Genomic DNA, 57,671 nt, shown 5'->3' with positions numbered 1-57,671 from the left:
CGCGCATAGCTTTTATGCAATCGACCACCACAGCCGGATGCCTCATCAAGCATGCGCCGATCATGTTGTTTTGCACTCGGTCGCTGGGACAGCCAACATTGAGATTCACTTCATCATAACCGGCGATTTCAGCTAACCGTACACAGGCCGCCAGCTCTGCTGGCACGCTGCCGCCCAGCTGTAGTGCCAAAGGATGCTCGATTTCGTCATGACGCAGAAAGCGAGCGGTATCACCATGCAATAGTGCGCCAGTAGTGATCATCTCCGTATACAGCAGGGTTTGTCTGGATAATTGACGCAAGAAAAAACGACAGTGACGGTCAGTCCAATCCAACATCGGGGCCACGGAGAACCGGCGGCACACCGCAGGCCGCGTGGGGCGATTTATAGCTATCGTGTTTTCAGCGTACTTTGGGGTGTTTTCAGGCATTTTTTAAGGCTCACTGGCCAATACACCAGCTTTTGATTCTACGAATATTGGTATGGTGATTACATATGGCTCAAGAAGAAACGAAATATTACGCGGCTGTTTTTTTATATGTTTGCCAGAATGTATGGGGGATTACAGCCAGTCTTTCCAAGAGAAAATCGCCAATTGTCTTTGACATCAGCGCAAGAGTAATAATGGCGTTTCGAAGTGCTGGAGCATATTGGTAGTGATGCTGCCGACTAAAAAGTGCCGGATCCATGAGCGCCCATAAGCACCCATCACAACCAGATCCAATCGATTTTCGGTTTGATAGGCAAGTAGTGTCTGCTCGACTTCTCCGGGACATATGACGGCCTTTGCTTCGAGCCCCCTTTCCAACAAGAGTGCGCAAGCCCATTCCAGCCGTTTTTTGAGTTCTGTCGAGGCATTGCCTACCAAGACCAGATGAACCGGCAACCCCCGAAGCAGGTCAGGTAACGCCGGTTTTCCGAGATTCCTACACAGGGTTTCGCTACCGTCGAAAGCTATCATTGCTTGTCGCGGTGCTTTAAATAGGGGAGGCGTGATCAGGAGCGGACGACTTGAGGCTCTGATGATGGGTTCGAGCTGGCTTCCTATAGGTTGACCCATGGCTTCGGAGTCTTCGCCTTGTTTACCGAGAACCAGCATAAGGCTTTGTTCTTGCAGCTCATTGATCGTTTGGAGCAGGTTGCCGTGGCGTTGGCGATTCTCGACAGATACAGCTCCGCAGGCCTGCGCTCGTTGCCGTGCCGTTTCCAGGATCTGGCAACCTTGTTCCAGCGCAAGCCGGTTGTGCTTCTCGTCCAGAGCCACCAGTTGAGCTAGCAGATGCTCTCGGCTACCGATCCCAATGCTGCCGCTCAAGTTACCGTCAAGGTGCTGCTTGCGTTCCAGTATATGCAGCAGGAGCAGCGGTGCGTTCAATCGCTGGCTAGCCCATGCGGCTCCATCGCAAATGCCTCTGGATGCTTGTGATCCGTCGATACAGGCCAGAACTCGGGACATTTCACTTCTCCTTGTTCAGCGACCCGTAATTTCATCGGTAGCATCCAGCCTGATGTGCGCGCCATGTTTGTGGACAATTGTTGCAGTGAGTTCGTTCATTCCCTGTATCTCAACTGTTGCTCCTTCACGACGAAACTTGATAATCGTTTTGTCCAGGGCGGCTACTGCACTGATATCCCAGAAGTGAGCCTTGCTTAAGTTGATATTTACCTTGGCAAGGGCCTCATTGAAATCGAAGGCATTGACGAATTTTTCCGATGAACCGAAAAAGACCTGGCCGACCACTCGATAGGTACGTTCATTCTCAGTTACATTCGGCTCCGAATGGATATGCAGGTAATGACTAACCTTGTTGGCAAAAAATATTGCTGCCAGAAGTACTCCAGTAAGCACGCCGTACGCGAGATTGTGCGTAACGAGGACGGTGATGACTGTGGCCAGCATTACGACATTGCTTGAGCATGGATAGCGCCTGAAATTGCGTAGCGAATCCCAGCCGAAGGTACCAATGGAAACCATGATCATCACGGAGACCAAGGCAGCCATCGGGATCTGCCTGACCCAATCACTGAAAAAGATCACCAGCACCAGTAGCATTATTCCCGCTGTCAGGGTGGAAAGACGGGTTCTGCCACCGGATTTCACATTGACTATCGATTGGCCGATCATGCCGCATCCGGCCATGCCGCCGAACAGGCTGGAAACGATATTGGCCAGCCCTTGCCCCTTGCATTCCCGATTCCTGTTGCTGGCTATATCCGTTAGTTCTTCGACAACCGCTGCACTCATCAACGACTCGAGCAGGCCGACTGCGGCAAGAGCGCAGGAGTAGGGCAGGATTATCTTCAGCGTTTCCAATGTCAGTGGGACATCGGGCCAAATAAATATGGGCGGAGCATTCGGTAGTTTGCCCATATCTCCAACCGTACGGATCTCCCCGAGATGCAGCGTCATGGATGCTGCTGTCAGGAGGAAAATACATATCAATGGCGAAGGAATGACCTTGCCAATTACCGGGATATGGGGAAATAGATAGATAATGCCAAGACCGGCAACGGTCATGGCATGCACATGCCAGGTTACACCAGTCAATTCCGGCAATTGCGCCATAAAGATCAGAATGGCCAAGGCATTGGCAAAACCGGTCACTACCGAGCGCGAGATGAAGCGCATCAGCGATCCCAGATGTAGAAAGCCTCCGATAATCTGCAATACACCGCAGAGGAGGCTGGCTGCAAGCAGGTATTGCAGTCCGTAATCTTTGACCAGAGGAGACATCAGGATTGCCATGGCTGCGGTAGCAGCTGAAATCATGGCTGGGCGACCTCCGGCGAAAGCGATCGTTACGGCGATACAGAAAGATGCATACAAGCCTACCTTAGGATCGACTCCAGCCATGATCGAAAAGGTAATCGCTTCCGGGATCAGCGCCAGCGCAACGACCAGGCCGGAAAGCAGGTCTGCGGGCAGATTGGAGAACCATTGTTGTTTTATTGTTTCGAGCACGGAAAATCCCAAGGCCAAATGATCTTCGATCAGTGAAGATGCCATGAAATCTGGAAATCGGATTTCGTTGATTGGGGCAGCAATACCAAGCCATATCAGCGCTTACAGACACAACAAACGGCAGCAGCTAGATAGATTGCTGCGGTGGCGAATACTCAGCAGGTAGTTGCAGCAGGAAGCGTAGACAGATAGAAACGGACGGCTTAACAACACAACTTTTCATGACGTGCCATGATGGTAATCGCAGGCAATAAGTGCTTCTAGCATCGAATCGTATAAATACCATTCTTGAAATCGTAAGAGTTTATTTCCCGCTACCTCTTCGAAGAAGAGTACACCTGACTATTCAGTCAATAATTTTATACGATATTCAGCTGAATATGTCAGCCTGAAACAGTATTTCAAATGTTTCGGCGATGTTTCGGTGAATTCCGCAATCAGCAAAAGAATCGGCCACTTACTTAAGCTCGTCTTAAGCTGCAGTGAAAAAAATGCCTACATCCTTTGTAAAGAGAATTTGCAATGACTCAGGGCAATCGAAGTACTCGAGTGTGGTGGCCGTTGTCATTGGAGCAATGGTTGCTGTCCGGTGCCTTGTTTTATGCACTTGCCACGATCATCGTACAGCTTGTTGGCAACACTCCAGTATGGCAAGAAACTTCTCCAGTCGAAATATCCAGTGATCTGGTTGCATCGTTAGGGCTGGCCTTTGCAGGATTTCAGGCTGTTGCCGGATGGAGCTATCAACAACTGCGCACGCGTTGGTTGTTGGGCTGTCTGGGCATGCTGATGATCTGGTCTTGCGAGACTGCAGTGGACAAGCTTGGCTATGTCGATTATCGCCTCATTATTTCTATCTGGATCGCGGCTACGATTCCCATTTTCGTGTGTATCCGTTTTTACTCGACCGAGCGAACTGCCTTCGGTGTCTTGTGGGTTGGTGTGGTTGCTCAATTGGCTTCGCATGTTGCCTGGATCATCCAGGACGGGTTCTTGGATGGCCCTGTAGATGTTCATCCTCTGCTGGAAATGTTGATCGACACAGGGCAGTTGCTTGCACTGCTCGGCTATATCGTTGCTTTCGTGCTAACACGCTTGTCCAGGCTTGATGTCAATGCACTTCACAAAGACAGATTGCAGCGTTGGCTAAGTGCCAAGGGTAAACATAACAAGAGGCGGGGCAGATTAGCCCGGCCTCGGATCTGTTTTCCCTATAACGCGCAAACTCACCAGATTTTTCATTCATTGCCTATCGCCATATCTTTGGCGAAGCGTTATCCGGAAATGGATGTACATATTGCCGGCCCGCGTCGCAATATCCTGTTTGTGCAGAATCTGCTTCGAAAAAATAGAGCGGAGCCCGTGTCCGTTCGTTTCGATACGCTTTATGTTCCATGGATGGTTCGCCGTCGCAACAAAGATGGAGCCGTTGGCAGCAAGCGAAAAATTCTTCGGGCGAATCAACTATATTTTTCTGGATTCGATGTGATTGTCATTCCGGAACGAACTTCAATCTACTTGCGTAAAATTTGCCCGAATGGATTGAAATTGATCGGAACAGAGCATGGTGCGGGTGATCGGGCAGTGGGATTTGCTGCGGAAACAGCTCTGTATGACTTTCTTCTGCTGCCGGGGGAAAAGCAGGCTCGGCGTTTGCTGGAGCTAGGCCATATAAGGCCTGGGAATTTTATTTCTGGTATTTATGCTAAATTTGATTTGGCTTACGATGCCGAGAAAGTGCGATTTTTTGGCAATGATCGCCCAACCATTCTCTACAACCCGCATTTTGCGGAAGATCTTTCTTCCTGGCATCTCATTGGTCGCCAGGTGCTTGACCATTTTGCCAGAAGCACCGCTTATAACCTAATTTTTGCACCGCATATACGTTTGTTCGATGCTCCAACTTCTGCAAAATATCAGGCCTTCGAGGAATACCGGCACTATCCACATCTACGTATCGATCTGGGTAGTGAGCATTGTGTGGATATGACTTACACCAGAAGCGCGGATATCTATCTTGGGGATGTCAGCAGCCAGGTAGTCGAGTTCATCGTCCGGCCCCGACCTTGTGTGTTCCTCGATCCGCGTAATATTTGCTGGCAGCAGGATCCACATTACCGCTTCTGGCATCTTGGGCCGGTAGTATCCAGCGTAAATGACATTGATTCTGCGATTCGTGAAGCGATCCATTTGCAGCAAGAGTTCGAGCACCGCCAGCGTACCTATCTTTTCGATACGTTAGGGCAGGTCGAGCCAGGTCAAAGCGGGCTGCGTGGTGCAGAAGCGATAGCCGGTTTTCTGCGCAGAACAGCTATCGATAGTATGAGTCGTTCTGATTCAGTTTGAGCTTCTTGCGGGGTAGGACTGCTTTAATGCCATAGCGTTTTGAACCAATCCCATATGCCTAAAGAGAAATTGGGGAACAGGTTGATGCCAAGTGCGGACTTGATGAGGTAAAGAGTCAGTAATCCGATCAGCACTGAAAACATCAGGAAAAGCGAGATCATCCCGGCCTTGGCCAGTAGCGAAAGTTCTTCCTGGAGCCTGGATGGGGCACGCCTGTTGCGCCCAATCAACAGAACGAAGTAATAGCGCCATTGCCACAGGTTAACCGTCCCTCTGAGGTCTATGCGATGCTTGCCCCATTTGCGTGCGCCGAAGGCAATTTTCAATGCCAGTAGTTGTTCATCGGTAAAAGAATCTTTGATATCTGATGGCAGCCGCTCTTTCAGCCCCTGAACGAAAGAGTCCTGCTCGATACTGCTTTCCGACATGTTGTGAAGATCCTTTTTTTGAGCATTAATACTGGTCAATACTTGGCTTGGAGGTAAGGATGAAGAATGGATAGTTGTGCTGATTTCATTCGTTGAAGAACATAAGCTTATCGGGCCATTTGTATGCCCGATTTTGCTTGCCAGTTATCCGAGTCGTTAATGAAGTCCGTCAGCTCGCGCAAACGTCCATGATCGCGCCCGTTGAATATGAATGTCAGGCGCGGTAAACGCTGTAGTTCCGGTTCATCCTGTTCCAGTTCGCAGAATGGTTGCTGATCGAAACCGCCACTCAGGCACAGGTCGGCAAAGTATTCGTTCAGGTATGCTAATGCCTTGTGTGAAAGGTGGTGATTCAAGCGCATGACGAACCGGTCTTTCAGCCAGCGGCTGGAGTGGAAGTTACGATAGAAATGATCGATTTCCTTAACGGCATCTTCAGCATTATCCACCAAGCGTATCAGGCTCATGTCGCTGGGTAGTACGTAGCGATTCTCTACTAACTGTCTATTGATAAACTGCAAGGCATCTTTCCAGTAACTGCCGTCAGGTTCATCCAGTAGCACAATGGGTACGAGTGGGCTCTTGCCAGTCTGGATCAATGTCAGTACCTCCAACGCTTCATCCAGCGTACCGAAACCACCAGGGCAAAGAATTAGAGCATCGGCTTCTTTGACGAAGAATAACTTGCGCACGAAGAAGAAATGGAACGAAAGCAGATTGTCCGTACCTTCTACCGTTGCATTGGCATGTTGTTCGAAGGGCAAGGTAATGTTGAGGCCGAGGCTGTGTTCCAGACCTGCTCCTTCGTGAGCGGCAGCCATTATGCCTCCGCCTGCTCCAGTGATGACCATCAAATCGTAGCGGGCCAGGGTTTCACCCAGTTTGCGAGCCATGGCGTAGATAGGATGCTCGACGGGCGTGCGTGCCGAGCCGAATACAGTGACTTTGCGTCGACGCTTGAATTGATCGAGCATTCGGAACGCATGCTCCATTTCGCGCATGGTCTGCAAAAGAATCTTGGCATCCCAGCGGCTACGATCAGCTTGTGCCAGGCGGACGACGGTCAGCAGCATTTCCCGATAAAGCGGCAGGTTTTCACTGGTTTCAGGCGTAATTAGTGCGGTAATTTCATCGATTTTAGTGGCCAAGTCCGATCCGTTGGTACGAAAGTGGCGAGATAGATAATCGTCCGAATCGAAAGGCATACAACTTCCTCTTAAATACGAGAGCCAGCACCTGTAAATCAACGTTGCTGAAAACGGGTTTATCTAGAGATAGCAAAACAAGCTTTGCTGGCATCTGGCTATGTTTCGCAACCTTTTGATTACGTATGAAAAATTCCCATGGTAGAGCATATACATTGTCAGCAGTGCTATATCCAGGACAGCCCCAAAAACAATTCTGGCAAAAGTCTCCTCAATGCAGTGCGCTGCCAAGTGTTGTTATCGGGGAGTAAGCACTCGCAGGTTCCAGCCTTCTGGCTTGAGCATTCAGGTATTGGTGAGTGCCAGAGATCCAAGGGAATCTATGCAAGTTTTTTGAGTGTTAAAAGACGGTATGAACGCTTAACCCTCATACCTGTAGCTAGCCCCAAGTCCCAGTGGCAGGTCCAATGCCCAGTAGCCTAGCAGGAGCGCTGTCCAGGCCAGCAGGAAAATCAGGGAATAGGGCAGCATCATTGCCATGACAGTACCAATACCGCTGGATCTGACATAACGCTGGCAGAACACCACGATTAATGGAAAGTAGGGCATCAGCGGTGTGATGATATTGGTCGACGAATCACCGATACGATACGCGGCCTGAGTAAGATCTGGAGAAATGCCAACTTGCATCAGCATCGGCACGAAAATTGGGGCCAATAGCGCCCACTTGGCTGATGCGGAGCCCATGAACAGATCGCTCAAGGCAGTCATCAGTATGACGCCGATGATCGTAACGGCTTCGGGAACCTGCATTGCCTGTAAATAGGTTGCTCCTTCTAACGCAAGCAGCGCCCCCAGATTGGATTGGGTAAAGGCATAGATGAATTGTGCTGCAAAGAAAGCCATGACGATGTAGTAACTCATCCCCTGCATTGTCAGGCTCATACTGCCGATTACATCTCGACTGGATTTGAAAGTACCCGCTACAAAGCCATATACCAGGCCGGGTACTAGAAACAGTATGAATATCAGCGAGACAATCGACTGCATCAGCGGTGCGTTGCCGGCTGAAAGTCGGCCATCGGATGCACGCCAGGGAGAGCCGGCAGGCATGGCACTGAGTAGAAGCAGAAGCATCCCGATACCTAGGGATAGCAATGCCAGCCGTAGCGCTCGTCGTTCTTGCATCGTCAACTGTTCCAGCCTGGGTGTCTTGGCCAAGTCGCCATCGATTTCCAATCTGAACAAGCGAGGCTCGATCACCCGATCGGTGAGCCACCATCCGAGTAAAATGATCAGCAGAGCAGAAACGGTCGTAAAGAAAAAATTATTGAGCGGATTTAAGATCACATTCGGATCAATAATCTGTGCGGCCGCCTGGCTCAGGCCCTGCAGCATTGGATCCAGGCTGGATGGAATAAATGTAGCTGAAAAACCACCCGATACACCGGCGAATGCTGCGCTGATGCCAGCCAGTGGATGGCGACCGGCAGCCTGGAAAACTACTGCTCCCAATGGCACGACCAGTACATAGCCAGCATCTACTGCCACATGACTGAGTATGGCAACGACAATCAGGATGGGGGTCAGTAATTTTGGAGATGTTACCGAGAGCAATCTGCGCAGGCTGGCATGGATGAATCCGGCCCTTTCCGCAACGCCCAGCCCCAGCATTGCCACAAGTACAACTCCTAGCGGATGAAAACCGACAAAATTCGGAACTATGTCTACCATGAATTTGGTCAGCGCTGCACCATCCAGTAGGTTATGAATGACCAATGGGGTCTTTGTCCGTGGGTCCAGTACATCCCAGGCATTTCCCGATAGCCAGGCGGATATGGCCAGCACGAAGATAGTCAGGACAAGAAACAGAATCGCTGGGTCAGGCAGGCGATTGCCAATCCGTTCAATTGCATCCAGGGTACGCAACAAACGACTAGGGCGCGTAATCAACGTGGGAGTATTCATAAAGTACGAGCCTATCGTTTCGATTTGTCCGTTTTTACTAAGTTGGCGCACCTTGCCTTGGGCCCAGGAGACGTTATCGGCTTATTTTTTACCGCATTACCATCTAAAAAAATAGAGCTAAATTAATCGCTGGTTATAGCTAAATGGTATTTGCTTGCCTGGCTTCGATTGAAAAAACCGGATATCTCAATTTTGAAGTAAGTACAGATAACGGAAAATTTTCAATATCTTTTAAGACTGTTCAAATGCCACTCGACATGCTAAAAACGAGACCTGTTCAAGTCATCTAGCCGCTTGAAAAAAAAGGAAAATTCATGACAAAGTCAGAGTTGATCGAGCGCATAGTAGGCCATCAAGGGCAGTTGTCCGCCAAAGATGTCGAATTGGCGATCAAAACCATGCTGGAGCAGATGACCCAAGCACTGGCAACAGGTGAGCGTATTGAAATTCGAGGATTTGGCAGTTTCTCGCTGCATTACCGGGCACCCCGGGTTGGTCGCAATCCTAAAACCGGTCAATCTGTCAGTCTGGATGGCAAATACGTGCCGCACTTCAAGCCCGGTAAAGAGCTACGTGACAGAGTCAATGATTGATTTTGTCGTTTGACATCTCGTTGCGGTTGTAACTTGCAAGCAAGCCAGTACAATGGAACGACCTGCTCTATAGACAGGTTTGTTGTTATGGTGATCCTACCGGTCCCCTCGCAATGATTAACCGTGAACCCGGTCAGGTCCGGAAGGAAGCAGCCGCAGCGGTGACGTCGTGTGCCGGGGTGTGGCTGGTAGGGTTACCTCCAGCTCATCTATCCTCACCTATTGTTTATCAAGCTTTCCAATCTGTTGATTCGGATTCTTCCGAATTTCCTGTGCTTCATTCGATATTTCGCACATTCACCGTCTCAGTCCTGTCTCTAGCACGAGCTACATTGCGGATTGATGGCTTTTATTCCGGGATGTGGAATTTATCGATTGTGTCGGATTGCATCCTTACAAGCTCGATAGAGATGTCTATGATGGCGCAGGCTGACCCATTCAAACGGGTTATCATGGGAATCATTCGGAATATTCGAAGTCGGACCACTGCTGATGAATGCGTGGTCAAACAGGCCGCTCGACGATTCGTTTGCTGTTTGCTGATTTAGGAGGCTGCGTTGTTACCCTTTTCTTGCTACATGCCAGGTAAGGCCAAATCCGTCGCACTAGGCATCTTGACTACGTTGATCTTGTTTGCTGCGCAAGCATGGGGCTTCAGTCTTGACGATGTTTCCAATAAGGCAAAGAAACTGGCTGAACAAAATTTCGTCGTGCCAAAGAGCAATTTGCCAGCGATATTTCGCGATATGAAATTTGCGGATTATCAGCAAATCCGCTTCAGAGAAGAAAAAGCATACTGGGCAGACGATAAAACTCCCTTTCAGATCAATTTCTATCATCAGGGCATGCATTTCGACGTTCCGGTCGTGATCAACGAAGTCACGGCTACCGGCGTCAAGGAAATCAAGTATGAGCCCGAATATTTCGATTTCGGTGAGTTCAAAGTGGATGCGGCAGCCCTACAGAATCTTGGATTTGCCGGTTTCAAGATTCGTTACCCGCTAAACGATTCCAACAAGTTGGATGAATTGAGCACGTTTCTTGGTGCTAGTTACTTTCGGGTGGTCGGCAAGGGGCAGGTTTATGGGCTTTCCGCTCGAGGGCTCGCCATTGATACGGCATTACCGTCGGGCGAGGAGTTTCCTCGCTTCAAAGAGTTCTGGTTGGAGCGCCCACAGCTGGATCGACGCAATCTGGTTGTTTATGCGCTACTTGATTCACCGCGCGCAACTGGCGCCTATCGGATGGTGATTACCCCAGGTAGCGACAGTACGGTGGATGTTGAAGCTAAAGTTTATCTGCGTGATCGGGTAGCGAAGTTTGGTATTGCGCCGTTGACCAGTATGTTCCTGTTTGGCCCGCATAAACCAAACTCCGAGGTCGACTTTCGACCCGCTTTACATGACAGCAACGGACTGGCTATCCATGCGGGCAATGGCGAACAGATCTGGCGTCCCCTCAATAACCCGAAGCGCTTGTCCGTAAGTACCTATACCATTGAGAATCCGCGTGGTTTTGGCCTGCTGCAGCGTGGTCACAAGTTTAGCCAATATGAGGACCTCGATGAGCGTTACGATCGGCGTCCTTCAGGCTGGGTTGAAACCAAGGGTGATTGGGGCAATGGACAAATCGAACTTATCGAAATCCCGACGCCTAATGAGACCAACGACAATATCGTTGCCTATTGGTCGCCGGAAAAGCTTCCTGAAACGGGGCAACCCATCGACATCAAATATCGCCTGCATTTTACGATTGACGAGGCTGCCGTGCATGGCCCTGAGTTGGCCTGGGTCAAGCAGACGCGCCTGTCTACAGGCGATGTCAAGCAATCCAATCTCACTCGTCAGCCTGACGGAAGCATGGCTTATATCATCGATTTCGAGGGGCCTGTCTTGGCCAGCTTACCGGAGGATACCCCGGTCGCTTCACAGGTCAGCCTCAATGATAATGCCGAATTGATCGAGAATAGCGTTCGCTACAATCCGGCCATCAAGGGGTGGCGCTTGACGCTACGTCTGAAGCTCAAGGACGCCACCAAGCCGGTTGAAATGCGTGCGGCCTTGATCAATGGAGACAAACCGTTGAGTGAAACCTGGAGCTATCAGTTGCCTGCCTATGAATAATTCTACGGAAACAACTGCCAACGATACCTATCTGGATTGCTTACCGTTCGAAGCGAGCGAAATCGATTCAATCAAGGCGCGTGCCGGCTCTTGTGGACAAGCCGGATTTTCTGGGCTTCATCAGGCCATTGCTGGCCAGACACCTGCGGCTTCGAGTGCTGCCGACGACGCCATTCTCGACTCTGTCGAAGCCCGTCTGAAAGCGCAGTGGAAGCAGGAGCTGGAGGAGGGAGATTTACTTTCTACAGATGCTCAGGGGCGGGTATGCATCAGATCGATGCCGCCTGTTACTCGTTCTCGAATGCTCCCAGAGCCATGGCGGACCAATCCTGTAACGCGTGCTTGGCATTCTCTCCTTGGGCGCAAGCATCAGGAACGCTTTGCTCCGGCCGAGGAAGCCGATGCCCATGCTCATTGGCGGAAAGTTGGGTCGTTTCGACGCTTTATCCTGCTGATCCTGATGATTGTGCAAAGCGTCGTGGCGATCTGGTACATGAAGCAAGTGCTGCCTTATCAGGGCTGGGCCTTGATCGACCTGAGTGAAGTCATGCAGCAGGGGTGGGCTGAGTCGTTTCGCCAGGTACTGCCCTATGTCCTGCAAACGAGCATCCTACTGCTGTTCGCCATCTTGTTCTGCTGGATTTCTGCCGGTTTCTGGACTGCACTCATGGGCTTCTTCCAGTTGCTGACCGGTCGTGACAAATACAGTATCAGTGCCAGCACGGTCGGTGACGAAGTCATTGCGCCCGATGCTCGCACCGCTTTGGTGATGCCGATTGCCAATGAGGATGTACCGCGGGTTTTTGCGGGGTTGCGTGCTACTTATGAATCCCTAATTGCTACTGGGCAGATCGAACATTTTGATGTATTCGTTCTGAGCGATAGCAATGACCCGGATAAATGTGTAGCCGAGCAAAAAGCTTGGCTGGAGTTATGCCGGGACGTGGGAGGGTACGGCAAGATCTTCTATCGTCGTCGTCGCCGCCGAGTAAAACGCAAGAGCGGTAATATCGACGATTTCTGCCGCCGCTGGGGCAGCCAGTATCGCTACATGGTCGTGTTGGATGCGGACAGCGTCATGAGTGGTGAATGTCTGAGCGGATTGGTTCGTCTGATGGAGGCCAATCCTCGTGCGGGAATCATCCAGACCGCACCCAAGGCTTCGGGTATGGATACGCTCTATGCTCGTTTGCAGCAGTTTGCTACACGGGTCTATGGTCCGCTGTTCACTGCGGGCCTGCATTTCTGGCAGTTGGGCGAATCCCATTACTGGGGGCATAATGCCATTATTCGGGTCAAGCCCTTTATTGATCACTGTGCTTTAGCGCCGTTGCCAGGTAAAGGGTCGTTTGCTGGAGCTATCCTGTCGCACGACTTTGTTGAAGCGGCCTTGATGCGTCGGGCTGGTTGGGGAGTCTGGATTGCTTACGATCTGCCTGGCAGTTATGAGGAGTTGCCGCCCAACCTGTTGGATGAACTCAAGCGGGACCGCCGCTGGTGTCATGGCAACCTGATGAATTTCAGGCTTTTTCTGGTAAAAGGCATGCATCCGGTGCATCGAGCGGTGTTTCTGACTGGCGTCATGTCCTACCTGTCGGCTCCGTTGTGGTTCCTGTTCTTGGTGCTTTCGACAGCCTTGCTGGCGGTGCACAAACTCATGGAGCCCCAGTATTTCTTCCAGCCCAGGCAGCTTTTCCCCGTTTGGCCGCAATGGCACCCCGAACAGGCGATCGCACTGTTTTCCACGACGATCATTTTACTTTTTCTGCCTAAGCTCTTAAGTGTGATCCTGATCTGGGCTCAAGGTGCCAAGGAGTATGGCGGGAAGATCCGGCTATTCATTTCCATGCTGGTAGAAATGCTATTTTCCATGCTGTTGGCGCCTGTTCGCATGCTGTTCCATACGGTTTTCGTAACTGCCGCGTTTCTAGGGTGGTCGGTCCAGTGGAAATCACCCCAGCGTGATGATGATGCGACTTCCTGGAGTGAAGCGTTTCGCCGTCATGGCCTGCAGATGCTGCTGGGGATAGTCTGGACAGCCGGGGTCGCCTGGCTGGATCCGCGTTTTCTATGGTGGCTCTCGCCGATTGTGATTTCGCTGATGTTGTCGGTGCCGGTATCGGTTATTTCCAGTCGAACGAGTCTGGGCCTGGCAGCACGCAGGGGTAAATTCTTCCTGATTCCCGAGGAATATTCACCGCCACGGGAACTGGTCGCGACTGATGAATACCTGCAGCTCAACAAAAGCAAGGAGCTGACCCATGGCTTCCTCCAAGCTGCTGTCGATCCGATTATCAATGCATTGGCATGCGCGATGGCGCGGGCTCGCCATGCCAAGATTATCTCCGCAGCAGAAGTCGTGCGCGAGGAGAGGATCGAACAGGTACTCAAGGACGGGCCGCAAAAGCCGAATGATGCACAATGGGCTTTATTGAGTGATCCGGTCGGGATGGCTCGCCTGCATCTGCGAATCTGGCAGTCATCCGATTATCGCGTGTGGTTGGAAGCTTACAAAAAAGACGATGTGACTGCTGTACCTGGGCTTGATCAGCAAGAGGTTGCCCAACCTGTATTGGCTGTCGGCTTGAAAAACCCATAAATTGAGACAGAGACGTCCTTGGCTTCGAATTGCCATAACCAAATTATTGGTGAGAGGTAATGACTGAGGACGTCGGGCTGTTGGCATATGACGAACAGCTTTATGTTAGAAGGATTCTTCTTGCCGGATCAGCCGCACGTGTAACGATTGCGATAAATCGTCTTGGTTTCGTAATTGCTCATGAATGGCTATGCCTACCCTTGCCTCTGCAACCTGGAGTCATGCTGTGCCTAACAAGCCCACATGGGATATTTTCTGCGTGGTCATCGATAATTTCGGCGATATTGGTGTGGCATGGCGATTGGCTCGCCAACTGGTTGCAGAGCATGGTGTGGCGGTTCGATTGTGGGTGGACGATCTAGATACCTTCTCCACCCTCCATCCAGAGGCAAGCTCCGAACTCGAGCAGCAAATCTGCGAAGGCGTGGAAGTTCACCATTGGTCGAAGGTCTGGCTTGATACCGAGCCAGCCGATGTAGTCATCGAGGCATTTGCCTGCGAATTACCATCGGCTTATATCGATGCCATGAAGAACAGTGAGCGATGTATCCTCTGGCTGAACCTGGAATATCTCAGCGCGGAGAATTGGATCGTCGATTGCCATGGTTTGCCCTCTCTGCAGTCAGGCGGACTGCAAAAATATTTTTTCTTTCCCGGCTTCGCATCTGGAACTGGTGCGATAATTCGCGAGCATGATTTGCTGGCACGGCGGCGTGCGTTCCAGGACAGCATCAGTGCACGCGAAGTATTTCTGAGCGAATTGGGAATAGTTCCGATAGACGGAGCACAGTTGATTTCGTTGTTCGCTTATGAAAATCCAGCAATTTCGGATTGGTTGGATGCTATGTCTCTGGCCGACCGCCCGACTCAATTGCTGATTCCGGCCGGTCGCGTGCTTGACGATGTGGCAGGTTGGTTAGGCGTGATCCAGCTTGGGGTTGGCGATAGCTACCGGCGCGGATCGCTGGATATCACGGTGCTGCCTTTTCTGACTCAGGATCAGTACGATCAACTGCTCTGGTGCTGTGATTTCAATGCCGTACGTGGCGAGGAATCGTTCGTTCGTGCCCAATGGACTGGCAAGCCTCTGGTCTGGCATATCTATCCGCAGGATGAGAGCGCGCACTGGGTAAAACTGGATGCATTCTTCCAGCTTTATTCAAGCAATTTGGCTGTCGAAGCCAGATCCGCTCTCTATGATTTCTGGTGTGCTTGGAACTCCGGGCAAGGGGCAGGTAAAGCCTGGTTGTGCCTTGGCCAGTATGAATCCGTATTGGGCGACCATGCCGAATACTGGGTCCGCAGGCAGGAAGCCAATGGCGATCTGGCAGGAAAACTGGTTTCTTTCCATGCGGATTGGCTATGATACACGGCTCGATTCACTTTCCATCCCATCGGATATTCGTATGAAAACCGCACAAGAGTTCCGTGCCGGCCAGGTGGCCAATATCAACGGCGAACCCTGGATAATCCAGAAAGCCGAATTCAACAAGTCCGGCCGTAACAGTGCCGTGGTCAAGATGAAGCTCAAGAACCTGCTCAATGGTTCTGCCACCGAGACCGTGTACAAGGCCGATGACAAGCTCGAACCGGTCATTCTCGAACGCAAGGAAGTGACCTACTCCTATTTTGCCGATCCGCTGTACGTATTCATGGACACCGAATTCAATCAGTACGAGATCGAAAAAGGCGATCTGGAAGGCGTGCTGACCTTTATCGAAGATGGCATGACTGATGTCTGCGAAGCCGTCTTCTATAATGATCGCGTTATTTCTGTTGAATTGCCCACCACTATCGTGCGCCAGATTGCCTATACCGAACCCTCTGTGCGTGGTGATACTTCCGGCAAGGTGATGAAAACCGCTCGTCTGAACAATGGCGCGGAACTTCAGGTTTCCGCCTTCTGCGAGATCGGCGACTCCATTGAAATCGATACCCGCACTGGTGAATACAAATCTCGCGTCAAGGCTTGATTTGATCGAGATCAAAAACCCGACCCTGTGTAACACAGCGTCGGGTTTTTAATGTGTTATTTATTAGTGCCTCTGCAGTGCCTCTGCGCAATATCGAATGGTTTGCCAGATACCGCTCGTTCTTTTTTGTGTATTTCGGGAAGCGCTATCGAAAGTCTTTGGCTATAAAGCAAAAGCATCACGACACTCTGTCTCAAGCGACAAACCCATATAAAGAGAGATAAATATGAGAAGGATTCTTCTTGGTTCATTGCTTGCCGCTGCCTCCTTGAACGCTTTTGCCGAGGCACCTGGTGGCCCGGATTGCGGCTGGGGCAATATGCTGTTCAAAGGGCAGCGGGGACTGCCTTCCCACATTGTTGCTTCGACTACCAATGGTTCTTCCGGTAATGCCACGTCCGGTATGACCACGGGTACCAACGGATGTCGTACCGATGGCGCGCTGACCTATGGTGGTAAGCCGATGCTGCTGGTCGGCAACATGATGGACGAGCTTTCCGAGGACATGGCCAAAGGGGAAGGCGAAGCCTTGACTACCTACGCCGTCGTTCTGGGAGTAAAACCTGAGGATCGCGCTCACTTCATTTCGGTTACCCACGACCACTTCTCGCAAATATTCAGTTCGGCCGATGTCACTGCTGAACAGGTTCTCGATGCGACTTTCAGTGTGATGAAAGGCGATGAGCGTCTGGCCCGCTACGTTGCCGATCAGGCCTGATCAGCTGCCTTTGCTTAACTCCTACAGCGCCCGGTCCGTTTCTTTGGGCGCTGTGCCAGGGCCTGTTGGTATCGAATTGAAACACCATGCGCAGATGCTTGTTTTCCCTATTGCTGACGGGCGTCTGGACTCTGCTTTCAGCTGCTCCTCGACCTGATTCATCTCTTCAACGCCTTTCCGAAGACCCATTCTGGCTTCTCCTTGGCCATTATCAGCACGACAGCTCGGGCAGATGGTACAGCCATGTCAACGACAAACGCTTTTTCCTGGCCGAGCAGGGTGCCAAAGATCCATATGCCGAACTGCTTGCCACGCTGGAAGGGCTTTACAAGCCTATGACGCTGGGCGACAAACATCCACAATGTGTTTATCCGGCACGTACCCACTGGTTACGCAATCATCTGAAATTGGACGACCTGCCAGCATTACCATGCGATAACTATCGTCAGTGGTATCACACCATCGATCCGCATAGTGCCGCCATGGTTTTCCCCGCAGCTTTTCTCAACAGTCCATCATCCATTTTCGGGCATACGTTACTGCGAATCGATCCGTCAGGAATGAAGGATAGCGGCAGCGCTTTGTTAAGCTATTCGCTGAGTTTCGGTGCCAATATCGATGATGCCGATAACAGCCTTCTTTATGCTTGGAAGGGACTAATGGGGGGGTATCCGGGCTTGTTCGTGATCCAGCCCTATTACGAAAAGATTGCCGAATACAGCCGGCTCGAAAACCGTGATTTGTGGGAGTATCCACTGGATCTGACACCTGACGAAACGGCCCGCATGATCGAGCATGTCTGGGAATTGCAGGACACGCGATTCGACTACTTCTTCTTCGATGAAAATTGCGCCTACCGGCTGCTTGAACTGCTGGAAGTGGCTCGCCCAGGTATTTCTCTGACTGGGCCATTTTCGCTCACGGCGATTCCGACAGATACGATTCGTGCTGTCAGGGATGCGGATATGATGGCTGGAGTGAAATACCGTCCTTCCCGCGAGCGGGAACTGATGACTCGGATTAAACCGCTGAATCACGACGAACAGCAGTGGGTAAGTAAGCTGGCGGAAGACGAGCATTATTTGCAGGATCCGGCTTTTTTGGCATTGCCTGTCGAGCGGCGAGCACTGATTCAGGATGGTGCCTATCGTTTCATCAGGTACAAGGTTACCAGCAAGGAGCGCGATGCCGATGCCGCCAGGCGCAGCTATTCGCTGCTGCAGGCGATCAATCGCGATTCACCACCGCCTCTGGAGATACAGCGTCCTGAGCGGCCGGAAAGCGGACATAAATCGCGCACCTTCGAATTTGGTGTAGGGAGCCGGGAGGATCGGGCCTACGCCGAGTATGGCCTGCGTATGGCCTACCATGATCTGGTGGATAACTTGAAAGGTTTTCCATTGGGAGCGCAGATTGAAATGTTCCGGGCCGCACTGCGGCAGTACGAAGACAATCATTGGCAATTGCAACGCTTCGACCTGGTCAATATCCGCTCTTTGGCGCCGCGTGGCGAATTGCTCAAGCCACTATCCTGGCAAGTCACCGGAGGTTTGCAGCGGGCTCCAGGGGATGGAGACGATGAAGTTCTGGTTGCCCATGTGAGCGGCGGGGCCGGTTTCAGCCGGCAATGGAGCGATAACCTGCTAGGTTTTGCCTTCGCGACCGCAAGAGTTGAGCATAACCCGGATTTTGGTGCTTTTCTTGGCCCGGCCATGGGCTTCGATACGGGACTACTTTGGCGTAATACGTTCGGCAATATGTTGCTGGAAGCTGATAGCGATTACTTTCACAATGGTGAAATCCGTCGGCGGATCCATCTCACTCAGCAACTGGAGCTGACGGATGAACTGGGGCTGCGCCTGTCGGCCAAGCGCGAGTTCAGCAAGTTTTCCGAACCGATCAGCGAACTGCAGCTTTCCTTGCGCTGGTACTTCTTCTGAAGGATTGTACGGCGACTTCAGAGAAGGCTGTAATCGCTCTGAGAGCTCGATGGAAGGGCATCAAACGCAGGGGGGAAGCTGGATCAGCGGTACGCCCATGAGCAGAGTGGCCAGTGCTGCAACGGTATAGACATAGCCAGCCAGACGAGTGACAACCAGTTGTCGTTCGTCGAGTTCCTCCGATGTCCTGGCCAGGCTCCAGGCTTTCCAGGCCATCCTCGCCAGAAATGTGAAGGTTGCAAGGGTGAACAGACCAAGGCATCCGTTGAGCCAAGTGAAGGGGCCATTGGCAGGATTAGGCGGGCTTACCGAACAGGCAACCGACAATCCACCATAGAAAGCCATGAACCACAGACACCAGACCAGCAGCCCCACGGGAATCTGCAGCGGATGAAAAGGGGAAATTAGCTGGTATTTCATCGGGCACCTCTCCCTCAAGAGAAACGGGTGGTCTTGAATGATAGCCGCTTCAGGGGGGCTGTAGGCTTACTGTCGCGAATTTACCCTTTTATTTGCACGCTTTTTGGGCTGTTAGTAATGGCAATTAATTGATTTTTTCAACGTAGCAAGCCGCGAATGAAGAGTGGCGGAGATGTGGATAGCGTTTATACCTCCATGAATCATGGTCGATGAGTTCAGATACAGCGGTTGTTCGAAGCCGGGCCGATTTTCTATTTCGATCTGTCAGATGATATCCAGCAATACCTTTCGGGTCGGCGCCGGAAAGGCGCGATCCAGCAATGCCAGGTCTTGTGCATCGAGTTGGATATCGAGGGCGGCAGCATTTTCTCTGACATGTTGCGGTTCGGTTGCCTTGGGAATGGCCAGCACCGGGTAGGTATTCGCTTGTGGACGAATACTCCAGGCCAGGAGGATCTGGCCAACCGTTGCCTGATGCTTTTCGGCGATGGATCGAAGCTGGGCATTCTTCCAAAGCGTACCGTCCAGCGCACCGGCTTGAGCCAGGGGGCAATAAGCCATGACTGGTATGTGCCGCTCGGCCATCAGCGGAAGCAGATCGAAATCGATACCGCGCGAGCCCAGATTATAGAGCACCTGATTGGTCTGACATTGCTGGCCGAATGACTTACCAGCCAACTCCTGCATGTCGTCGGCATCGAAATTGGATACGCCATAGTGGCGGATCTTGCCTTGTTTGATCAGTTGCTCGAAGGCGCTGAGGGTTTCCTCCAAGGGTGTCGAGGAGCGCCAATGCAGTAAATATAGATCCAGACGATCCGTAGCCAGCCGCTTGAGACTACGCTCGCAAGCATCGATCACGGCATTGTGGCGCGCGTTGCTGGGGAGGACCTTGCTTACCAGAAAGACCTTGTCACGTCGTCCGCGAATGGCTTTGCCAACCACTTCTTCGGCACTGCCATCGCCGTACATTTCGGCGGTATCGATCAACGTCAGTCCCAGATCCACACCTAGTTGCAGGGCCCTGATCTCATCGTCGCGGCGTGATGCCTGTTCGCCCATATGCCACGTACCCTGGCCGATGGCAGGCACGGTAGCGCCAGCGGGGAAGCGAACCTGGGGAGTGGGCATGTACCCTCCTTCATATCTCTGGTGCAATTGCGTGATTGATGCTTTGTAGGAGGGACGAACGCTATCGATGTTCAATTCAATCTGGCACCGCTTGCTGAAACGTGCTGCTTGAACATTTCAGCAAGGTGGTGATGCTGATTCAGTCTTTGTTTCGGGAAGGCAGCAGACTGCCGACGAGTTTGACCACGGCCAATACCAGGGCGCCGGCGACCGCTCCACACAAAATATTGAGCAGGATGGGAAGCGCCGAGGCAATGATGCCGATGCCCGCTTGGCTGGCAAGCGCATGTTCTGCATGCTCGATCAGTTCGTGCAGAACCGGGATGCCATGAGTAAGAATGCCACCGCCTACCAGGAACATTGCCACGGTTCCGATTACGGACAGGCTTTTCATCAGCCAGGGCGCCAGAGTCAGCAGTCCTTTACCCAGGGATGCCGCCAGGCCTCCTTTGTTGCTCAGATAGATACCGGCATCGTCCAGCCTGACGATGGCTGCGACCAGGCCATAGACCCCGACGGTCAAGCCTATCGCCAGGATGGACAGCACCATGACCTGCTGGCTAAGCGGCGCCTGCGCAACGCTGCCTAGGGCAATGGCGACGATTTCGGCGGAAAGAATGAAATCGGTCCGGATAGCTCCTTTGATTTTCTCGCGCTCCAGCGCCACCAGGTCGACACTCGAATCGGCCAGGGCTTTGCGGTGTTCTGCCTTGCGGGCAGCATCCTCTTCTTTGCTGTGAAAGAATTTATGCGCCACTTTCTCGAAGCCTTCGAAGCACAGATAGGCTCCACCAATCATCAGTAGCGGGGTAATTGCCCACGGGATGAAGGCACTGATAAGCAAGGCTGCAGGAACCAAGATTACCTTGTTGGCCAGCGATCCCTTGCACACTGCCCAGACTACGGGTAACTCGCGATCAGCCTTCAACCCGGTGACTTGTTCGGCGTTCAGAGCCAGGTCATCGCCGAGCACACCGGCAGTTTTCTTGGCAGCGACCTTGGTCATGAGCGAGATATCATCGAGCAGCGTGGCGATGTCGTCGATAAGAGCGAGAAGGTTACTGCCTGCCATGGATTTTCCTGTGGCTGCGATTGATGGAAGAGCGCCAGTTGACCATAACGGAACGAATTGATCACGCCAAGTTATCTCATGATGAGACTGAATTGCTCAATCGAGCCTGGAGTCGCGCTCGATCCACCTATTCTCCACTGTCGAATCATGCCTTATATGGGAGTACGCTTTGAAGCGGCAGGTATAGGACACAGATTGAAATAGTCATCTAGTTGAATAGCCGATATCCCTGCCTTATATACCCCCGCAGAAACATGCCTTTCTCTGTTTTAGGAGACGCGTTATCCATGATGCGAATATTGCTGTTCCTGGCAACCAACCTGGCTGTGCTGTTCATTGCCAGCATTACGCTGAGCCTGTTTGGCTTCAACGGTTTCATGGCCGCCAATGGTATTGACCTGGATTTGCAGCAACTGCTGGTATTTTGTGGTGTATTCGGTTTCGCCGGTTCGCTGTTTTCGCTGTTCATCTCCAAATGGATGGCGAAGATGGGTACCCGCACGGAAATCATCAACCAGCCGCGTACTCGCCATGAACAATGGTTGCTGCAAACCGTCGAGCAGCTCTCTCGCGAGGCCGGAATCAAGATGCCTGAAGTAGGTATCTTTCCAGCTTACGAGGCGAATGCCTTTGCGACGGGATGGAACAAAAACGATGCGCTGGTTGCGGTCAGCCAGGGTTTGCTGGAGCGATTTTCACCAGATGAGGTTCGCGCTGTACTCGCCCATGAAATTGGGCACGTTGCCAATGGCGATATGGTCACCCTGGCACTGATTCAGGGTGTAGTGAACACCTTTGTCATGTTCTTTGCGCGAATCATCGGCAATTTTGTGGACAAGGTGATATTCAAGAACGAGGAAGGCCAAGGTGTTGCCTTCTACATAGCCACCATCGTGGCGGAACTGGTTCTGGGTATTCTCGCCACCATCATCGTTATGTGGTTCTCGCGCTGGCGCGAGTTCCGGGCGGATGCAGCCGGTGCTCGGTTGGCAGGCAATACGGCCATGATCCATGCCCTGCAGCGCCTGAGAGCCGAACAGGATGTTCCGGTCCATATGCCGGACAGCCTGACCGCTTTCGGGATCAATTCGGCGGGCAAGAACCGTCTGGCAGGCTTGTTCCTCAGTCACCCTCCGCTCGAGGAGCGCATCGAAGCGCTTTCACGCTAGTAGGGCCGGTAATGGGCAAATGAAAAAGGCGACCCAGGTCGCCTTTTTCATTCAGTAGGAATTACCTTTTCTCATTCCACCCAGCCGCCCATTTCCCGCCAGCGATTGACGATACCGCAGAACAGTTCGGCAGTCTTTTCGGTGTCGTAGCGGGCCGAGTGAGCTTCGCGACCGTCGAAATCGATGCCGGCAGCCTGACAGGCCTTGGCCAGCACGGTCTGGCCATAGGCAAGGCCGGCGAGGGTTGCAGTATCGAAGCTGGAAAACGGATGAAACGGATTGCGCTTCATACCACAGCGGGCGATGGCGGCATTCATGAAACCAAGGTCGAAACTGCTGTTGTGGCCGACCAGGATAGCTCGCTTGCAGCCACTGGACTTCACCGCCTTGCGTACCCCGCGGAAGATTTCTGTCAGTGCATGAGCTTCGGCTACCGCCTGGCGCAGGGGATGGTCGAGTTTGATGCCGGTAAATTCCAGCGCGGCGGCTTCGATATTGGCACCCTCGAATGGCTCGACCCGGAAAAAATAGGTGTGATCGGGATAGAGCAGCCCTTGCTCGTCCATGTTGATGGTAACGGCGGCGATTTCCAATAACGCATCGGTCAGGCAATTGAAGCCGCCGCATTCCACATCGACCACTACTGGCAGATAGCCGCGAAAGCGCTGCGCCATGGGCGTACGCGGTTTGCCGGAGATCGCGCACTCCATTTCCATGTCATCGTCTAGTACGTCATCAGCATCGCCGTTCATGCGTGCTCCTCCAATCGCCAGCGCAAGGTTTCACCAGCGCGGAGCGGTATCAGCTCCCGGTCTCCGAAAGGCAGTTCGGCTGGCAAGGTCCAGTCTTCTCGGACTAGTACGACGTGCTCGGTGTTGCGTGGCAGGCCATAAAAATCCGCACCGAAATGACTGGCGAAGGCTTCCAGGCGATCCAGCGCACCATGCTGGTCGAAAGCCTCAGCGTACAGCTCAAGGGCCGTATGGGCGGTGTAGCAACCGGCGCAGCCACAAGCGGCTTCTTTGGTATGACGGGCATGCGGGGCTGAATCAGTGCCCAGGAAGAATTTGGGATTGCCGCTGGTAGCCGCGTCCAGCAAGGCTTGCTGATGGACGTTGCGCTTGAGAATCGGCAGGCAATAGAAATGCGGACGGATACCGCCTACCAGCATGTGATTGCGGTTGTAGAGCAGGTGATGCGCAGTGATGGTGGCTCCGACATTGGCATTGGCGGATTCGACGAACTGGGCCGCGTCGCGGGTAGTGATGTGCTCGAACACGATACGCAGGGTAGGGAAGCGCTCGGTTAGCCGGGTCATGTGTTCGTCGATGAAGTATTTTTCCCGGTCGAAGATATCGATTTCGGCACGCGTTACTTCGCCATGTACCAACAGCGGCAAACCCACCTCGGCCATGGTTTCCAGTACGTCGAAAATATTGTCGATCCGGGTGACACCCGAGTCCGAATTGGTCGTAGCGCCAGCCGGGTAGAGTTTGGCCGCGTGGACGAAACCGGTCGCCTTGGCTGCACGAATATCATCCGGTTGGGTACTGTCGGTGAGATAAAGCACCATCAGCGGCTCGAAGCGGCTGCCCTGGGGGCGTACCGCCAGAATGCGTTCACGGTAGCTGCCGGCTTCGGCTGCGTTGCGTACGGGTGGGACCAGATTGGGCATGACGATGGCGCGGCCGAACTGGCGGGCTGCGTCCATTACTGTATGCGGCAGGGCGGCTCCATCGCGCAGGTGAATATGCCAATCGTCGGGGCGCAACAGGATCAGTCGGTCGGTCATGCGGGATTCCAAGCGGGGTTTTGTCTATTTGAAGAATGCTACCGGAAAAAAACCGGCAAAGGGCCGCAGGCTTGTCCGAAGGCATTACAGGCTCCTCGATCAAACGTGAAAAGCTCAAGTTTTCTACTCTTTTTCCGATATTTGAGGGGTAGACAACCCTGGCTTCGGAGTTTGCTGTGCGCCTTCGTCTGCTCGTCCTGGCCGCCTTGCTGGTCGGTCCACCCGTGCAATCGCTGACCTTCCAGACGCGCCTGGAGAATGTGACATGGCAGGTCGAAGGCGACCAGTTCGAATGCCGGCTGGTGCAACCGATCACCGGCTTCGGTACTGGTGAGTTCGTACGCAAGGCTGGCGAGCAATCCACGTTTCGTATTCGCTCAGCGGTTCGCTGGTTCGGCAACGGCTCGGCCAGCCTGTATGCCGCCGCTGTACCCTGGCAACCGGGTCAGGCGGATATTCCCCTCGGCAACGTGGCGATCCGCTCCGGTGACATCGTGTTCGACAGCTCTCAGGTTCAGGCCGGCAGGTTGCTGGGGGGGCTGCTCGAAGGGCGCAGCCCTCTGGTTCGCCATCGGACCGTGAGTGGTGATGGCTCGCTCGAAGTGCGTTTGCTGCCGGTCAGGTTCACCAGGGCCTACGAAGACTATCAAGCCTGCGCTGGCAAGCTGCTGCCTTACAACTTCGATCAGCTCAAGCAGGTCCAGCTGGTAATTCCGAGCAGCGATGTCGTGCTGGATGATTCGGTAAAGACCAGATTGAACGCCATCCTGGAGTATATGAAGGTCGATTCCAGCGTCAATCGTATCTATCTCGACGGGCATTCCGACAATAGTGGCGACCGATTGACCAATCGTGAGCTGTCGCGTCGGCGCGCGTTGGCAGTGCAACAGTATCTGATGGCCAAGGGGATTCCGGCAGAGACAATCGTGATGCGCTTCCACGGGGAGCGCTATCCGCTGGTCCCCAACAACAGCAAGGCCAACCGGTTGAAAAACCGCCGGGTGACGGTACAGCTCGAGCGTGAGCCGGTCGAGGCCGCCGGCAAGACTGCCGAGAAGACCAATACCATTGCCCCGACTGCCGGCGCCCCTGTAAAAGCACCGTCGTGACCAGTAGAATCGCCCCTTTCCGTAAACCCCGGGAGTGGATGGCAATGGCCGATGTTAAGAAGGTAGTCCTGGCGTACTCCGGTGGCCTGGACACCTCGGTGATCCTCAAATGGCTGCAAGATACCTATAACTGCGAAGTAGTGACCTTCACCGCCGACCTCGGCCAGGGCGAGGAGGTCGAACCGGCCCGTGCCAAGGCCAAGGCCCTGGGGGTCAAGGAAATCTTCATCGATGACCTGCGTGAAGAGTTCGTCCGTGATTTTGTTTTCCCGATGTTCCGAGCCAACACCCTCTACGAAGGTGAATACCTGCTCGGCACTTCCATCGCCCGGCCGCTGATCGCCAAGCGCCTGATCGAGATCGCCAACGAGACCGGCGCCGATGCCATTTCCCATGGCGCCACCGGCAAGGGCAACGATCAGGTGCGTTTTGAGCTGGGTGCCTATGCACTCAAGCCAGGCGTCAAGGTAATCGCACCCTGGCGTGAATGGGATCTGCTCTCTCGTGAAAAACTGATGGACTATGCCGAGAAGCACAACATCCCGATCGAGCGCCACGGCAAGAAGAAATCTCCGTACTCCATGGATGCCAACCTGCTGCACATTTCCTACGAGGGCGGTGTGCTGGAAGACACCTGGACCGAGCACGAGGAAGACATGTGGCGCTGGACCAAGTCTCCCGAGGCCGCGCCGGATACGCCCACCTATCTCGAGCTGACCTACCGCAAGGGCGATATCGTTGCCATCGACGGCAAGGACATGAGCCCCGCGCAGGTGCTGGCTGAACTGAACCGCATTGGTGGCGAGAACGGCATCGGTCGCCTGGACATCGTCGAGAACCGCTATGTCGGCATGAAGTCCCGTGGCTGCTACGAAACCCCCGGCGGCACCATTATGCTCCGAGCGCATCGGGCCATCGAGTCGATCACTCTCGACCGTGAAGTGGCGCACCTGAAGGACGAGCTGATGCCCAAGTACGCCAGCCTGATCTACAACGGCTATTGGTGGAGCCCTGAGCGCCTGATGCTGCAACAGATGATCGATGCGTCCCAGGCCAGCGTGAACGGCGTAGTACGCCTGAAGCTGTACAAGGGCAATGTCATCGTCACTGGACGCAAGTCGGATGACTCGCTGTTCGATGCCAACATCGCCACCTTCGAGGAAGATGGCGGCGCCTACAACCAGGCTGATGCGGCAGGCTTCATCAAGCTCAATGCGCTGCGCATGCGTATCGCCGCCGGCAAGAATCGCAAGCTGTCCTGAGCCTTGAGCCTGGCGTATCGATGAGCATACGCCAGGCTTTCCGGCACTGAAGATTGCCCTGCATCATCTCTATCTGTTGCTGCGGCCGATCTGACCACAAGAGCGACAAGTCGAAGCAATAAATGTCTTCGGCATCCATCCAATGTCGCCAGGCCTGATGAATCGATGACACCGAGGAGAACCGGACTATGCGATTGCTACACACCATGCTGCGCGTTGGCGATATGGACAGATCCATCGCTTTCTATACCGAAGTACTGGGTATGACCCTGCTGCGCCGCAAGGATTACCCGGATGGCAAGTTCACCCTTGCCTTCGTTGGCTACGGTAACGAGGCTGAAAATTCGGTAATCGAGCTGACCCACAATTGGGGAGTGGAGCGGTACGAACTGGGAACGGCCTATGGCCATATTGCTCTGGAGGTCGAGGATGTCTACAAAGCCTGTGAGGATATTCGTGCGCGTGGCGGCAAGATCGTCCGCGAGCCGGGCCCGATGAAGCACGGCACCAGCATCCTGGCTTTCGTCGAAGATCCGGATGGCTACAAGGTCGAACTGCTGTCTCCTGGCCGCAACGATTGAGTTCATCAAAGAAAATGCCCCGAACGAGTCGGGGCATTTCAGTAGCGGTTTTTCGCAAGGTTCTACATCTGCTTTTTTTATAGGTCGAAGTCGTAGTCTGCCAGTTGTCTCTTCAGGCGGCGCTCTTCCAGCATGTTGTCGATGACCCTTCGTTTGGTCAGGTTGGTTTTTGCCGCTTCGATTGGAGCATCGCTGCTGTCATCATCACTTTCGGCGATAAACTCTTCTTCGATGTCGATAGTTTCTTTGTCGGCCATTTTGGGTACTCCATAGCTACCAAGTGCTATTTGCGCTCCTTATAGCGATAAACCCAATGCGCGTAAAAAAGATTTTTTCAATCGTCAAGCCCGGTTTTTTCCAATCCAATCAATCGTCGCTGGTCTTGTGCTGATATTCGCAAAGATCCTCGATCCGACAACTACCACATAATGGTTTACGGGCCTTGCAGACGTAACGGCCATGCAGGATCAGCCAGTGGTGGGCATCCAGCAGATATTCCTTGGGGACGAACTTGACCAGCTTGCGCTCGACTTCCAGCACATTGCGTCCGGGAGCGAGGTTGGTGCGGTTGCTGACCCGGAAAATATGGGTGTCCACAGCCATCGCAACCTGGCGAAAAGCCGTATTGAGGACCACATTGGCAGTCTTGCGACCCACTCCCGGAAGGGCTTCCAGAGCTTCGCGATTGTCCGGTACCTGGCTGTTGTGCTTCTCGATCAAGAGGCGGCAGGTTTCAATGATGTTCTTCGCCTTGCCCCGGTAAAGACCGATGCTTTTGATGTACTCGGAAAGTTTTTCCACACCCAGGGCGTAAATGGCCTCCGGCGTATTGGCCACCGGGTAGAGTTTGGCTGTCGCCTTGTTCACGCTGACGTCAGTGGCTTGTGCCGAAAGGATTACAGCGATCAGCAGTTCGAAAGGCGAGGCAAAGCTCAGTTCGGTGGTTGGGTCTGGGTTGTCTTCGTGCAGGCGACGGAAGATTTCTCGGCGTTTGGCGGCATTCATGGCGTGTTCCGGTCGAATTGAAAAATGAACCGAGCGGTGTTTTCAGTCGTTATCGGACCGGCTTTGCAAAGCGTATGTGTGCAACTGGCGTTCGGCTTCGTTCAAGCGGGTTTGGGCTTTGTCTAGCGCAACGGTATCCAGCGGAGTTTGTCGCTGCTGACGACTGAGTTCGGCACGGGCGTAGACGAGCTCGGTTTTCAGTTCGCGCAGCTCGGCAGGCATCGGGCTCTTGTCGACCAGTTGCCGCTTGGGCAGTGGGCGACCAGCAGCGGCTTCTGCTGTGTGTAGTGCCTGCTCGGCTTGCTGCAGTGCCATACGCAAGGGTTGCAGAGTGGCCTCGTCAGCCTTGGCTCGTTCAGCTTCACGCAATGTATCGCGATGGCTTTGAAAGTGTTGCTTGGCCTGTTTCAACGCTGCCTCGCCTGAGTTAGGCGGGGATGTTGGAGCCGTCTTTTGCAGGGCGTCCAGCCGCTGTTGCGCCTGTTCGGCGGCGCGGTGTAGTTCGGCCAATTGTACCTGCTGCTCTGGGCTGAGTACTTCACCGAAGGCTTTTTCGGCTTTGCTCAATTGCGCACGGGCCATGGCGGCAGCGATTTTGGCTTTATTCAGATCGGCCGGATTCTGTTGGGGCGCTATGCTCGATTGGTCTTGCGCCTGCTGCAGGGCTTTTTCAGCGGATTCGGCGATACCACGCAGGCGTTCGACTTGGGTTTGCAGCTCGGCTGTGGCGTGTATGGCCAACTGACGTTCAGCCTTGGCCAACGCTGCGCGTGCCATGTTGGCTTTGGCTTTCAAGCGCTTCTGGGCGTCGCTGAGTGGCGTCCGCCGGGCGTTGATTCGTTCGAGTGCCGATTGCACTGCAGCAGACATCTGCGTTGGTTGGTCTGGAGCGGACTGGCGTTTCTTCCGCTCGCGTTGGCGTTGTTCTTCCTGATGTTGCAAGCGAGCCTTGCGGGCCAGATAACGACGCCGAAAGTGATCGGCACGCGCCCGTTGCGCCCTGGCTTCTGCTTCGGGCAGTGGCTGGATGTCGATACAGTCGACCGGGCAGGGCGTAATACAGAGTTCGCAACCTGTGCATTCAGCGGTGATCACCGTATGCATCAGCTTGGCCGCGCCGACGATGGCATCCACCGGACAGGCCTGGCTGCATTTGGTACAGCCGATGCATTCGGCTTCGCGGATGAATGCGATCCGGGGCGGTACGGCAGGCTTGGCCAGCGGTAACACTGGTCGTTCCAGCAGGATTGCCAACGCTTGTACAGTCGCCTCGCCGCCGGGCAGGCATTTATTGAGTGCTTCGCCTTGGGCGATGCCCTCGGCGTAGGGGCGGCAGCCGGGATGACCGCATTTGCCGCATTGAGTCTGGGGCAGCAGGGCGTCGATCCGGTCGGCGAGAGAGTCGTCTTGCATCGTGCAGCATACCAAGGCAGCAGCCCGGCGACGCGCCGGGCGAAAAGGGCGCTTATTATCGGGATGCACTGCGGGCCGGACAAGCCGGCCGCGTTACAACGTCAGGGTAAAACGCCCGAGCAGCGCACCGGGTACGGCGGTGGAGCCGGTCTGGCGTGAGCCGTAGGTGCCGGTCGGTAGCAGCAGTTCCGGCTCGCGGGTCAGGGCTTCCAGATAAGGACCGAAGAAGCTGAAAACCGAATCGTCGAAGCGCATGGTATTGACCGGCGCTTGCAGCTTACCGTCTTCCACCCAGAAGGTGGCGAAGCGGGTCATGCCGGTGAGGCGGCCGGCTGGCCGGTCGGAATAGTTGGTGTACCAGAGATTGCCGATATACAGGCCAGTCCCCAAGTGCGCCAGAACGTCGCCTTCATCCAGTTCGCCGCCGGCTATGGCCAGCGCCAGCGGGTACTCGCCAGAGCCGGCACCATTGGCGGTCAGGCCATATTCTGCCGCACTGCGCGAGCTGACCAGCCGCTCAGCGGGCTGGCCCTTGTCGAGTAAACGCAGTGCCTGACGCGGGCCCTCGCTGGTGAAGGCTGGGGCCAGTCCGCCAGCAACCCGCTCGTCGATGCTCAGGAGCGGGCTGAGTGGTACCGAGCCGCCGAACAGCCGCTGCAGCGGACTGGCTCCGGTGGCCAGTGCCTGTGCCGAAAAGCCCCAGCTGAGCATGCCGAGAATCTCTTCCACCGCTGCCGGCGCCAGATAGGCCCGGTAGTCGCCAGGGGCCAACGTCCGCGCCGGGCGGCCCAGATAATCCAGTTGCTCATAGGCGAAGGCCATGCGCCGGATGAACGCCTCATTATCCCAGCGCTGACCGGCATAGGTGCTTTTCACCGCCTGACCGTTGTCATGGAACAGGCTCCAGTCAAAGCTGAAACTACTCGCCGCGTGCCAGCCGAAGGCCCCCCAGGAACTGGCGAAACCACGGTATTGCGGTCCATTGGCGTAAATACCGACCAGATCGAGGCCGCTACCGACCTGGATAATCTGCTCCACGACGGCTGCAGTGTCCGGCCCCGCTGCCATTTGTACGACTTCACTCTGCCAGGGTTCCCGGTTGAGTCGCAGATAGGGATCGGGCGCCAGTGTCGGCACTACGTCGCGCAGATGCTCCAGGGCCTGATGCAGGCGCAAATGGTCTTCGCCGATCACGCCGCTCATGGCCAGCTCGAATTCAGCATGGCGGTCGCCAAGAAACAGCGTCAAGGTGACGAATACCTGCTGCACCTGTCCGGCCTGTCGCACTCGGGCCTGATTGAAGCGAACGAAATCCGAAGTCTCGGCGCGATAACTCAGGGTAAAGCCCTCGTCGGCTTTCAGAAGGGGGCCCAGGTTGGCGAGCAGCGCGGTGAAATGATCGCGGGCGTCCATCAGGCAGCTCCTCCGAAAACGTCGATGTTCTTGAATACGCAGGCTGGTGAGGCATGGCCGACGCGGACCACCTGATTCGGCTCGCCTTTGCCGCAAAAGGGCGTGCCGAGCACTTCCACGGTGCTGGCATCGCCCACTGCACTGAGGTTGCGCCAGAAATTGGCGGAAATACCGCGGTAGTTGGGGTTTTTCACCACGCCCTTCAGCTCGCCGTTTTCGATCAGCCGGCCCCATTCGCAGCCGAACTGGAACTTGTTGCGCGCATCGTCGATGGACCAGGAGCGATTGGTGCTCATCAGGATGCCGTGTTCGATGCCGCCGATCAGCTGTGCCAGCGATTGTTCACCCGGCTCGATATTGAGGTTGGCCATACGGTCGATGGGCGCGCGGTTCCAACTGCAGGCCCGGCTGTTGGCCACGCCCGGCAGGCCGCTGCGCAGTTGTGACAGCGCACCGCCCAGCGGACGCTGCAGAATGCCCTGACGAATCAGGTATTCACGCTGGGCTGGAGTGCCGTCATCGTCGTGCCGGTAGCTGGCCAGTTCCTCGGGAATACTGGGATCGAACGTAACGTCGAGCAGGGGCGAGCCGTACTGGTAGGTGCCGAAATCTTCCTGACAGATAAAGCTGGTCCCGGCGTAGTTACGCTCGTCGCCGAGAATGCGGTCCAGTTCCAGTGGATGACCGATGGATTCGTGGATCTGCAGCGCCATCTGGTCCGGCAGTAGCAACAGCTCGCGTGGACCACTGGGAGTATTCGGCGCGAGCAGCAATTGTAGGGCTTCATCCGCGACTCGCGGCGCGGCGCCGACCAAGCCGATGCGCTCGACGATTTCCGCACCGCCCTGCTGGCCGAAGTTGGCACCGCCGAGGCTACGCGTCTGGCTGTCCTGGCCATCGCTGGCGGTCACGCTCAGGGCCGGATAGATAAAGCGCTGGGCTCGCCGTAGACAGGCACCGGCGCTGTTGAGATAGATCTGTTCGGTACAGGTGACCTCCAGACTTACTTGCGAATTCACCAGCCGTTCATCGCTGGGCACCTTGACCGACTCGGCAACCAGCAGCTCGAACCATTCGGCCGGGCCGGCCAGTACCCGCTCATAACCGGGCATTACATCGTCCATCTGTTCCGTCGGCACCGGCGCCTGGCTGGTATCCACCAGCGCCCGCTGCGCCAAAGCCCGTGCCAGTGCTCCAGCCCGATCCAGCGCCGCCTGCAAACCGGCCTGAGTCAGATCGCTGGTGGCGCAGTAAGCCTCTATACCCTTGACCCGGGCGGTCAGCATCGCGCCTTGATCCTCACTGAACCGAGGTGGCTGGGCCACCTGCTTGCGTACTTGATAACCCGTATGGGTTTCGAGCACATGCCGCAGGGACCAGAAATCTGCGTCGCTTTTCAGTGCGCTAAAGCGGCGTGTCAGGGTCGCCGAGGAGGTGAACATGCTGGGCTCCTGAATAGGAAGAAAATGAGGATAGGGTATAGGAGTTGGAGCAAACGTGCGGTGGAGAGTGAGCGTTAACCCGTCAACAGCAGAGTTGAGGTGGTGTTGTAAAGAGGTATATCCCATTGACAGATCCCGGCGTCTCGCTAAGCTGGGGCAGACAATTTGTATATCCCGAGGGGCGAATCAATGGCGCAGGGTTCTGTTTTTCAAAGCAATCGGAGTCAGGCTGTACGTCTGCCAAAAGCTGTCGCTCTGCCCGATGATGTGAAGCGCGTGGATGTGGTCGCCGTCGGTCGAGCCCGGATCATCACGCCGGCCGGTGAATCATGGGATAGCTGGTTTGATGGCGAGGGTGTAACTGCCGATTTCATGGCTGAACGCGAGCAGGCTGCAGAGCAGGAGCGTGAGGCGCTTTGATGCTCAAGTACCTGCTCGATACCAATATCTGCATCTTCACCCTCAAGAATCGACCACAACAGGTGCGGGAAGCGTTCAAGAGACATCACGGCCAGATGTGCATCAGCACGGTGACCTTGATGGAGTTGATCTACGGTGCGGAAAAATCGGCCAGCCCTGAGCGGAATCTGGCTGATATCGAGGGCTTTGCCGCGCGACTGGAGGTTTTGACGTATGACCAGGCGGCGGCAGCCCACACCGGTCAGCTTCGTGCCGAGCTGGCCAGGGCAGGTACGCCGATCGGCCCCTACGATCAGATGATTGCGGGACACGCCCGTTCCCTGGGCTTGATCCTGATTACCCATAACACTCGCGAGTTTGAACGGGTGCCGGGGTTGCGAATAGAAAATTGGGTGACCAGCTAGTTGCGACCCATTCCCTCCATGGCAACCGCTGAAACGCAGAGGCTGAGCGAGCCGTAACCCTCTTACATCACTCTTTGCCCCGGCTTCGCTCCGGCATCCGGGCTCAGCAGGAAGATTTCCTTTCCTCCCGGCCCGGCAGCCAGCACCATGCCTTCGGAAACGCCGAATTTCATCTTGCGTGGTGCCAGGTTGGCGACGTAAAGCGTCAGACGGCCTTCCAGCTTGCTGGGGTCGGGATAGGCGCTCTTGATGCCGGAAAAGACGTTGCGCTTGGCATCGCCGATATCCAGGGTCAGGCGCAATAGCTTGTCGGCACCTTCGACGAACTCGCATTTCTCGATCAGGGCGATGCGCAGATCGACTGCGGCAAAAGTGTCGAAATTGATTTCCGTGGCCAGCGGTTCTTTCACCAGTTCGCCATTGCCGGTTGGCGCGGCGCTGGTGGCCTGGGCGGCGAGGTCTTCCTTGGAGGCTTCGGTCATGGCTTCGATCCTGGCAGGTTCGATACGGGTCATCAGCGGGTTGAACGGGTTGAGCTGATGATCGGCCAATGGCGCGCTCAGGTCCGCCCAGGTCAGTGGTGCGACGTTGAGAAACGCTTCGGCGGACTCGGCCAGTTTCGGCAGCACGGGTTTGAGCAGGATCACCAACTGGCGGAACAGGTTGATCCCCAACGCGCAGATTTCCTGTACCTTGGCCTGCTTGCCTGCCTGCTTGTTCAGTGCCCAGGGTGCCTGGTCGGCGATCCAGGCGTTGGCATGGTCGGCCAGCGCCATGATTTCACGCATGGCGCGGGCGAAATCACGGGCTTCATAGGCTTCGGCGATACCGGGAGCGGCGTTCTGGAAGGCACTCCACAGCTCTGGCTCGGGATTAGCCGCTACCAGCACGCCACCGTTGCCCTTGTGAATGAAGCCTGCACAGCGGCTGGCAATGTTCACTACCTTGCCGACCAGATCGGAATTGACCTTCTGCACGAAGTCTTCGAGGTTCAGGTCGATATCATCGACACCACGGCCCAGCTTGCTCGCATAGTAGTAGCGCAGGTATTCCGGGTTTAGATGTTCCAGATAGGTCCGCGCCTTGATGAAGGTGCCGCGTGACTTGGACATTTTTTGTCCATTCACCGTTACATAACCGTGTACGTTGACGAAATCCGGCTTGCGGTAACCGGCACCTTCCAGCATGGCGGGCCAGAACAGGGCATGGAAGTTGACGATGTCCTTGCCGATGAAGTGGTACAGCTCGGCGCTGGAGTCCTTGCTCCAGAAGGCGTCGAAATCCAGCTCCGGGCGGCGCGCGCAGAGGTTCTTGAAGCTGGCCATGTAGCCAATGGGCGCATCCAGCCAGACGTAGAAATATTTGCCCGGTTCGTCCGGAATCTCGAAGCCGAAGTAAGGCGCGTCGCGGGAGATGTCCCACTCCTGCAGACCGGCATCGAGCCATTCGGCGATCTTGTTGGCGACCGATTCCTGTAGTGTGCCGCTGCGGGTCCACTGCTTCAGCATCGCCTCGAAATCAGGCAGCTTGAAGAAGAAGTGCTTGGAATCCTTGAGTACCGGTGTGGCGCCGGAGATCGCCGATTTCGGATCTTTCAGCTCGGTCGGTTCGTAGGTGGCCCCGCATTTTTCACAGTTATCGCCGTACTGGTCCTCGGCCGCGCATTTCGGGCAGGTGCCCTTGATGAAGCGGTCGGCCAGGAACATGCCTTTTTCCGGGTCGAAATACTGGGTCACCGAGCGGGTGGCGATATGCCCGGTATCACGCAGTTTGAGATAGATGGCGGTGGACAGCTCGCGGTTCTCTTCGGCGTGGGTCGAGTGAAAATTGTCGAACTCCACCAGAAAATCGGCGAAGTCGGCGCTGTGTTCAGCCTGCACATTGGCGATCAGCTGTTCCGGCGTGATGCCTTCCTTTTCCGCGCGCAGCATGATCGCCGAGCCGTGGGCATCATCGGCGCAGACATAGAGGCACTGGTTGCCGCGCAGTTTCTGAAAGCGCACCCACATGTCGGTCTGGATGTATTCGAGCATGTGGCCGAGGTGGATCGAACCGTTGGCGTAGGGCAGGGCGCTGGTAACGAGAATCTGACGACATTCGGACATGGCGGTTACATCGGTTTTGCTGTGGGGAGCCGATAACTATATAGCCCTGGCCGGTTTTTTTCATCCGTACCGGGAGCAGGCTTCAAGGGTGGAACGGCGGTGCCGGCAGCAGGATTTTGACGCGTTCCCGTGAAATCGATCATCACTTTTACTGGCGAGCCGCACCCTTTCGATTCTGCGGGAATGTACAGCGGCTTTCCTTTCTCAAGCATTGCAATCTGAACTCTTTGTTATCTTGTAACGCCTATAGTGATGAATCGAAAGCGCTGCCAGGCACAACCTGCCTGCTTTGGTCTCGGTTCTGCTTGCCAGGCTCCTGGCTTGCCGCCAGCACCCGGCCCGACTGCTTGCGAGGATCGAAACGGTATGAAAACGACTTCGGCCATCCCTGAAAACTATGCCGCCTGGCGCCACTGCATTACCGTGCAGTGCGGCATCCCGCTGACTGCTGACTTTATTCAGCGGCGCCTGCAGATCCTGCGCGACCCTGGGGAATATGAAACGCAGCGCTTCGCTGCAACCTATGGCACGCCCCACCTGCAAGCTGTCATCGGCTGGTATGAGCAGGCGGAGCGGGAGCTCTGAACAGGGACAGTGATTCAGGCTGGCGGTTCGTTGGTGAAGCGCTCACCTGCCAGCAGCCTGGCGAACATCTGTCGATCCGCCCATTCGTTCTGGATGGGTTCGGAAAAGCGAATCTGCTTCAGTTCGAATGCACCCATGTTCGGATTGCAGGCGTCTTCGCGAAAACATTGGGCATAACCCGTATCGGTTTCGTGGATGATGATCGAATGCAGGCAGACGCCTGACTCGCCATTGGCCATGTCGGTACTCGTCAGCAGCGCGTCGAGCAGGTGGAAGAACACCCGCGAAAGCTGCTCGGCACTGGGTGAAACCGGCAGCGAGATCCAGCGTTCGGAGAATTGCTTGCATTGCTGGATATAGGTCGGGTCATCCTTTTCCCAGAACGCGACCGCGTGGTCGAACGCATCGATGAAATCACGCACGTGGCCCTTGAGCAGGCCGAAGTCGTAGACCATCTGCCCGTGGTCCAGGGCATCGGCTTGCAATAGCACTTCGACCTTGTAGGAATGGCCGTGCAACGAATGGGCGCAACGCCGCGTACTGCAGTTGCGCACGATATGCGCGCCTTCGAACTTGAATAGCTTGCGGATCAGCATGTCGCTGCTTCGCTCGCTGCGCAGGGCAGGCGTGCTTCCAGTTGCAAACGCTCAAGCAATGTTTCGAGCGGCATTGTGCCAAGCGCTTCGCCACGGCGAGTACGAACCGCTACGGTTGCGTTCTCTTTTTCCTTTTCGCCTATCACCAGCAAATAAGGCACTTTCTGCAAGGTGTGCTCGCGGATCTTGTAGCCGATCTTTTCATTGCGCAGATCGGCACTGGCGCGAAGCCCGGCTCCTTTCAGCGCCTTGACGACTTTGTGCGCATAGTCGCTCTGGCCTTCGCTGATATTCAGTACGACAGCCTGTTGCGGTGTCAGCCATAGCGGGAAGTCGCCGCTGTACTGTTCGATCAAGATGCCGATGAAGCGCTCCAGCGAGCCGAACAGAGCGCGATGCAGCATGACCGGGCGCTGTCGCTCACCCTGCTCGTCGATGTAGTGGACATCGAAACGTTCCGGCAGGTTGAGATCGACCTGCAGGGTGCCGCACTGCCAGTCGCGGCCGATGGCATCGCGCAGGACGAATTCGAGCTTGGGGCCGTAGAAGGCACCTTCACCGGGGTTCAGGCGATAGTCGATCCCGAGCCGCTTCAAGGCGCCATAGAGCGCGCCTTCGAGCAGATCCCAGGTCTCATCGCTGCCGATGCGGCTCTCCGGGCGGGTGGAAAGTTTCACCGATACATCGTTGAAACCGAAATCCCGATAGATGGCGAAAACCAGTTCGATCGTGCGGGTGCATTCTTCCCGCATCTGTTGCAGTGTGCAGAAGATATGCGCGTCGTCCTGGGTGAAATGCCGTACACGCAGCAGGCCATGCAGTGCGCCGGAAGGTTCGTAGCGATGCACCTTGCCGAATTCGGCCATGCGCAGTGGCAGCTCCCGGTAACTTTTCAGGCCCCGCGCGAAAAGCGCTACCGCACCGGGGCAGTTCATCGGTTTCAGGGCGAAAATACGTTCATCTTCGGTCGTCGTGGTGAACATGTTTTCGCGATAGTTGAACCAGTGCCCGGACGTTTCCCAGAGACTGCGATCCATCACATCCGGTGTGTTGATCTCGACATAACCGGCCTCGTCTTGGCGCTTGCGCATATAGCCGAGCAGGTTCTGAAACAAGGTCCAGCCCTTGGGATGCCAGAACACCGAGCCGGGTGCCGTATCCTCGAAGTGGAACAGGTCCAATTGCGCGCCAAGCTTGCGATGGTCGCGCTTGCCGGCTTCTTCCAGACGGGTCAGATAGGCCTTGAGCTCCTTGGTGCTGGCCCAGCAGGTGCCATAAATGCGTTGCAGTGCGGCGTTCTTTGCGTCGCCGCGCCAGTAGGCGCCAGCCACCTTGGTCAGCTTGAAGGCCTGCAACCGGCCGGTGCCCGGTACGTGCGGGCCGCGGCAAAGATCCTCGAAATCACCCTGGCGGTAGAGCGACAGCGTCTCGCCTGCGGGAATCTCGCCGATAAGCTTTGCCTTGTAGTGTTCGCCGAGCGTTTCGAAGTAGGTGATGGCCTGATCGCGCGGCAATTCGCGTCGACTGATCGGATAGTCGGTGGTAGCCAGCTCGTGCATGCGTTTTTCGATTGTTTCCAGATCCTCCGGCGTGAAAGGGCGTTCATAGGCAAAGTCGTAATAGAAGCCGTTTTCGATCACCGGGCCAATGGTCACCTGGGCGGTCGGATAGAGCTCCTTGACAGCCATTGCCAGCAAATGCGCGCAGGAATGGCGAAGAATTTCCAGACCATCCTCGTCGCGGGCGGTAATGAGGCTTAAGCGAGCATCCCGATCCAGCACGTATTGCAGGTCTACCAGGCGCTGGTCGACGCGTGCCGCCAGGGCCGCCTTGGCCAGGCCGGGACCGATATCGACAGCGACCTGTTGCACCGAAACCGGTTGTTCGTACCGGCGTTCGGAGCCGTCAGGCAGGGTGATACAAATCATCGAAAGCTTCCTTGTCGATTTGCAGCGGCGATGGGGATGTGCGCGGTCGTGCGTATCAGCGGAGCGCGCGGGCTCAAAATTCGTTTTGCAGACATTTGTAGGCGCGCACCAGGTCGACATTGGTACGTGCCACATCTTCGGAAAATTCGGAGGCCGAAATGCTGACGGGCGGGAACTGATCGAGATCGGTTTTCGGGCCGATATGTTCGGTCGGCGGCACATAGAAGTTTTCCGGAAGATCGCGCCCATCGACCACCGAGTTATGCCGCACCACGCTGCCATTGCCGACGTGGCAGTTGAACAGCACGCTATTGAAGCCGATGAATACGCGGTCGCCGACCGAGCAGGGACCATGCACGATGGAGCGATGAGCGATCGAGGTGAATTCGCCGATGGTCACGGCCGCACCGGATTTGGAGTGGATCACCACACCATCCTGGATATTCGAGTTGGCGCCGATGATGACCGGCTCCATCGCGCCATTGCTGTCGACCTCGTCGGCACGAATCACCGCGTAAGGCCCTACGAAAACGTTTTCCTTGATGATTACTTTCCCGCAGATGATCGCGGTCTGGTCGATATAAGCCGACTCGGAGATGACGGGCAGGTCGCCGGAAGGGTTTTTACGGATCATGTCTGATTATCCTCATGGTTGGTAAAGTCGACGCGATGAGCGAGAGCAGAGACTCATCGGCCAAATCGGTGAAAATCCATTACAGGGAGAGCGCCAGTCAGCAGTCGGCCTGGTTCCAGTTCCAGGTGCTTTCGGCAACGGCATCATGTGCATGCAGGCTTTCGGCATGCACCACGCGAATGTGGAAGGCTTGAATTGCACCAAACTCACTCAGCGCCTGGTGCAGGCGGCGCGCGGCATCTTCGCAAAACATGGGATTCTGGCCGTTGGCCAAGGCGAAAGCCTGTTCGTCGGCGCGCTTCACCGCCGTTTGCACGGGAGTGCCGAGGGCACGCTCTGCACTATCGAGTAAATCCGCAAGCGGTATTTCGGTCTGGCCGGCAGCCAGGCGAATGCTGAGCGAGGCGACGCTGCGCTGGCTGTGCGGAGTCGCGACAATACCTTGCTCGCTGCCCAGCCAGGCGAGAAGTTCCGTTTCCTGCAAGGGCTTGCCGGAAAAATCCTCGACGAAGCGCTGTTGAATTGCTTGCCGGGCCAAGGCGGCGGAACAAGGGCAGGTCGAGGAGTAGTCGATATCGGCCTTCAATTCTATCCGCAGGCCGGTCGCATCGAGTCGCGCGTTTATGCCGAATGGGTAGGATTTCCATCCCGACAACGGGCTGATCAAGGCCGGGCGTTTCAGCAATGCCGCGCCGCGAATGGCCAGGAATGCCCACTGCGACAAGCCGGCGTGAGTAGCCAGAAAATGCTGGAGCACGCTTTCTATCAAGGTAGGCGTCAGCGGTTGTTGCTCGAGTGCTTCGAGCGCCATGTACAACCGCGACATGTGAATACCGCGAGCGGCAGGATCATCGAGGCTGACTCCCGCATCGACGAAGGCTGCGACACTGCGACCGGCCAAAATGACTGGCAGCGCGATATTGCGCATGCCGACCCACGGCAGCGTGACGGCTTGTGGCGAATGGGTCTGGCTGGCGATATCCGGCAAGGCAATGAGGTTCATGAGTGAGGCTCGATCTAAATGTTATATTATAACAATAAAGATCTTGCTCACTTCGGGCAACTCCGCCCTTGTTACGAGATTGGTATGACCGTGTTGCGTCGATACAAGTCAATGGCAATGCCAAGACCAGCCAAGGCGCACAGAGCGGCAACAAGAAATACCGCCGGGTAGCCATGCTCGTTCACCAGCAGGCCGGTGAGCGGTCCGGTCAGGCCGTAGGCAATATCCTGAAAGGCCGCGAAACCGCCAAGTGCCGTGGCACGTACCTGAGGCTCGACGCGATGCACCACCACCAGCCCCAAAGACGGAAAGATCAGCGAACTACCCAGGCCGGTAATGGCTGCCCCGAGCAAGGCCACGGTGGCATTGGGCGCGCTCCAAAGCAGCAGCAGACCGCAGGCTTCGACTATCAGCGAAAACAGGGCGACGCGCGGACCACCGAGCTTGTCCGGCAAATGCCCGGCCACCACGCGCACGAAGGCGAAAGCCAGGCCGAAGCAGGTCAGCGCCAGTCCCGCACCGGGCCATTGCTTGCTGACGAAGTAGAGAGAAACGAATGCACCGATTGACGCGAAGCCGACGCCCTGCAGAGCCAGCGCCAGGGCGGGTTGCCAGATGCGCCCGATCACGCTGAGAAACGAGCGTCGCTGGCCATGGCTCGGAGCGATCGGAGCGACTCGCCAGATCAACAGAAATGCCAGTAACGGCAGTATCACGGTGAGCGTGCCGATAAGATCGAGCCCGGCATGACCGTAGATAAACAGGCCGAGTGGTGCGCCCAGGGCCATGGCGCCGTAGATGGCCATGCCGCACCAGGCCATGACCTTGCCGGATTTGGCCGGGCCGACCGTGCCGATGCCCCAGGCCAGAATCCCGGTGACCAGCAGGCTTTCGCCAAAACCCAGGGCCAGACGGCCGATAATCAGTACCGCCAGCTTGCCCAACGCTGCCAGCGGTAGCAGGGCCGAGAGCAGATAAAAGGCACCGGCCAGGCTGCAACCAACCAGGCCACGGCGTACCGCCAAGCGTGAACCATACTGGTCGGCCATGCGTCCGGCATAGCCGCGGGTCACTACGGTAGCGAGAAACTGCACGCCGACCGCGCAGCCGACGATTACCGGGCCGTAGCCCAACTGGTTGTGGACGTACAGGGGGATGACTGCCAGGGGTAGGCCGATGGTGAGAAAGCCGACGAAGATGGCCAGGCAGAGCAGCAGTAAGGCGCGTTCGCTCGATGACGCGCAATCCTGGGAAGCTTCGCTGGAATGAATGGGCATAAGGAGTCTCCTCGATGAATCAGGGAGAAGCCCGATAACACGCGCTTACCCCCGATCGGCAGGGCCGAAGGATGGTTGCGCGTTGGTTGACGTGAACGCTTACGCATATCCGCCGGCAAGCGGATACGAATTGAGGTTTCGCACGCTACAGCGCCTGGTTTTGAGCGTCAACTACAGCTTTGCTCGCTGATCGCTCAGGCAATACTCATTTTTCAGGAACCCTCGACAGCGTCTTGAGATAAACGGCAATGGAGTGCAGATCCTCGTTGCTCAGGTCCCAGCCGCGATGGACCCGGGTTTCATCCACTGGAGTCGCCACCGGATTACGTGGATTGCGCCCGGTTTTCAGGGCCTGTGCGATCTCTTCGACAGTCCATTGGCTGAGGCCACCTGGCGAATCGCTGCGCAGGCTGGGCGCCACTCGGCCGTTGGTGCTGCGCCCGCCGGAGAGGTAACGCGGGCTGGTATCGTCCTGTACGGTTTCCTGCTGGGTGAATGCCTTGGGCGTGTGGCAGGTTCCGCAATGGCCGATACCCTGTACCAGATAGGCGCCGCGCACGGTATCCGGGTCCGGATAGCGCGCGGCATTGAAGCTGATCTCCTCGGGGTTCAGTACGAACAAGCGTCGCCAGAGGCCGACCGTCCAGCGCATGGACAATGGCCAGGGGAGTTCTGCCGTCTTGTTCCACTGTTTCGCCGGTTGCACGCTGTAGCGGAAATAGCTGTACAGCGCCTGGATATCCCGGTCGCTGAGGCGCATGAACGAGGGATAGGGCATCACCGGATAGAGCGTGTAGCCATCCTTGGCGATCCCCTGGCGCAGCGCCCGCTCGAAATCCTGGAGCCGATAGTTGCCGATGCCGGTTTCGTGATCGGGGGTGATGTTGGTGCTGTATATCCGTCCGAGCGGCATCGGCAGTGATTGTCTGCCGGCGAATGGTTCGCCGTCTGGCGCCGTATGGCAGGCTGCGCAGTCGGCGATACGCGCCAGATATTCGCCTTGCTGGATCAGCTCGAAGTCGGGGCGTTCCTGGGCTGCAATCGATAAGGGGAGCAGGGCCGGCAGCAGGCCGATGGCCTGGACGAGACTTTTCATCGGTTATCCCTTGTGGCCTCTGTGGACCTTTTCGTTATGGGAACCCACTGACACGTTGCCTTTTGCAATGTTGTAATGGTTGTTACGCAACGACTCTCGCCGTCATTGCGACAATGAACTGCGCACCGTACCGATGCTCACGGTGAGACTCGGGCCATGCTGCCGGGTGCCGAGCTCACAGTCATGCTCGGGCAGGCACAGACAGGCCAGGCGCACCTCGGCTTGCAGTTGTGCGAACCAGGCGGCTGCAGACCCATCATCCAGGGCCAATGTACCGTTCCCGGCGGCTTGCAGCAGGTTTTCCTGCAGCGCTGGTTCCAGTTCGACGAAACGTCGGTTGTCGAAGGTATGCTGACAGTGCCGATCCATGGCCTTCATGCCGGTACGCAAGAGATCGCGAACCGACAGGTGCTCCCGCTTACCGGGCAAATCCTGCTGCGAGTGAGTTTTCCCATGGGCATAAGGCGTGTGCATGTGGCGGTCGATGAATTGTGCCGCACTCATATGGGTGACGTTGCCGCTGGTTACCCCGGCCGGAATCAGGCATGCACAGGCTGCGTTCAGGAACGCCCACTCCGGCCCGCTGAAGAAATCCGGTCGGTAGGCCTTGGCCGATGGGCGCTGTACTACACAAGGGCCTGGCTGCGGTCCGAGTGTGGCAAGAGGGGGACGATTACTAATACGGAAGGCGTCGAGAAGGGAAGGCGAATGCATCGGATCGATCGTTTTCATCGGCACATCCTTGGTTGATGGCACAGGCCCTCTCATGGGCTCAAGGCTCGGACGCCGCCATAACGGAAAAGTTTAGAGCGACCCGAGCTGTTTTCATGCATGAACCATGCGCCAGCCAATTCCACACAAAACCAATGGCTGCAGACTATCTCTCTGCTCGGATAGGATAATGCTGTTTTCGACCTTATCCGGAGCGCGAATTTGACTACTATCACCCGTGACGCGGTGGAAGCTGCCCTCAGTGGATATATCGATCCCCATTTGAACACGGACCCGGTTCGCGCCGGTTGTCTGCGTGAGGTGGATATCCAGGGCAGTACGGTGCGCGTGCGCCTCGAACTGGGCTATCCAGCCGACCTGTTCAAGCATGGCTGGGCGCAAACGCTACAAGTGGCGCTGGAAAACCTGCCGGGCGTCGAGCATGCCGAGGTACAGGTCGAGTGGCATATCGAACCGCATCGGTCCAGTGCCCAGACGCCGGCCCTGGCCAACGTGAAGAACGTGATCGCCGTGGCTTCCGGCAAGGGCGGCGTGGGCAAATCCACCACCGCCGCCAACCTGGCGCTGGCACTGGTCGGTGAGGGGGCGCGGGTTGGTATCCTGGATGCGGATATCCACGGCCCCAGCCTGGGCATCATGTTCGGCATCGCCGCAGGCACCCATCCCGAAATCAGCGGGCAGGCCCTGGTACCGCTACAGGCGCATGGTGTGCAACTTATGTCCATGGCCTTTTTGACCGACGAACGAACGCCTATGGTCTGGCGTGGGCCGATGGCATCCGGTGCACTATTGCAATTGATCAACCAGACCGCCTGGGATGATCTCGACTATCTGATCGTGGATATGCCGCCGGGAACCGGCGACATCCAGTTGACCCTGGCGCAGAAGGTGCCGGTGGCCGGTAGCGTGATCGTCACCACACCGCAGGACCTGGCCTTGCTGGATGCGAAAAAGGGCATCGAGATGTTTTACAAGGTCAACATTTCGGTACTCGGCATCGTAGAAAACATGGCCGTACACATCTGCTCCAATTGTGGTCATGCCGAGCATCTGTTCGGCACCGGCGGTGGCGAGAAGCTGGCCGAGCAGTATGGAGTCGACGTACTGGCCTCACTGCCGCTGTCCATGGACATCCGCAGCCAGGCCGATGCCGGCCGGCCGACGGTCATTGCCGATCCGGACAGCCCGCTCGCCATGCTCTACCAGCAATTGGCCCGCAACGTCGGCGCGCGCCTGGCGCAGAATCAGGGCCGGGCACCGGCGATGCCGACTATTGAAATCAGCGAGGACTAAAGAAGAAAGAGAGCCGGCGAAAGAGACTTACTGCCAGGACAAAACACGGTCAAGGAGCCTTTTTCGCCGTTCTCGCCCGAGCTGTTCAGCCGAAGACCTTGCTCATCATCCGGGCGACAAAGCCGGGATCGAGGCTCTTTTTCACGCAACTGACGTAGTTTCGATCCTCGCGCTTGATGTGGTCGATCAGCCACAGGCCGATATGGATGCGGATCGTGCGTGCCACCTTTACCGGATCAGCGCCTTCCTCCAGCTTGCGTGCATATCCCCTGACCCGCTCGGCGAATGCTGCATGGATCTTGCGATGGGCTTCGAGGTGCGGATACTCGGCCTGCTTCATCAGCGTTTCCTCGAAGGCGTTATGGCTGATGGCGTAGTCGATCAGGCCCATGGCCACTTCCCCGACTTTATTCTCGTCTCCTGAAGCAATGCTGTTGTCGACTTCCCTGAAATATTCGAACAGGCGCTTGTGCTGCCCGTCGATGATCTCGATGCCAGTCTCGAAGTCCGGCGACCATTCAATTTCAAATCCCATCGTAGAGGCTCCCTCTTTATTTGTAGTTGGAAGTATGACGCTGGAGACGAGTCTGGATGTTACCGTCAATGAGTATTGATTCAAGTCAATAAACTGAAAGATTGACGCGCGGAACGGCGACAGGATTTGCCGATGTATTCCGGGTCGCTAATATGCAGGCTTTCCAGATTCAGGACATTTCGGCATGAGCATCAAATCGGACAGCTGGATTCGCCGCATGGCCCAGGATCACGGCATGATCGAGCCCTTCGTCGAGCGCCAGATACGCGGCGAAGAAGGGCAGCGGTTGATTTCCTACGGGGTATCCAGCTACGGCTACGACGTGCGCTGCGCCGACGAATTCAAGGTTTTCACCAATATCCACTCCGCGACGGTAGACCCGAAGGCGTTCGACGAAAGAAGCTTCGTCGACATCAAAGGCGACGTGTGCATCATCCCGCCGAACTCCTTCGCCCTGGCACGCACTATCGAATACTTCCGCATTCCACGCAACGTGCTGACTATATGCCTGGGCAAAAGCACCTACGCCCGCTGCGGCATCATCGTCAACGTGACCCCGCTGGAGCCGGAGTGGGAAGGCCACGTGACCCTGGAATTCTCCAACACCACCACGCTGCCGGCGAAGATCTACGCCAACGAAGGCGTGGCGCAAATGCTCTTCCTGGAATCCGACGAGGAATGCGAAGTTTCCTATCGTGATCGCGGCGGCAAGTATCAGGGGCAGCGGGGGGTGACGTTGCCGAAGGCGTGAGGGCCGTTATCCGGTCGCGGGCTACCCGCTCCAGGTCGATCGATCGGCCGCAGGCTCTCAGGCCGGCCCCTGCCGGTCCCGTCGCAGCACCCATACCGACAGCGACAGACCGGCCAGGCCGAGCAGCGCGGCGCAGAGAAAGGTATGGCGGACGCCGATGGCCGAGGCGATGACGCCCATCAGCGGTCCGCTGACGCCCATGGTCAGGTCGAAGAACATGGCGAACGTACCCAGCGCCGTGGCGCGGTTGGCGGCATCGACCCGTGCGACGATCTCCACGCCCAGCGCCGGGTAGAGCAGGGCGCGGCCGAGGCCGGTCAGCGTCGAGCCGAGCAGCGCCATGCCGGGCTGCTCGCTGCTCCAGACCACCAGTATGCCGAGGCAGGACAGCGCCAGGCAGGCGACCGCCACCCGGTGCCCGCCGAAGCGCCGGATGCTGTCATGCAGCAGTCGCGCGCCGATGAAAGCGATGGCGAAGGCGCTCAGGCACCAGGCGGCGCCATTCCAGCCGCGCCCGGCGTAGTAGAGGGTGATGAAGGTGCTGAGCGTGCTGTAGCCGATGGTACCTAGCAGTAGACTAAGAGCCTATCCATAAATAATATTTACGGTAAGTGGCACCTTCCGAAAGGCAATGATGGCCGCAGCCAAATGGTTGAGCGCAGGAAGCTGCGTTCGAGCTTTTCGCAGCGAACCAGCAGCTTGCGAAAGCGCCAGAGCAATAGCCTCAAGGGTAAGCGCGTGCTGTCGAAGTGGCAGCCATTTCCCAGCAGACACTGCGCAACCTCGAACTGGCCTTGCGGCGGGAAGCCCATTGGCAAGCGCTGGAGCTGGGGTGAGTTTTGTGGGGATTCCTCAGGCATTGTGCCCGTTGATCAGGTCGCCATCGCAGTCACCGGGTGGCAACTTAGTAGAGTTCCCAGCCCAATTTCTCTACTTATGCTGATCCAACACCTTACGCACCCTGCGCTGTGCCCTCACCAAGGTCTGGTTATCCAACACTGGCAACAACTCATCCATCGCCTTTTCAGCCGGGATCCCCTCCGGCACAAACCAGCCAAGTTGAACAACCTGCGCCTGCTCCACAGCCTCCAGTAGCACGCGCACATCTGATTCGATCAAGGTGGTCACCGGCACCTCGACATCATTCTCCCCGGTGTACACCTCCAAGTACTTCTGATACAGACGGGTTTTCTGCTCGTTCGTCATATGCTGTGCAGACACATATTCAGAGAACAACACCTGTTCAGGATGGTCATCCGGAAAACAGCATTCATGCAGGTTAAGCACGGGCAGCTTAGCGATTGCCTCGTCGACGCCTTCGAGGAATTCCGTCATGGTAGCTGGCCGTCCGTGGACGCCCGTGAACAAAGCACCCTCGAAAAATAACTTGGACTCATAAACTTCGTAGTGTAGGTATTGATTCAGCTTATCCAGAGCCTCATCATTCCACAACTTATAAGTCATATGGTCATTGACTAATAAGTCATACACAGCGTAAATCAGATCATGCAAGCTAAAGTGCAGACCTGATACATCACAATCAAACTCATAGGGTTCATCTGCATAGTAGTAATCGGTGTAGCGATAGATACACAAACGCTTAGCGATAGACCAGGCGCTACCCTTTAAGTCTCGGTCATTGCGCGGGCGCGACTCAATCCCCTTCAATACTTCTTTGGCCAGATAGCCAAGTACCTGCTTTTCAATGTAATCCAGTCTTTTGTCGAGCCAGGCTTCGCCGTACACATGCTTATTGTCACTGCGCATGTATGGGGGCATGCCAGGCACCAATGATTCCTCATGCTGGCACGAGTACAAATTTACCGAGAAGCGTTTTTCCAACGCTTTAATTGAGGCCACAGCGGCATCTATACGTTGGTCGCGACGCAGGACTTCCTCTTCGGTTAACCAGTCGTTGGCCCCGTGATGCATAAGGCGCAGCGGCGGGTTATCACTGACCAGCGGTTGCGGTTCATCATCCGAGGCTTCGAGCCCATCGGTGGATTGAGCCCTGGCAAACTGAGCTAGCCCCGCCACCACACCCAGCGATGCATCTCCCATTTCCACCTTTGACCGGCCAAACACCTCCCGCACGCAAGCCTGCACATACGGAGCTCTGGACATACCGCCGGTCATGAAGATTACTGGATCGGCTTCAGGCAGCTCGGCGCGAACCCTCTCCAACAGCGCACGAAAATTATCGAGGAACCGTCTAGCGCTGTTTTCCAGCACACCACTGTCCGCTGCCACCTGCAGCTCAGGCTCGATGTAATCCAACGCCTGGCTGGCATAGCCATTGTCGCTCAGGTCAATCTTGAGCTGTTCAATGTCGCGATTGAGTCTGACCGTGGTGCCTTTGTCCTTGAGCCGCCGCAGGCGGGACTTGAACGGCTCGATCACCCGTGCCACATCCTGTTTGACGAAATCGCGTTGCCGGCTAAGGTCACTAATTTGCGCGGCACTGCGATACGCATGCAAAGGCAGCCCATGCTCATGGCCCTTTCCGAACAGGGGCATGGCCGCACTGACAGACAGTTCGATATCGACATCGGTGCCGCCAAAGCCTTTACCCCAGACTTTATGGATCACCGGTTGCGGTGTCTTGCCGCCCACTTGGGCGTAAGCGATGTCGGTGGTGCCACCACCTATGTCGATGATCAACGCGGCATGTTGTCGGGGCGATTGTCGATGGTAGCCGAGTGCCGCCGCTGCCGGCTCACAGAGGAACTCGACGTCCGTGAAGCCTGCCTCTCGGGCAGCTCGTTCCAGCAGGCCCTGTGCCTCCTGATCGTTGTGGCTACCGACCAGCCCGCGAAACTCGACAGGCCGCCCCAAGACCACGGCGGTGACGTCATGACCCAATTGCCGACTAGCCGTGCTGCGGATATGTCCCAACACTTGGGTGATCACCCCGGCGACGACATCCCGATGACGAGGCTCCATCCGGTACCCGAGCATCGACTTGGGCGACTGGAATATGCGTCCGTATTCGTCGTTATACAGGGCCTCAATAGCCTCTTCCCCAAACACGCCATTGGCTTGGCGAACATCCAGTCCTTCTTGGGCAATGCTCTCACGCTGTTGGCTGCCCCAACGCCGCCGTATGGCCTTGATGGTCAACTGGCGGATCTCGTCGTCGGCCAGCCGTTTGGGCTTAACCAGCGACTGATGGCGCTTAGCCCTCTGTTCCGGACTGTATGGCTCGCCTTCCCTGGCACGACGTTTCTCCTCACGGATCAGTTGGCTCAAGTCGTCCTGATATTGACGCAGTTGCGCATTAAAACGACTGGTGTCAGTACGAATAGCATTGTCAATCTCACGTTCATCAGCGGCAGTAAGAACGAACTGCGAAAAATCGACATAACGGTCGGGAAAGAATACCGCAGTGCGAAACTGCCGGTCATTGCCAAAGGTGATGGGCTGCACCTGACCGTCGATAAACACTGCGGCACTGGAAAAGCTGGTTCCAAAATCAACACCAATCTTCACAACCTACTCCTGTCTGAAACTGATCTTTTTAAGGAAACTCTGAAAAAGCCCAGCTATGCACCTTGGCTCCTCTGGCTGACGGTTGGATTCCGTCCTATCGGGCTGTCCAGAATCATTAGGCCACATCAGCCGCTGGCGATGCGCAAGAGCATGACCTACGACTAAGGCCGAGAAATGGCTCGGCATGTCGAAATCACCCAGCAGACCGGGGTGGCAATTTACTTCTGCGACCCGCACAGCCCCTGGCAGCGCGGCAGCAATGAAAACATCAACGGTCTGATCCGTCAGTACTTGCCCAAGGGGACGGACTTGTCGGGACACAGCCAGGAACAGCTGGATGCCATTGCCTTGCAACTGAATATGCGCCCGCGTAAACGCTTCGATTTCAAATGTCCGATCGAAATGATGAGTGAGGTAATGCACAAGGCCATGACCATGCGGCACGAGGCGCCCGCTTCTATCCAATAACCGTGTTGCACTCAGCTCCTGCAGCCGCCATGTCTATAGTTACTGGTAAAATTTCCTTGCTTCGCCAGTATTTGTTCTCAGTACACGAATCCAATCGGCCTTGCTTGTCCGTCTTTCTTCAAGGCAGCTTCATTGACCAGTGCCTGGACTAGTTCGGCAGCGTTGGTGAAAGGTTTAAAGCGCGCCCGGCGCACTACAGTGGTGAAGTCCCCCGGAGTCAGGGTATCCATTGTCTGCAGTGCGGCTTCAGCGTTGTGTTGTGGATCTTTCAGGCCTAATTCCTTGAGATGCGCGCGAAGCAGGAGTAAGCGCTGTTCCGGTCGCAGGTAGCCGAAGCGGACTTTCAGGTCGAAGCGGCGCAAGGCGGCTTCGTCGAGGTCGGCCATCAGGTTGGTCGAGGCGATGAACAGGCCGGAGTAACTTTCCATCTGGGTCAGCATTTCGTTCACGGCGGTGATTTCCCAGCTCCGTTGGGCTTTGCGGCGGTCCTGTAGAAAGCTGTCCACCTCGTCAAGGACCAGAACGGCGCTTTCTTGTTCTGCTTGGCGAAAGGCTGCGGCCAGGCGTTGTTCGGTTTCGCCGAGGTAGGGTGAGACCAGATCGGACACTCGCTTGATGTGTAGGGGCTTGTCCAGGCTTTCAGCCAGCCAGCCGGCGAATGCGGTCTTGCCTGTACCGGGCGGGCCGTAGAAGCACAGGCGTGCCTCCGAGTGACGACGCAGGCCCTCCAGCAATCCATCCAAATCAATATCGGTGTTGATCCGCTCTGGCGAGTAGACGGTCGGTAGGCGGATACCCTTGTGCTGTCCTAATCTTTCATGCCCTTGCGCTTTCAGGGTCGAGTCCACTAGGTATTCTAGGGTCCCATTGAGCTTCTTGCCGACCCGCGGGCTGATGGTGTGGGCGACTCGATAGGCTCGTTCGAATACGGCGGGAGTCATGTACTCATGGGTAGCCAGTTGCTGGATCGTCTCCTCGCCTAGACGGTCGGCACACAGGTTGCGAATGATCCGTTCGCGCTGGCTACGGATCGGATTGGGCATTTCGATGACCATATCGAAGCGGCGGATATAGGCCGGGTCGAGCATGCCGATGTGATTGCTGAGCCAGAAGCACGGTTGACCGTTTTCTTCCAATATGCGGTTGATCCAGCCTTTGTGTGCTTTGCGGCGCTTGGCATTGGGGATCAGGTCATCGACGAAGAGATCTTCTATTTCATCCAGCATCACCAGCACTGGACTACCTTTGAGCACGCTCATGGCAGAACGCAACGCACACAGTCTCTGGTATCCGGTGATAGGATCGCCCTCGCTGTCGGTACAGGCGATTTCGTACAGTTCTAGCGCCAGTTCTTCCGCCAGGAGGCGGCATAGTTCGGTCTTGCCTGTACCTGGTGGGCCGTATAGCAGGATATTCACACCCTTGCGTTGCTGTTTGGCCACCTTCTGCAAATAGTTCATGACCATGGCCAGTGGTTGGCTCAGATGTTCATAGTCAGTAACCGTCAAGCTTGCCGGAGCGCTGAGGCGGAAGGAGTGCTCGAACAACTCTTCGGCCGCTCCTCGATGAAAGCGCAATTGTTTCAGCAGATCGCTGCTGGTGAAGCTCAGGGTTTCTTCAAGGTCGTGGCGACCGTTGTCGCACTGGATCGTCAGTAGGCCACAGGCGGTCAGGTGCCCATCCGTGGCCAGGCAGTGCTGGATTTCTTCGTCCGACAGCTCCAATAGCACGGAAAGAGCCTGCGATAGCCGATTGAAGCCGACCGCACCAAATACATCGCTGCAACGATTGAGTAGCGGGTCGGCGTGCAGCAAGGCGCAAAAACCCAGCACACGAGTTTCGGCTTCATCCAGCCCCACCAGTCGGCCCAGGGCTTGCAAATTGCTGCCCAGGGGCTCGGGATAGTCCGGGGCCGGATAGTTGCGCGTGAACAGCCGGTATTCGCGCTTTAGGCACTGTAGGGCGCAAGTCCGGCTGTAATGTTCGGCGTCGACCAGTTCCTCTAATCCGAGCTCACGTGCTACTTCGTCATCAGTGATGCAGCCACGCTCCAGAAGTTGGCGATGTCCTTGCAAGTCGACCATCAGACTGAAGGCCCACTTCAAGGCTAATGTGCAGGTATCCGGATTACGTCGTCTGGCAATGCGTCGTGGGCTAGGGCGAGGAAGGGCGGAAACGGTCATGGGAATGGCTCCTTGCTGAATCTTTTGCCATCGTATTGCTATTGCGCGACATAATACGTCGCGCCACTGTGGCTCTTGGATTCACCGATGAACGAAAGGCCGCCTGTCTTTTCCCCATGTTCAGCCGCCACAAGGCGAAAGGAACTCGATATGCCCGATAGTACTTCGCGCAATACGCTCAGCCGCCAATGGGAACTGCTCAAATGTTTGCCAGGCCGGGCACCTGGAGTGACCTGTGCCCAGCTACAGGCGTACTTGCAGGATATGGGCTATCAAGTGAGCAAGCGCACTATAGAACGGGATCTGCAGAACCTTTCCGGTCTGTTTCCACTGCAATGTAATGACCGCGGTACGCCCTGGGGATGGTTCTGGGCACCGGGAGCAACGCTAGAGCTGCCTGGCATGGGCCTGGGAGAAGCGCTCAGTCTGGTCCTGGTGGAGAAAGCGCTTCACTTCATGTTGCCGGTCGGCTTGCGTCAAGGCTTGGAGCCGCGTTTTCGACAGGCGCGGCGTAAATTGGAGTCGCTGGCGGAAGGGAACGCGACGGCTCGCTGGCTTGGCAAGGTGGCCAGTGTTCAACCAGAGCTGAGTCTTCAGGCACCAGAGATTGACGAGGTTTTGCTGGAAACGATCCAGCGCGGTCTGCTGGAAGAGCAGCAATTACACTGTCACTACTACGCCGCTCATCAAGATAGGGAACGGGAGCTGACCCTCAATCCGTTAGCACTGGTTCAGCGCGGCTTGATTACCTACCTGATTGCGACAGCCCAGCCCTATACAGATGTTCGCCAATATGCAATCCACCGTTTCCGCCAAGTCGAGTTATTACCGACTCCGACAGTCGGGGGAGAGCAATTCGATTTGCAAACCTATCTGGATAGTAATGCATTGCAATTCGGGCCGACGGGGAAAATTCTACTGCAAGCCTGGATCAGCAGCTCGCTTGCTCGACTAATCAAGGAGACGCCGTTTTCCTCGGATATGACACTGGAGCCGCTGGTGGAAGGCTATAGACTCCAGGCTACGGTCAGCGATAGCTGGCAATTACGCTGGTGGCTGTTGCAACAGGGGGAAAGCCTATGCGTGGAAGCGCCCGAAGACTTACGTGCTTTTATGCGCGAGACCTTGCGACGGACATTGTTACGATATAACGCCCCCGGTATCGGCAGCAACCATCAGGCTACTACAGGTCGCGAATGTGATATCTGATGTTTGGCACTGCCCGCTATGCCATGTCTTCAGCTACCGAGATAGGCTTCCCGTGTCCCAATAAACCAGCCCCTCACCTTTCTGCCCACAGCATGGCAATCGGCACCGCGATTAGTTGCTCGTCAAAGTGCACCACTTGTTCTCCGGTGTGGAACAGGATGCCGCGCTGGAATAGCCGTGGCGCGGTTTCACGTAGATGGCGCAGGCCGTTGAAATCCTTCGAGGTGACGGTGGCGGCGGCTTTCACTTCGATGCCAAGCAGTTCGTTGCGGCGATTTTCCAGCACGAAGTCCACTTCTACGCCTGTGGAGGTCCGGTAGTGCATCAGGTTCGTGCGCAGTTCGGCCCAGGTCTGGTGCTTGGCCAGTTCGGCATGCACAAAGGCTTCCACCAGATCGCCGGGCAGGCTATGTCCCGCCGTCAAGGTTGTTGTACCCAATCCTTGCAGGTGCGCCATCAACCCGTAGTCGCAGAGAAACAGCTTAGGTGATTTCTGCAGGCGTTTGCCGAGGTTCGACGACCAGGCCGGCACCTGGCGGATCAGGAACAGCGTTTCGAGCAAGGCGAGGTAGCGTTTGAGTGTGGTTTGGGCCATGCCGGAGGTACGTGACAGCTCGGCGGCGTTCAGCAGGCCGCCACTGCGCGCTGCCAGCAATTGCATCAACCGGGGTAACTCGGTTAGTCCTTCGATCTGCGCCAGATCGCGCACGTCACGCAGCAGGAGAGTGCTCAGGTAGCTGTCGAACCAGGCTTCACGGCGGCGTCCGTCGCTGCGGCTCAGCGCTTCAGGATAACCGCCAGCCATCAACCTGGCGATGAAGTCGTTGCGGTCGAACGAGTAGCGGTCAGCAAAATCGCCCTGGAACAGGCGGTCGATCAGGCTGAAGGGGTGGGTGGCAATCTCGCATTGCGCCAGCGGCCATAGCGCCAGTACTTCCATGCGTCCAGCCAGAGAGTCGGCCATCCGGGGCAGCAGCAGGATGTTTGCTGAGCCGGTCAGGAGAAAGCGTCCCGGCTGTCGGTTCTTGTCCACTTCGGCCTTGATGGCCAGGAATATGTCGGGCGCGCGCTGGATTTCATCGAGGCAGACCGGCCCTTTGAGCGCGGCGATGAAGCCGAAGGGGTCGGCTTGTGCGGCCGCCAGTACGGCGGGATCGTCGAAGGTGAGGTAGCGAGCTTCGGGTTGCAGGTTGCGAACCAGCGTACTCTTGCCCGTCTGCCGGGCGCCATTGATCAGCACCACGGGGGAGTCGCTCAAGGCGTCCAGGGTGAACTGGCGAATATTTCTCGGGTACATAGGTGTAATTTCATCCACTTGGTGGTTGAAATTACACCATCTATCTGGCTGTTTCACCAGCCGTTCCATCCATCCGGGGGATAGGAGGTGAATCATGCCTGTCAGCGCGTCGCCCGGTACGGCAGGCTCAGTGGATAGGCGCTATATCCGGTACCCTCAATCGGCCTTTATGCTCCCAAATAAGCATCCCGCACCTTGGAATCATGCAGCAATTCCTCACCGCTGCCCTGCATGACGATATGGCCGTTTTCCAGTACATAGCCGCGGTCGGCCAGTTTGAGCGCCCGGTTGGCGTTCTGTTCGACCAGGAAGACAGTCACGCTATCTGTACGCAGCTGTTCGATGATTTCGAAGATCTGCTGGATAATGATCGGTGCCAGGCCCAGCGAGGGTTCGTCGAGCAGGAGCAGCCGGGGTTTGCTCATCAGCGCGCGGCCGATGGCGAGCATCTGCTGTTCGCCGCCGGACATGGTGCCACCGCGCTGCCGGTAGCGCTCCTGAAGGCGCGGAAACAGCTGTAACACCTTGTCCAGTTGTTCTTCGTGCTCTGTTTTGCTGCCGAAGAAAGCACCCATCGCCAGGTTTTCCTCCACGGTCAGGCGGGCGAAGATGCGTCGTCCTTCCGGCACCACGGCAATGGCCTTGCGCATGATGTCGCAGGTTGGCTGGCCGACCAGTTCTTCGCCTTCGAAGCGGATGCTGCCGCTGGCGGCGCGTGGCGTACCGCAGAGGGTCATCAGCAGGGTCGACTTGCCTGCGCCGTTGGCGCCGATGAGGGTGACGATCTCTCCCTGGCGTACGTCGAGGCTGACATCATGTAGTGCCTGGATCTTGCCGTAGAAGGTCGAGACGTTAGCGAAACACAGCATCAGGACTCTCCCAGGTAGGCTTTGATCACGGCGGGATTGCTGCGGATTTCATCCGGCCGTCCCTCGGCCAGCGGGCAACCCTGGTTGATCACGACAATACGGTCGGAAATGCTCATCACCAGCTTCATATCGTGCTCGATCAGCAGCACGGTGACGCCGTGGGTATCGCGCAGCAGTGCGATCAGCGCCTTCAGTTGTTCCGTCTCACGAGGGTTGAGGCCGGCGGCCGGTTCGTCGAGCATCAGGATGCGCGGGCGGGTCATCATGCAGCGGGCGATTTCCAGGCGGCGCTGCTGGCCGTAGGCGAGGGTGCCGGCCGGGCGGTTGGCGACCGCGCTCAGTTCGACCTGCTCCAGCCAGTGTGCGGCCAGTGCCATGGCGTCCTGTTCGCTATGGCGGAAAGCCGGTGTCTTGAACAGGCCGGCAAGAAAATGGGTGTTCAGGTGCCGGTGCTGGGCTACCAGCAGGTTTTCCACGGCTGTCATGTCCTTGAACAGCCGGACATTCTGAAAGGTGCGCACGATGCCTTTACGAGCAATCCGGTGACCTGGCAGACCGTGAATCGGCTCGCCGTCGAGGAGGATTTCTCCCCAGCTCGGCTCGTAGAAGCCGGTCAGGCAGTTGAATACGGTGGTCTTGCCGGCGCCGTTCGGGCCGATGATGGATACTACTTGGCGTTCATACACGTTCAGTTTTACGCCATTGACCGCCAGCAGCCCGCCGAAGCGCATGCACAGGTCGCGTACTTCAAGAATCGGCCGCTTCATCGCTTCAGCTCCAGGTGCGGACGCTGCATGGGCAACAGACCTTGTGGACGCCAGATCATCATCAGCACCATCAGGGAACCGAAGATCAGCATGCGATATTCGCTGAATTCGCGGGTCAGCTCTGGCAGCAGGATCATGACGATTGCCGCGAGGATAACGCCGAGCTGCGAGCCCATGCCGCCGAGCACGACGATGGCGAGGATGATGGCCGATTCGATGAACTCGAAGGAATTGGGTGAAACCAGTCCCTGGCGAGCCGCGAACAGGCAGCCGGCGAAACCGGCGAAAGTGGCGCCCAAGGTGAAGGCCGAGAGTTTGATCAGCGTCGGGTTCAGGCCGAGGGCGCGACAGGCGATCTCGTCTTCGCGCAGTGCTTCCCAGGCACGGCCGATGGGCATGCGCAGCAGGCGATTGATGGTGAAAAGGGTCAGCAGTACCAGCCCCAGGGCAATCAGGTAGAGAAAGATCACTTTGTTTGAGGCGTTATAGGCAAGGCCGAAGAATTCATGGAAGGTCTGCATGCCTTCCGGGGCGCGGCGGTCGAAGGTCAGGCCGAACAGGGTCGGCTTTTCGATACCGCTGATGCCGTTGGGGCCGCCGGTGAATTCCGTCAGGTTGCGCAGCAGGATGCGGATGATCTCACCGAAACCAAGGGTAACGATGGCCAGGTAATCGCCGCGCAGGCGCAGCACCGGAAAGCCAAGCAGAAAACCGAACAGTGCGGCCATGGCCCCGGCGATCGGCAGGCAGGTCCAGAAACCCAGGCCGTAGTATTCGCCAAGCATGGCGTAGGTGTAGGCGCCGACGGCATAGAAGCCGACATAGCCGAGATCCAGCAGGCCGGCCAGCCCGACCACGATGTTCAGACCGAGGCCAAGCATCACGTAGATCATGATCAGCGTGGCCAGATCCACGGCACCGCGCGAAGCGAAGAAAGGCCAGACCAGGGCCACCAATGCCAGAGCGAGAATGCCCCAGCGCTGGGTCTTGGGGCGGGTCAGGAAATTGCCGGTTCCGGCCGGTATGCGTGGCAGGTTGGGGCTGCTTGCCCAACCGGCGGCGAGCCGGCGACGCAGTAGTTGCCAGACGAACATTCCCAACGTGCAGGCGGCGATGATCCACCAGGTAAGCGGGGCGGCGCCCTGTATTTCCAGGTTGATGCCGACGGTAACCAGCTTCAAGCCCAGAATGGGGAAGGCAACGAGGGGAACCAGCAGGGCGCTGAAGAAGGCGAGGCGCAGGCGAGCACTCATACTTTTTCCACCTCTGGCCGACCGAGAATGCCACTTGGGCGGAACAGCAGCACCAGTATCAGCAGACTGAAAGCCACTACATCCTTGTATTGATCGCCGAACAGATCCGCGCCAAAGGCTTCAGCTATACCCAGCAGCAGACCGCCAAGCATGGCACCGGGAATGCTGCCGAT

General features: G+C 56.2%; 51 protein-coding genes, 1 other RNA gene and 3 pseudogenes (2 of these 55 running past the window's edge). 21 read left to right on the top strand and 34 right to left on the bottom strand.

The window, feature by feature from the left end; genetic code table 11:
• The 3 genes from dusA to FHR87_RS03555 all read right to left on the bottom strand — a co-directional run.
• Positions 1-430 carry the 5' end (the start) of a tRNA dihydrouridine(20/20a) synthase DusA gene (gene dusA / locus FHR87_RS03565; RefSeq protein ID WP_183165343.1) on the bottom strand. Its footprint begins 602 nt before the window's first position, so 430 of the gene's 1,032 nt are visible here — the first part of the coding sequence; it begins with the start codon at positions 428-430; its stop codon lies beyond the left edge, outside the window.
• 177 nt (positions 431-607) lie between these two features.
• Positions 608-1,456, bottom strand: coding sequence for a universal stress protein (locus FHR87_RS03560; RefSeq protein WP_183165342.1), 849 nt, complete (start codon positions 1,454-1,456; stop codon positions 608-610).
• A 15-nt stretch (positions 1,457-1,471) separates the two neighbouring features.
• Positions 1,472-2,962 carry a SulP family inorganic anion transporter gene (locus FHR87_RS03555; RefSeq protein ID WP_183165432.1) on the bottom strand — a complete coding sequence of 497 codons (1,491 nt, stop codon included), beginning with the start codon at positions 2,960-2,962 and terminating at the stop codon, positions 1,472-1,474.
• A gap of 522 nt (positions 2,963-3,484) precedes the next feature.
• Between FHR87_RS03555 and FHR87_RS03550 the strand changes: the two genes are divergently transcribed.
• Entirely contained in the window at positions 3,485-5,308 is a 1,824-nt protein-coding gene (locus tag FHR87_RS03550) for a hypothetical protein (protein ID WP_183165341.1), read from the top strand.
• A gap of 23 nt (positions 5,309-5,331) precedes the next feature.
• On the opposite strand, the gene FHR87_RS03545 is transcribed toward FHR87_RS03550, so the two are convergent.
• From FHR87_RS03545 to FHR87_RS03535, 3 genes are all read right to left on the bottom strand, one after another.
• Complete coding sequence (locus FHR87_RS03545) at positions 5,332-5,736, bottom strand: 3-phosphoshikimate 1-carboxyvinyltransferase (RefSeq protein WP_183165340.1); 405 nt, start codon at positions 5,734-5,736, stop codon at positions 5,332-5,334.
• Positions 5,737-5,843: 107 nt separating this feature from the next.
• Positions 5,844-6,941 (bottom strand): LOG family protein, encoded by a 1,098-nt coding sequence (locus FHR87_RS03540; RefSeq protein WP_183165339.1) that lies wholly within the window; start codon positions 6,939-6,941, stop codon positions 5,844-5,846.
• 360 nt (positions 6,942-7,301) lie between these two features.
• Positions 7,302-8,849 (bottom strand): AbgT family transporter, encoded by a 1,548-nt coding sequence (locus FHR87_RS03535; protein WP_183165338.1) that lies wholly within the window; start codon positions 8,847-8,849, stop codon positions 7,302-7,304.
• Between the two features lie 314 nt (positions 8,850-9,163).
• Between FHR87_RS03535 and ihfB the strand changes: the two genes are divergently transcribed.
• From ihfB to FHR87_RS03495, 8 genes are all read left to right on the top strand, one after another.
• On the top strand, positions 9,164-9,442 hold the full coding sequence (ihfB, locus tag FHR87_RS03530) for an integration host factor subunit beta (RefSeq protein ID WP_183165337.1): 279 nt from the start codon (positions 9,164-9,166) through the stop codon (positions 9,440-9,442).
• A 97-nt stretch (positions 9,443-9,539) separates the two neighbouring features.
• Positions 9,540-9,636: signal recognition particle sRNA small type (gene ffs, locus FHR87_RS03525), an RNA gene on the top strand.
• A gap of 384 nt (positions 9,637-10,020) precedes the next feature.
• Positions 10,021-11,565 (top strand): glucan biosynthesis protein G, encoded by a 1,545-nt coding sequence (locus tag FHR87_RS03520; RefSeq protein ID WP_183165431.1) that lies wholly within the window; start codon positions 10,021-10,023, stop codon positions 11,563-11,565.
• On the top strand, positions 11,558-14,164 hold the full coding sequence (gene mdoH / locus FHR87_RS03515; RefSeq protein WP_183165336.1) for a glucans biosynthesis glucosyltransferase MdoH: 2,607 nt from the start codon (positions 11,558-11,560) through the stop codon (positions 14,162-14,164). Before FHR87_RS03520 ends, mdoH begins: the two co-directional genes overlap by 8 nt.
• 226 nt (positions 14,165-14,390) lie before the next feature.
• Positions 14,391-15,530, top strand: a complete 1,140-nt coding sequence (earP, locus tag FHR87_RS03510; RefSeq protein ID WP_338021217.1) for an elongation factor P maturation arginine rhamnosyltransferase EarP — start codon at positions 14,391-14,393, stop codon at positions 15,528-15,530.
• 40 nt (positions 15,531-15,570) lie between these two features.
• Positions 15,571-16,137: an elongation factor P gene (gene efp / locus FHR87_RS03505; RefSeq protein ID WP_183165334.1), complete on the top strand. Its 567-nt coding sequence runs from the start codon at positions 15,571-15,573 to the stop codon at positions 16,135-16,137.
• 226 nt (positions 16,138-16,363) lie between these two features.
• Positions 16,364-16,855: a DUF3015 domain-containing protein gene (locus FHR87_RS03500; protein WP_183165333.1), complete on the top strand. Its 492-nt coding sequence runs from the start codon at positions 16,364-16,366 to the stop codon at positions 16,853-16,855.
• A gap of 86 nt (positions 16,856-16,941) precedes the next feature.
• Entirely contained in the window at positions 16,942-18,795 is a 1,854-nt protein-coding gene (locus FHR87_RS03495; protein WP_183165332.1) for an Lnb N-terminal periplasmic domain-containing protein, read from the top strand.
• A 60-nt stretch (positions 18,796-18,855) separates the two neighbouring features.
• Here FHR87_RS03495 and FHR87_RS03490 read toward each other — a convergent pair whose 3' ends face one another.
• The 3 genes from FHR87_RS03490 to FHR87_RS03480 form a co-directional block, all read right to left on the bottom strand.
• Entirely contained in the window at positions 18,856-19,215 is a 360-nt protein-coding gene (locus FHR87_RS03490; protein ID WP_183165331.1) for a hypothetical protein, read from the bottom strand.
• A 264-nt stretch (positions 19,216-19,479) separates the two neighbouring features.
• Positions 19,480-20,346 carry an aldo/keto reductase gene (locus FHR87_RS03485; protein WP_183165330.1) on the bottom strand — a complete coding sequence of 289 codons (867 nt, stop codon included), beginning with the start codon at positions 20,344-20,346 and terminating at the stop codon, positions 19,480-19,482.
• Between the two features lie 139 nt (positions 20,347-20,485).
• Positions 20,486-21,418 carry a DUF808 domain-containing protein gene (locus tag FHR87_RS03480; RefSeq protein WP_183165329.1) on the bottom strand — a complete coding sequence of 311 codons (933 nt, stop codon included), beginning with the start codon at positions 21,416-21,418 and terminating at the stop codon, positions 20,486-20,488.
• Positions 21,419-21,705: 287 nt separating this feature from the next.
• Here FHR87_RS03480 and htpX point away from each other — a divergent pair, with 287 nt between their 5' ends.
• A complete protein-coding gene (htpX, locus tag FHR87_RS03475; RefSeq protein WP_183165328.1) occupies positions 21,706-22,587 on the top strand; it encodes a protease HtpX in 882 nt (293 codons plus the stop codon).
• 71 nt (positions 22,588-22,658) lie between these two features.
• Here the strand turns inward: htpX and rnt are convergent, their stop codons facing one another.
• Entirely contained in the window at positions 22,659-23,339 is a 681-nt protein-coding gene (rnt, locus tag FHR87_RS03470; protein WP_183165327.1) for a ribonuclease T, read from the bottom strand.
• Entirely contained in the window at positions 23,336-24,379 is a 1,044-nt protein-coding gene (gene pyrC / locus FHR87_RS03465; RefSeq protein WP_183165326.1) for a dihydroorotase, read from the bottom strand. The genes rnt and pyrC overlap by 4 nt, the downstream gene beginning before the upstream one ends.
• 176 nt (positions 24,380-24,555) lie before the next feature.
• Between pyrC and FHR87_RS03460 the strand changes: the two genes are divergently transcribed.
• The 3 genes from FHR87_RS03460 (at position 24,556) to gloA (ending at position 27,331) form a co-directional block, all read left to right on the top strand.
• Entirely contained in the window at positions 24,556-25,488 is a 933-nt protein-coding gene (locus FHR87_RS03460; RefSeq protein ID WP_183165325.1) for an OmpA family protein, read from the top strand.
• Between the two features lie 44 nt (positions 25,489-25,532).
• Positions 25,533-26,750, top strand: a complete 1,218-nt coding sequence (locus FHR87_RS03455; protein ID WP_183165324.1) for an argininosuccinate synthase — start codon at positions 25,533-25,535, stop codon at positions 26,748-26,750.
• 188 nt (positions 26,751-26,938) lie between these two features.
• Entirely contained in the window at positions 26,939-27,331 is a 393-nt protein-coding gene (gene gloA, locus FHR87_RS03450) for a lactoylglutathione lyase (protein ID WP_183165323.1), read from the top strand.
• A gap of 77 nt (positions 27,332-27,408) precedes the next feature.
• Here gloA and FHR87_RS03445 read toward each other — a convergent pair whose 3' ends face one another.
• The 5 genes from FHR87_RS03445 to FHR87_RS03425 form a co-directional block, all read right to left on the bottom strand.
• The gene (locus FHR87_RS03445; RefSeq protein WP_183165322.1) at positions 27,409-27,588 is read right to left on the bottom strand and encodes a PA3496 family putative envelope integrity protein; all 180 of its coding nucleotides are present in this window, start codon (positions 27,586-27,588) and stop codon (positions 27,409-27,411) included.
• Between the two features lie 109 nt (positions 27,589-27,697).
• A complete protein-coding gene (nth, locus tag FHR87_RS03440) occupies positions 27,698-28,336 on the bottom strand; it encodes an endonuclease III (RefSeq protein ID WP_183165321.1) in 639 nt (212 codons plus the stop codon).
• 42 nt (positions 28,337-28,378) lie between these two features.
• Positions 28,379-29,749 (bottom strand): RnfABCDGE type electron transport complex subunit B, encoded by a 1,371-nt coding sequence (locus tag FHR87_RS03435; protein WP_183165320.1) that lies wholly within the window; start codon positions 29,747-29,749, stop codon positions 28,379-28,381.
• A gap of 93 nt (positions 29,750-29,842) precedes the next feature.
• Positions 29,843-31,162 (bottom strand): TldD/PmbA family protein, encoded by a 1,320-nt coding sequence (locus FHR87_RS03430; RefSeq protein WP_183165319.1) that lies wholly within the window; start codon positions 31,160-31,162, stop codon positions 29,843-29,845.
• Positions 31,162-32,604: a TldD/PmbA family protein gene (locus tag FHR87_RS03425; RefSeq protein ID WP_183165318.1), complete on the bottom strand. Its 1,443-nt coding sequence runs from the start codon at positions 32,602-32,604 to the stop codon at positions 31,162-31,164. The genes FHR87_RS03430 and FHR87_RS03425 overlap by 1 nt, the downstream gene beginning before the upstream one ends.
• 189 nt (positions 32,605-32,793) lie before the next feature.
• Between FHR87_RS03425 and vapB the strand changes: the two genes are divergently transcribed.
• On the top strand, positions 32,794-33,024 hold the full coding sequence (vapB, locus tag FHR87_RS03420) for a type II toxin-antitoxin system VapB family antitoxin (RefSeq protein ID WP_183165317.1): 231 nt from the start codon (positions 32,794-32,796) through the stop codon (positions 33,022-33,024).
• Positions 33,024-33,428 carry a type II toxin-antitoxin system tRNA(fMet)-specific endonuclease VapC gene (gene vapC / locus FHR87_RS03415; RefSeq protein WP_183165316.1) on the top strand — a complete coding sequence of 135 codons (405 nt, stop codon included), beginning with the start codon at positions 33,024-33,026 and terminating at the stop codon, positions 33,426-33,428. Before vapB ends, vapC begins: the two co-directional genes overlap by 1 nt.
• A gap of 62 nt (positions 33,429-33,490) precedes the next feature.
• Here the strand turns inward: vapC and metG are convergent, their stop codons facing one another.
• The gene (gene metG / locus FHR87_RS03410; protein WP_183165315.1) at positions 33,491-35,533 is read right to left on the bottom strand and encodes a methionine--tRNA ligase; all 2,043 of its coding nucleotides are present in this window, start codon (positions 35,531-35,533) and stop codon (positions 33,491-33,493) included.
• 366 nt (positions 35,534-35,899) lie between these two features.
• Here metG and FHR87_RS03405 point away from each other — a divergent pair, with 366 nt between their 5' ends.
• Complete coding sequence (locus FHR87_RS03405) at positions 35,900-36,118, top strand: hypothetical protein (RefSeq protein WP_183165314.1); 219 nt, start codon at positions 35,900-35,902, stop codon at positions 36,116-36,118.
• A gap of 14 nt (positions 36,119-36,132) precedes the next feature.
• Here the strand turns inward: FHR87_RS03405 and FHR87_RS03400 are convergent, their stop codons facing one another.
• From FHR87_RS03400 to FHR87_RS03370, 7 genes are all read right to left on the bottom strand, one after another.
• A complete protein-coding gene (locus FHR87_RS03400; RefSeq protein ID WP_183165313.1) occupies positions 36,133-36,714 on the bottom strand; it encodes a 6-pyruvoyl trahydropterin synthase family protein in 582 nt (193 codons plus the stop codon).
• Positions 36,708-38,642, bottom strand: a complete 1,935-nt coding sequence (thrS, locus tag FHR87_RS03395; RefSeq protein WP_183165312.1) for a threonine--tRNA ligase — start codon at positions 38,640-38,642, stop codon at positions 36,708-36,710. The genes FHR87_RS03400 and thrS overlap by 7 nt, the downstream gene beginning before the upstream one ends.
• A 73-nt stretch (positions 38,643-38,715) precedes the next feature.
• Positions 38,716-39,276, bottom strand: coding sequence for a gamma carbonic anhydrase family protein (locus FHR87_RS03390; RefSeq protein ID WP_183165311.1), 561 nt, complete (start codon positions 39,274-39,276; stop codon positions 38,716-38,718).
• A gap of 97 nt (positions 39,277-39,373) precedes the next feature.
• Positions 39,374-40,279, bottom strand: a complete 906-nt coding sequence (gene folE2, locus FHR87_RS03385) for a GTP cyclohydrolase FolE2 (RefSeq protein ID WP_183165310.1) — start codon at positions 40,277-40,279, stop codon at positions 39,374-39,376.
• A gap of 71 nt (positions 40,280-40,350) precedes the next feature.
• On the bottom strand, positions 40,351-41,556 hold the full coding sequence (locus tag FHR87_RS03380; RefSeq protein WP_183165309.1) for an MFS transporter: 1,206 nt from the start codon (positions 41,554-41,556) through the stop codon (positions 40,351-40,353).
• A 205-nt stretch (positions 41,557-41,761) separates the two neighbouring features.
• Positions 41,762-42,652, bottom strand: coding sequence for a c-type cytochrome (locus FHR87_RS03375; RefSeq protein ID WP_183165308.1), 891 nt, complete (start codon positions 42,650-42,652; stop codon positions 41,762-41,764).
• A 102-nt stretch (positions 42,653-42,754) separates the two neighbouring features.
• A complete protein-coding gene (locus FHR87_RS03370) occupies positions 42,755-43,384 on the bottom strand; it encodes a gluconate 2-dehydrogenase subunit 3 family protein (RefSeq protein ID WP_183165307.1) in 630 nt (209 codons plus the stop codon).
• 201 nt (positions 43,385-43,585) lie between these two features.
• Here FHR87_RS03370 and apbC point away from each other — a divergent pair, with 201 nt between their 5' ends.
• Positions 43,586-44,677, top strand: coding sequence for an iron-sulfur cluster carrier protein ApbC (apbC, locus tag FHR87_RS03365; protein ID WP_183165306.1), 1,092 nt, complete (start codon positions 43,586-43,588; stop codon positions 44,675-44,677).
• A gap of 85 nt (positions 44,678-44,762) precedes the next feature.
• Here apbC and FHR87_RS03360 read toward each other — a convergent pair whose 3' ends face one another.
• A complete protein-coding gene (locus FHR87_RS03360) occupies positions 44,763-45,212 on the bottom strand; it encodes a bacteriohemerythrin (RefSeq protein ID WP_183165305.1) in 450 nt (149 codons plus the stop codon).
• A 184-nt stretch (positions 45,213-45,396) separates the two neighbouring features.
• Here FHR87_RS03360 and dcd point away from each other — a divergent pair, with 184 nt between their 5' ends.
• The gene (gene dcd / locus FHR87_RS03355) at positions 45,397-45,963 is read left to right on the top strand and encodes a dCTP deaminase (protein WP_183165304.1); all 567 of its coding nucleotides are present in this window, start codon (positions 45,397-45,399) and stop codon (positions 45,961-45,963) included.
• A gap of 57 nt (positions 45,964-46,020) precedes the next feature.
• On the opposite strand, the gene FHR87_RS03350 is transcribed toward dcd, so the two are convergent.
• Together FHR87_RS03350 and FHR87_RS03345 are read right to left on the bottom strand one after the other, a co-directional pair.
• Entirely contained in the window at positions 46,021-46,497 is a 477-nt protein-coding gene (locus FHR87_RS03350) for an MFS transporter (RefSeq protein ID WP_338021219.1), read from the bottom strand.
• A 51-nt stretch (positions 46,498-46,548) separates the two neighbouring features.
• A pseudogene (locus FHR87_RS03345) lies at positions 46,549-46,673 on the bottom strand (IS5/IS1182 family transposase); the annotation flags it as partial.
• On the opposite strand from FHR87_RS03345, the pseudogene FHR87_RS03340 reads away from it, so the two are divergent.
• Positions 46,666-46,799 (top strand): annotated as a pseudogene (locus FHR87_RS03340) (IS4 family transposase); the annotation flags it as partial. The pseudogenes FHR87_RS03345 and FHR87_RS03340 sit on opposite strands and share 8 nt — an antisense overlap.
• A gap of 94 nt (positions 46,800-46,893) precedes the next feature.
• On the opposite strand, the gene FHR87_RS03335 reads toward FHR87_RS03340, so the two are convergent.
• Positions 46,894-49,452, bottom strand: a complete 2,559-nt coding sequence (locus FHR87_RS03335) for an Hsp70 family protein (RefSeq protein ID WP_183165303.1) — start codon at positions 49,450-49,452, stop codon at positions 46,894-46,896.
• A 129-nt stretch (positions 49,453-49,581) separates the two neighbouring features.
• On the opposite strand from FHR87_RS03335, the pseudogene FHR87_RS03330 reads away from it, so the two are divergent.
• A pseudogene (locus FHR87_RS03330) lies at positions 49,582-49,920 on the top strand (IS30 family transposase); the annotation flags it as partial.
• Between the two features lie 77 nt (positions 49,921-49,997).
• Here FHR87_RS03330 and FHR87_RS03325 read toward each other — a convergent pair.
• Positions 49,998-52,103: an ATP-binding protein gene (locus FHR87_RS03325; RefSeq protein ID WP_183165302.1), complete on the bottom strand. Its 2,106-nt coding sequence runs from the start codon at positions 52,101-52,103 to the stop codon at positions 49,998-50,000.
• A 150-nt stretch (positions 52,104-52,253) separates the two neighbouring features.
• Here FHR87_RS03325 and FHR87_RS03320 point away from each other — a divergent pair, with 150 nt between their 5' ends.
• Positions 52,254-53,312 carry a helix-turn-helix transcriptional regulator gene (locus FHR87_RS03320; protein WP_183165301.1) on the top strand — a complete coding sequence of 353 codons (1,059 nt, stop codon included), beginning with the start codon at positions 52,254-52,256 and terminating at the stop codon, positions 53,310-53,312.
• Positions 53,313-53,385: 73 nt separating this feature from the next.
• On the opposite strand, the gene FHR87_RS03315 is transcribed toward FHR87_RS03320, so the two are convergent.
• The 5 genes from FHR87_RS03315 to livH form a co-directional block, all read right to left on the bottom strand.
• Complete coding sequence (locus FHR87_RS03315; protein WP_183165300.1) at positions 53,386-54,609, bottom strand: ATP-binding protein; 1,224 nt, start codon at positions 54,607-54,609, stop codon at positions 53,386-53,388.
• A 167-nt stretch (positions 54,610-54,776) separates the two neighbouring features.
• Positions 54,777-55,478, bottom strand: a complete 702-nt coding sequence (locus FHR87_RS03310; RefSeq protein ID WP_183165299.1) for an ABC transporter ATP-binding protein — start codon at positions 55,476-55,478, stop codon at positions 54,777-54,779.
• Positions 55,478-56,245 carry a high-affinity branched-chain amino acid ABC transporter ATP-binding protein LivG gene (livG, locus tag FHR87_RS03305; protein WP_183165298.1) on the bottom strand — a complete coding sequence of 256 codons (768 nt, stop codon included), beginning with the start codon at positions 56,243-56,245 and terminating at the stop codon, positions 55,478-55,480. Before livG ends, FHR87_RS03310 begins: the two co-directional genes overlap by 1 nt.
• Positions 56,242-57,498 (bottom strand): high-affinity branched-chain amino acid ABC transporter permease LivM, encoded by a 1,257-nt coding sequence (locus FHR87_RS03300; RefSeq protein ID WP_183165297.1) that lies wholly within the window; start codon positions 57,496-57,498, stop codon positions 56,242-56,244. Before FHR87_RS03300 ends, livG begins: the two co-directional genes overlap by 4 nt.
• Positions 57,495-57,671: the final stretch of a high-affinity branched-chain amino acid ABC transporter permease LivH gene (gene livH, locus FHR87_RS03295; RefSeq protein ID WP_183165296.1), read on the bottom strand. It continues 747 nt past the right edge of the window; 177 of the gene's 924 nt are visible here — the last part of the coding sequence; the start codon falls outside the window, past its right edge — the gene reads right to left on this strand; it ends in the stop codon at positions 57,495-57,497. Before livH ends, FHR87_RS03300 begins: the two co-directional genes overlap by 4 nt.

This window comes from Azomonas macrocytogenes (genome assembly GCF_014191985.1).
Taxonomy (GTDB): Bacteria; Pseudomonadota; Gammaproteobacteria; order Pseudomonadales; family Pseudomonadaceae; genus Azomonas; species Azomonas macrocytogenes.
Note: the sequence above shows the minus strand (reverse complement) of the source record. Positions and strands in the feature narration are given on the sequence as shown.

Coding starts and splice junctions, on each gene's coding strand:
- FHR87_RS03560 (WP_183165342.1), bottom strand. CDS start 1,456: ATGTCCCGAGTTCTGGCCTGTATCGACGGATCACAAGCATCCAGAGGC.
- FHR87_RS03550 (WP_183165341.1), top strand. CDS start 3,485: ATGACTCAGGGCAATCGAAGTACTCGAGTGTGGTGGCCGTTGTCATTG.
- FHR87_RS03545 (WP_183165340.1), bottom strand. CDS start 5,736: ATGTCGGAAAGCAGTATCGAGCAGGACTCTTTCGTTCAGGGGCTGAAA.
- FHR87_RS03540 (WP_183165339.1), bottom strand. CDS start 6,941: ATGCCTTTCGATTCGGACGATTATCTATCTCGCCACTTTCGTACCAAC.
- FHR87_RS03535 (WP_183165338.1), bottom strand. CDS start 8,849: ATGAATACTCCCACGTTGATTACGCGCCCTAGTCGTTTGTTGCGTACC.
- ihfB (WP_183165337.1), top strand. CDS start 9,164: ATGACAAAGTCAGAGTTGATCGAGCGCATAGTAGGCCATCAAGGGCAG.
- FHR87_RS03520 (WP_183165431.1), top strand. CDS start 10,021: ATGCCAGGTAAGGCCAAATCCGTCGCACTAGGCATCTTGACTACGTTG.
- mdoH (WP_183165336.1), top strand. CDS start 11,558: ATGAATAATTCTACGGAAACAACTGCCAACGATACCTATCTGGATTGC.
- efp (WP_183165334.1), top strand. CDS start 15,571: ATGAAAACCGCACAAGAGTTCCGTGCCGGCCAGGTGGCCAATATCAAC.
- FHR87_RS03500 (WP_183165333.1), top strand. CDS start 16,364: ATGAGAAGGATTCTTCTTGGTTCATTGCTTGCCGCTGCCTCCTTGAAC.
- FHR87_RS03495 (WP_183165332.1), top strand. CDS start 16,942: ATGCGCAGATGCTTGTTTTCCCTATTGCTGACGGGCGTCTGGACTCTG.
- FHR87_RS03490 (WP_183165331.1), bottom strand. CDS start 19,215: ATGAAATACCAGCTAATTTCCCCTTTTCATCCGCTGCAGATTCCCGTG.
- FHR87_RS03485 (WP_183165330.1), bottom strand. CDS start 20,346: ATGCCCACTCCCCAGGTTCGCTTCCCCGCTGGCGCTACCGTGCCTGCC.
- FHR87_RS03480 (WP_183165329.1), bottom strand. CDS start 21,418: ATGGCAGGCAGTAACCTTCTCGCTCTTATCGACGACATCGCCACGCTG.
- htpX (WP_183165328.1), top strand. CDS start 21,706: ATGATGCGAATATTGCTGTTCCTGGCAACCAACCTGGCTGTGCTGTTC.
- rnt (WP_183165327.1), bottom strand. CDS start 23,339: ATGAACGGCGATGCTGATGACGTACTAGACGATGACATGGAAATGGAG.
- pyrC (WP_183165326.1), bottom strand. CDS start 24,379: ATGACCGACCGACTGATCCTGTTGCGCCCCGACGATTGGCATATTCAC.
- FHR87_RS03455 (WP_183165324.1), top strand. CDS start 25,533: ATGGCCGATGTTAAGAAGGTAGTCCTGGCGTACTCCGGTGGCCTGGAC.
- gloA (WP_183165323.1), top strand. CDS start 26,939: ATGCGATTGCTACACACCATGCTGCGCGTTGGCGATATGGACAGATCC.
- FHR87_RS03445 (WP_183165322.1), bottom strand. CDS start 27,588: ATGGCCGACAAAGAAACTATCGACATCGAAGAAGAGTTTATCGCCGAA.
- nth (WP_183165321.1), bottom strand. CDS start 28,336: ATGAATGCCGCCAAACGCCGAGAAATCTTCCGTCGCCTGCACGAAGAC.
- FHR87_RS03435 (WP_183165320.1), bottom strand. CDS start 29,749: ATGCAAGACGACTCTCTCGCCGACCGGATCGACGCCCTGCTGCCCCAG.
- FHR87_RS03430 (WP_183165319.1), bottom strand. CDS start 31,162: ATGGACGCCCGCGATCATTTCACCGCGCTGCTCGCCAACCTGGGCCCC.
- FHR87_RS03425 (WP_183165318.1), bottom strand. CDS start 32,604: ATGTTCACCTCCTCGGCGACCCTGACACGCCGCTTTAGCGCACTGAAA.
- vapB (WP_183165317.1), top strand. CDS start 32,794: ATGGCGCAGGGTTCTGTTTTTCAAAGCAATCGGAGTCAGGCTGTACGT.
- vapC (WP_183165316.1), top strand. CDS start 33,024: ATGCTCAAGTACCTGCTCGATACCAATATCTGCATCTTCACCCTCAAG.
- metG (WP_183165315.1), bottom strand. CDS start 35,533: ATGTCCGAATGTCGTCAGATTCTCGTTACCAGCGCCCTGCCCTACGCC.
- FHR87_RS03405 (WP_183165314.1), top strand. CDS start 35,900: ATGAAAACGACTTCGGCCATCCCTGAAAACTATGCCGCCTGGCGCCAC.
- FHR87_RS03400 (WP_183165313.1), bottom strand. CDS start 36,714: ATGCTGATCCGCAAGCTATTCAAGTTCGAAGGCGCGCATATCGTGCGC.
- thrS (WP_183165312.1), bottom strand. CDS start 38,642: ATGATTTGTATCACCCTGCCTGACGGCTCCGAACGCCGGTACGAACAA.
- FHR87_RS03390 (WP_183165311.1), bottom strand. CDS start 39,276: ATGATCCGTAAAAACCCTTCCGGCGACCTGCCCGTCATCTCCGAGTCG.
- folE2 (WP_183165310.1), bottom strand. CDS start 40,279: ATGAACCTCATTGCCTTGCCGGATATCGCCAGCCAGACCCATTCGCCA.
- FHR87_RS03380 (WP_183165309.1), bottom strand. CDS start 41,556: ATGCCCATTCATTCCAGCGAAGCTTCCCAGGATTGCGCGTCATCGAGC.
- FHR87_RS03375 (WP_183165308.1), bottom strand. CDS start 42,652: ATGAAAAGTCTCGTCCAGGCCATCGGCCTGCTGCCGGCCCTGCTCCCC.
- FHR87_RS03370 (WP_183165307.1), bottom strand. CDS start 43,384: ATGAAAACGATCGATCCGATGCATTCGCCTTCCCTTCTCGACGCCTTC.
- FHR87_RS03360 (WP_183165305.1), bottom strand. CDS start 45,212: ATGGGATTTGAAATTGAATGGTCGCCGGACTTCGAGACTGGCATCGAG.
- dcd (WP_183165304.1), top strand. CDS start 45,397: ATGAGCATCAAATCGGACAGCTGGATTCGCCGCATGGCCCAGGATCAC.
- FHR87_RS03325 (WP_183165302.1), bottom strand. CDS start 52,103: ATGACCGTTTCCGCCCTTCCTCGCCCTAGCCCACGACGCATTGCCAGA.
- FHR87_RS03320 (WP_183165301.1), top strand. CDS start 52,254: ATGCCCGATAGTACTTCGCGCAATACGCTCAGCCGCCAATGGGAACTG.
- FHR87_RS03315 (WP_183165300.1), bottom strand. CDS start 54,609: ATGTACCCGAGAAATATTCGCCAGTTCACCCTGGACGCCTTGAGCGAC.
- FHR87_RS03310 (WP_183165299.1), bottom strand. CDS start 55,478: ATGCTGTGTTTCGCTAACGTCTCGACCTTCTACGGCAAGATCCAGGCA.
- livG (WP_183165298.1), bottom strand. CDS start 56,245: ATGAAGCGGCCGATTCTTGAAGTACGCGACCTGTGCATGCGCTTCGGC.
- FHR87_RS03300 (WP_183165297.1), bottom strand. CDS start 57,498: ATGAGTGCTCGCCTGCGCCTCGCCTTCTTCAGCGCCCTGCTGGTTCCC.